Below are 57,671 nucleotides of genomic sequence, written 5' to 3' on the forward strand. Positions count from 1 at the left end.
AAGCTGGCGTTGAATGCTTGCCGTAAATTCTTCCGTATCAGTCTTCTTAGCGGCGGGAATGGACAACTTTTCGAGTCTATCCGTTAACGCGAGAGGCCGAACTTCGCTTTCAAAGCTTTCCGACAATTCTCGGAAGCGCTCGGAAAGAAATTCAAGAGTGTGAGCGTCACCTCGCGATAGTCCAAAATAGATATCGAGCTCAGAAACGAAGTTTGTGAAGCGATAGTCTTCGAGCAACCACTGCAAGAAGACGCTCGATTCCCGCATTCGATGCGCGATAAAAAGCGAAGGGAAGATGTTGTAACGGAAGTAGAGGAAGTTGCCTTCGTCGGCGAAGACTTTATTCTCCACAAAGTGTCGTATTAGTTTTGTAAGATCATGCTCGACCCCAATTCTCTCAAAGTGATCCTTTGTCCATGAATAAATCTGCTCGTATGGCACCAAGAATATATTCTGGCGACACATCTGCTCGGCGATGAAGCCGAGATAATCAATTTGATTTCTGTAATCAAAAGAACTGCGGAAGATGTACTGAGGTTTGTACTTTTGCAGGGACGCCTCAACAAACGTTTCGATTACAGTCGAGGAGTTTATTGGATTATAGCCCTCGATACTTTCCAATACAGACAAGTAGATAGCCACATAGGCCGCTGTTTGAGGCATGCCTAGCGCCTGAAATCGAGTGTGAATCTCGTCTACAACTGTATCGGTGGGATATGCGGTCGGAAGGCGCCACTTTTCGACCAGCGCCCTAACCTTACCGCGTGTAAGAGTCTCGACCTGTAAGAGATCGTATTTCTCAATTCCTATGGCGGGGCGAAGGCTGTCTGTATTTATGAGATCCAACTTGACTGCGACAATCAACCTAGCGCGCGGATAATACTGCCTGATTGCGGTCAAGAAGCCGATGTGCAAGTTGTTCGTCGGATCCACGTCGTCAATTACGACCAGGAGGCGGCCGTCATCGTGGATCGGCCCCAGCTTAAACTGGCGTTGATCGCTTTCCGGTAGTGCCGCTCTCAGCGTCGAAGCTATCGAAGCTTCGTATGAAGCTCGAATTCGACGTCCATCTATAAATGCTGGTACAATGGCCTTCGGCAAATTCAAGCACTCGGAATGAACCTTCATAACAAGATAACTGAGGAGAGAAGTAGCGCCATATTCGGAGGCGCAACAAATCACAGCGTGATCGCTTGACCGAATAATATCTTCTAAAGTGACCGTTCGTTCCGGCTGGCCGTCTCATCGGCATGGGGCCTCTTTGAGATCGAAGGTTCAACGAAAGTCTCGGAAAGCAACCTGCCGGTTATTGTAACGTTCAATTCTTTCGCTACTGCATCGGCAGTCTCCAGAAGCCACAGGCATACATCATCATTTGTTGGCGGCAAGGGAAGTCCATCCCAAAATGATTTTGTATTTGGTGGGTTATAGAACGCTCCGTCGGGCGCAACGTTGGTTCCGATGTCGAACTCTTGTCGGTCAACGTAGTACGTGCGGTACTTACCTACGATATGGGAACCATCATCAGAAATCGAAATGTAGGAGTATCCATTATACTGGCCGTCACGCTCGTAAAGGGCACCTCCTTGAACCATGAACGAGGAAGCGCTTGAAGATAGAACGACGGTTGGGTTTGGTTGGTGAACATGGCCGAAGCAATGCATCGTCGAATGCTTCGATAACATCGGAACCACCACTCTAGAGCATGACTCGGCTAAGTCCGCTATAGTGTGGTGCATGAGCGAAAAGACCTTGTGACCAGTGAATGCTTGTTGAAAAGCAGTGAGGGCTTGATTTCCTGAAAGGCTTAGTTTCCCGCGATCAAACGCAGACCCTTCGGTTCCACAGCCGTGACCGCTATTGGAGAAACAAAGCTAACTCTTTGCTTCGGGAAATTGTAGCAGTGCGCAAACGGATTGATCCATATATGTCCGCAGCGTCGCGAGAGATCAAAGAAGTCTTCACTCAATGCGCGCGCGTAGGCAACTGTTGGTGCGAGCGTAAGGTGCTGGTCAAGGCGGCTCTGAGAAGCGGCCATCGCGCCGGCCAGCTTTGTCCGCTCGTCCGCCCATTCCTTTAGAGCGCGGTGACTTACATCATGATTGCCAGGGCACAGGATCAGCTGACTTGGCGCTAGACGGAAAACGTCGAGAAGCGGTCGAATGACCGCTTCTTCGCACTCTTTGTAAATTCCTGCTTCATCTGGATTGTTGACCAGGTCTCCCGAAAATAAGACGAAATCTGGCGCAAACCCTGAATCATAAAGCGTTTTCGCATCGACCAACAACGATGCGGTGAGCGCCTTTTGGAACGCATTGCCTCGTGTGAAATGGAGATCCGTAATATGAATTAAGCGCAAGGTCAGCCCCTCTTTCTCAGACTGTAATTTATCCCTATTCGTTCGGGTCGGTTCCATTCAGTTGGCCCACAGCGGCGAGCATGCTCACACCCACGGGACGACTCTGGTGCACCGAGCCGCATTGCGTCTCGGGCATCCGGCTCTGACCCTTTTGTGAGCATGCTCGCGTGACGCAATCGCCTTCCAATCTTCATTGCATTCCGGTGGCGCTGCGCGGCCCCCCTTTGCCTTCTACCTCGATTACGAGGAAGCCCCCTTAATGCGCACAAGGGAGCGCCGCGGCGGTCAGTTTCAAGCCGACGCGCGCCGCGTGACGCATCGAGCATGCCGACATGAATCCATCAATCCTCGCACCCGGCCGCTGGCAGCTACCTCGGGCGCGTCAGCAAGGAACGGATTGAGCGAGGACGCCGCCTGCAGCATTGCGGACTTAAAGCGGCAGGCAATCGCCGCGCGCCGAACGATGCTCCTTGGCCAACCGCCGTCCTGGGGCGCAGATCGAAAAACGCCTCCTCGACTACGAATTGCGCCGGCTCGCCGTGATTGCCTTCGACAAAGCCCTTCGCCACCAAAAGCGCGTGGGTATCGCGCACCAGCGCAGGGCTACCGCAAACCATGACGCGGTCATGCTGCGGATCGAATTCCGGTAGCTCGATATCCGAAAACAGCTTGCCTGACGCGATCAGATCCGTGATCCGGCCGCTGCGAAAGGGATCGCGCGTCACGATCGGATGATAGATAAGCTGGTAGCGCACGAAATCGCCAAGCAGCTTGTCGCTTGGCAGCTTCTGCATGATCATTTCGCCATAGGCAAGCTCGGCACGGCGGCGGCAGCTGTGCAGCAGCACGACATACTTGAACCGTAGATAGGTTTCGGGATCCTTGATCACGCTGAGGAACGGAGCAAGCCCGGTGCCGGTACCGATCAGATAAAGATTGCGCCCGTCCTCGAGATTGTCGATGACTAGCGTCCCGGTCGCCTTGCGGCTGACGATGATATCGTCACCCTGCTTCAAATGCTGCAGACGCGAGGTTAAGGGATCTTCCGGCACCTTGATCGAGAGAAATTCCAGCCGCTCCTCGTAATGGGCGCCGGCGAGGCTGTAGGTGCGCAGCAGAGGCACTTCGTCGACTTTGAGCCCGATCATGGTGAATTCCCCGCTGCGGAAGCGGAACGATGGATTTCGCGTGGTGGTGAAGCTGAAGAGATTGGTGGTCCAGTGCTGGACGCTCAGCACGCGTTCGTGGTTGAAATCGCTCATCTCACCGCTCCCGCGAGCTCACTTGCCGAAATCATCACGAGACTCAGGCGAGACCTAAGGGCCTGAAATAAGCTTGCACGAGCTGCGTGCCTCTTGTTCGCGGCACTTACGTTCATCGCCTGCAACACGCCACGCATCTTGCGAATCACCCTTGTTCTTCAAATTGGATTAGCGTTTTTGTTATCCCAGCGCGGCGCAATCCCAACGCGGACGAAAGGTAATCATAGGCAACTGGAAACATGTGAGCGCAATGCAAGGTCAGCGTTTGAACGTACCGAAAAAGCTGCTCTCGGATGTCAGGGCGCTCGTGCATCACCCGGCGCAAATGCTCGACACGGATCCTCTGCGCGCTTCCAGTAAAGCGTACAACAGATAGATGGATCGAAAGATGCCCTCCCACTAAGAGCGACGCGCCGACCGCCCCCTAAGGTTCCTATCATCGCCGTTTCGAGAACGTTTCCCGTTGCGACAATCCTCAGCGAGACGAGACCAGACTCTATGAAATAGACGTTATCAAGAAGCCTCCTTGCTCCTGCAGAACCATACGCTCTGTTAGGATGATCGGCTCTAAGAGTTCCGCCATTGCCTCGTGATTTGGCAGAGCGAGACCTGCCAGAATTGCACTCTTGCCAAAGAACCGCGTATCGGGACGCAGCGTATCCGCCCGGTGAAGATCAGTGTGTGCCGAACACCCGCCTGAGAGCTGCATATCCGGAGCTGCCACGCGCATCGAGGACGGCGGCCAATGGTCGGTCATAGTGCGGCTCGTCTGCGGATTTCTGCTGGGTCAATCCCGCTGACTGTAGCGAAATCTCAATATTGATTAATGCAATGGGCCGCGCATTGATGCTTGCATCCCGCGTTCAGTGGCAATTTTTGACGGATTTCGACGCTGTACGCTGCCGACATGCGCGCCCGGAGTCGTCAGCGCCATCTCGTTGCCTTGCGGTGTATTCACAGACCGCTTCAAGAGTATGTTCTCTGCCCGACACATCAGCGCCAGCGCACCACATTCGTACGTAACGTACCAAGTATTTGACTTCCAGGAGCCGGCTTTTTTACACCGCGTTAGTTCGCTCCACCCATGGTTAAATCGAGACGGCTTGCATTCGGGGATGTGTTATGGGTGCTGCCAGGAAGCAGTCCGCAAAAATCAATATGTTCAAAGACGTGCCGGTGCCGCGGCGCAAATGGCAGGCTGCGCTCAAGCCCGGCGAGAGCCTTCCCCGCTACGAAGACGTGATGCTCGGCAGCCTCGGCCGGCTTGCCGATCACATCGTGCTGCTCAAGAGCGATGGTGATGTCTTTGCCGTCTCGCGCGCCGGGCGCTATGCGCAGAAATGGCTCGGCGCCGAGTGCTGGAACATTTCGATGGGCACGCTGCCGCCCGATTGCGCCACCGTCCTCGGCGAGACGGCATCGAGTGCGGTGAAGAACAGCCGTCCTCATCTTGCTTCTGGCCACTGCGTGCGCGACGGCATGGTGCGGACCTATGACGTGTTGGCGCTGCCGACGGTGTCGCCCTGGGGCGGCATCCTTGTCGGCATTTATGTCAACGAAAGCGGAGCGCAATACAATCTCCTGGATGCGATTTTCTCCACCACTGACGACGGCGTGATCTCGCTCTCGACCATTCGCGACGCGAGCGGCAAGCCGTGCGACTTCCAGATCGTGCATCACAATCAGAGCGCGGCAAAGTTGCTCAAAGCGTCTGCACCAAGCCTGCAGTGGCACCGTTTGAGCGAAGGCGGCCATCTGCTGTGCAACGAGGCCGTGCTTGTGCGGCTGCGCGAGGTGGTCGTGGGTGGTGGTCGCGACCAGTTCGAGATCGACTGCGATGATCGTAGCCTGCGGCTTGCCGCAACCGCCGTCAGCGACATCCTGTCGCTGACGATTTCCGACGTTACGCCGCTGAAGCGACGCGAGGCCTCATTCCGGCTGCTGTTTGATTCCAACCCGATGCCGATGTGGGTGTTTGATCCGGAGACCGGCGGCTTTCTCAAGGTCAATGAAGCGGCCGTGCAGCACTATGGCTACGCCCGCGAGAAATTCCTGAGCATGAAGATCCACGAGATCTGGCCGGAGGACGAGTGGGTCAGCCATGGCCAGGCGCTGCGGCATCTCGGCGACGCCTATCAATCCGAACGGGATTGGCGGCATGTGAAAGCCGACGGGCTCAGAGATTTCCGTGCTTACCTTCGGGCGGCGCCTCATCTTCGAGGGCCGCGATGCCTACCTGCTCGCGGTCGTCGACATTACCGAACGGCGCAACGCCGAAGCCCGCATAGCCTACCTGGCGCACCATGACGGTTTGACCAATCTGGCGAACCGCGTGCTTTACCAGGAGCGCCTGAAGGAGGCGCTGGGGGCAAGCCAGCTGACCAACAAGCGCGTCGGGGTGCTGTGCATCGACCTCGACCTGTTCAAGAACGTCAACGATTCTTTTGGTCATCCCATGGGCGATCGCCTGCTCAAGCAAGTGGCCGACAGACTGCGCTCGCAGCTGCGCGGCAACAGCCTGGCCGCGCGGCTCGGCGGTGACGAGTTCGCCGTCATCCTTGGCGCCGATGTGTCGCCGAACGAGATCAGCGACTTTGCTGCTCGGCTGATCAAGGGCCTCAGCGCGCCGTACGAGATCGACGGCATTGAGATGGTGATCGGCGCTTCTATCGGCATTGCGCTGTTGCCGGGCGACGGCGCAACGAGCGAGGAGTTGATGCGCAACACCGACATGGCGCTTTATCGGGCCAAAGAGGATGGCCGCGGCGTGCACCGCTTCTTCGAGCGTGAGATGGACCGCCAAGCGCAGAAGCGCCGCGAGTTGGAGCTCGACCTGCGCCGCGCCTTTGTCAATGCCGAGTTCGAGCTACATTATCAGCCACTGGTCGATGTCGCAGCCAACCGCATTTCCGGTTTCGAGTCGCTGTTGCGCTGGCGCCATCCGGAGAAGGGCATGATCTCGCCAGCGGAGTTCATCCCGGTCGCCGAAGATATCGGGCTGATCACACCTATCGGCGAGTGGGTACTACGCGAAGCCTGCAACGAGGCGGTGAAGTGGCCTCCCGAAGTCAAGGTCGCGGTCAATCTGTCACCGGTGCAATTCCGCAGCCGCAATCTGGTGCAGGTGGTGATTTCGGCGCTGGCCAATTCGGGACTATTGCCGAAGCGACTCGAGCTTGAGATCACCGAGTCGGTGTTTTCTGGCGGAGACGAAGGCCAATCTCGCAATCTTGCATCAGCTGCGCGAGCTTGGCGTTACCATCTCTATGGACGATTTCGGCACCGGTTATTCGAGCCTGAGCTATTTGCGCAGCTTCCCCTTCGACAAAATCAAGATCGATCGTTCCTTCGTGAAAGACCTCGCCAAGCGCTCCGACTGCGTCGCCATCGTGCGCGCGATCGCGGGGTTGGGGCGTAGCCTTAACGTCACCATCACGGCGGAGGGCGTGGAAACCGTCGAGCAGTTCGATTGGCTCCGTATCGAAGGTTGCAACGAGGTGCAAGGTTTTCTCTTCAGCGGCGCAAAGCCAGCGGCAGAGGTGGAGGAGCTGTTGTTGCGCTTCGGGGCACGCGACGTGAAGGCCGCGTAACTTTCTTCACATCGGCAATGAAGCAATCGAATGCCGCTCGCGTAGTGGACAGCCACGATTTGGTCGCAGCCGTAAAGCGGAGGAACGGCTTACAGATAGGAATTCACCCACATTTTGCGCTCGGAGCACTTGACCAAGCCATTGGGCTCGCTTCACCCGACGGAAACATCTATTTTGTACTGCCGGGCTGCGGCGCGGACGCGAACATCAGAAATCCGAAAGAAAGGCATAGTGGGTTACCATCTGTCTCGACGGCAAGCTCGAAGCGATTGAACTGATGGAGGTGCGCATCCGAGCCGGCGTGTCATCCTGGCCGCTGTCCCGCAGGCTACCCATATGGCCGGCCGCGTGCCGTTGACGCGAGAGGAGGGGAACATCGCGTTCGCCTCTTTCAAGCAAGCCGGGACCGCGACGCTGGCCAATCCTACCGCCATCAAGAACGTTTTGCATCGCCGCGATGAGGAAACGCGCGAACAGGGAATTTGAGTGATCCACTCCCCTTCGGGGCAGGGCCGGCCGAGGGGCTCATCCGCGAGCGCAGCACAGAAAGAATCCCCCTCGCCCATGCTTGGTGTCTACCTCACCCCGCTCCACGGGTGCGGTAGACAGAGCCGCCGCTAAGCCGCTTCCGCCGTGGCGGGCACGTGCGTCTGGCAGTCCATCGGGCAGACTCGGGCGCAGGCGCCGCAGCCGATGCAGGCGCCCTGGTCATTCATCACGATAATCTTCTTCTCGATCTCATCGTCGTCATCATCGAGATCGACAAGCGCGCCCTCCTCGTTGATCCCCTTCAACGTCATGACGTTCCGACCGCAGACCTTGAAGCAGCGGCCACAGCCGATGCAGTGGTTGACATCGATCGAGATCAGGTAATCGGGCGTCCAGTTCCGACCATCGCGCGTTGCAAATGACATGCTTGGGTCCCCTTACGTCTTTTCCAGTGCCTTCAGATCCTCGCGCTTTCGCTCGAGCACGGCAAAGGCATCGTGCGTCTTTTGCGCCACCGCCATGATCGAAGTCCAGTTGACGGGCAATTCCTCCGAAAGGTCGTGCAGATCCATCTTGGCCTGCGTGGCCTTGGTCGACAGCTTTTTTATTTCTGCTTTCAGCGTCTCAAGTTCGCTCATGCGCTGCCCCTCAATAGTTCGCCACGTCGGGAAATTTCCGGATCATCTTGATGCCGCTTCTGACATATTTGCCACCCTCGGCGGCCAGCTTTGAGTGATTGTCGAAGCCGAAGCGATGCATATCGCGCAGCTGCTTGCTTATTACGATCAGCCGGCCGCCGATCAGTACCATGCGGCCAAAGCCTTCATGGTGCATCTTCAGCATCGGCTGGATCATCACACCCGTCGCCTTCTCGATCGAGAGTGCAACCGCATTGAAGAACAGCTCCAACCGCCAGACCGTATCCGGATCGGGATCGCCGACGATCGGCAAGGCGCGCCGCTTCTCCCTATCGAGTATGTAGGGCTCGAGCAGATCGACATCGCTCTTGTCTTCCCAGGCGCCATGCATGTCCTGAGCGCGCCAGATCTTGACCAGCTCTTTGACGAACGGCGCATCGAGAGCGACGTTCTTGGCTTGCAGTATTTCTACTGTCTCAGTCATATCGTCCTCATTTTTCGAAATCGAACGTGCGCTCCTGGCCCTTTGCCAGCGCCTTGCGCAGCCACGGAGGCGGCGTACCCTTCAGCACGAGTTGGAGCTTTTCGAGCAACGCCAGGATGTTCTCGGGCTTGTCCACCTTGATGGGATGTATATTGTTCGCCACCACCCGCGCGGCGGCGGATCCGCCGATGGCAACGACATAGAGGATAGTGCAATCCTTGATCGCCTCGACCTTGGGCGCAAGCTTGTCTTCGTTACCGTCTTCCTTGAGATCGCCGTCGAACTGAACCGCTTTCAGAAACACGTGCCCGTCCGGCCAAACATCATAGATGGCAATGTTCTTGGCCCAGCCGAAATGCGCATCGACGCGCGTCAAGTCCTGGGTAGCGAATGCGACTTTCATGCAATCGACCTTTCTGGCGCGTCAATAAAGCTGTGGCGGCCGGACCTGCAGGCTGGCATCGGTGATCGCCAGGTATCGGGCGTCGGCTGGTGATTTTCCTCGCGGTCGGCGATCATTAGATTGGCGATATCGAAGATCAGATCACGCGTACCGCGATAACCGACGGATAGCTGGTGCCCAGCGCCGATCCGATCGAACATCGGAAATCCCGCGCGATAGAATGGAACGTTTAGCCGTGCGGCGGCCTGGCGGCCATGAGAATGGGTGATCAAAAGATCGCATGCGCGCGCCTTTGCGAGTTCCTCCAGATCTTCGAGGTCGCCGATCAGCACCTCATTCGTCTTGACGTGCTCCAGCACTGGCGATTGCGTCGTAGTCACGGCCGCAGCGATCTGCGCGCCCATCTCGTGCAGCATGCTGGAGACATCGAACAACAGGTCGGGCTCCGCGCCGATCGCGAGCCTCCGGCCGGCGATGTGAAAATGCGCATCAAGCATGGCATCGGCGAGCTGGCCTCGCTGCCGCCGGTATTTTAATGGTATCGGGCGTCCGCTGATCTCGTTCAGGAACGCGATGAATTGATCGTTGGGGATAAGTCCGCAAAGCCGCTCGAACAGGCGGAATGGCACCCCCGCCTTGGCCTGCATGGTTTCCGCTGCCCGCCGCATCTGCGCACCGATGGCAATGGTCCAGCCGGCCCGGCCCATGCTCACGACGTCGTCGACCCCGATGCCGCCGATGGTCGTCGGTGTGAAATCGTCGGGGATATGCCCGTCCAGCGATCCCGCCAGATCAGGCAGGAAGGATGGCTTAAGGCCGAAATCCTCCAGAATGGTCCTGAGTTCGTCCAGATCACCCGGCGTCAGGTGACATCCGGGGAGGACATTCACCCGCGCGGGATCGCGCTCAGTCTCGACTGCCGGCGGCTCCACCAGCACCTCGACCAGGCGCGCCACCGTCTTTTCCCAACCATCCTGGAACGCGTCCTTGAAGTCGGGCGTCGAGACATAGACCAGAGGAAACTTGGCGAGCTGCGGATGCCTGTCGCGGATCAGCTTGATGTAGGCGTCGACATCATCGCCATTGGTTTCGGTCACCCCGGTCGAGCAGATCCCGATGATCTCCGGCTTGGCCCGATTGTAGATGTTGAGTATAGATTGCTCGACATTTTCATAGCCACCGAGCACGGTCGCCACCTCGCTCATCGCAGTGGTCTGCAGCGGTACCGCCTCCTTGAAATGCCGCACGAATAACGTGAGCCCGAATGATGTGCAGCCTTGCGAGCCGTGCAGAAGCGGCATCGCCCCACGCAGCCCTAGGAAGGCGAATGCTCCGCCGATCGGCTGGCTCATCTTGAGCGGGTTAACCACACAGGCTTTCTTCGGCGCGGTCACGATGGTCATGATGCCGTCCTATTCCGCGGCCTGCAGCATCGCCGGCGGCGAGGAGACCGGCATGGCCACCAGGATGTCTTCGATCCGCCTCTTGCAGCAGCCACCGACCGCGTCGGTGTGCCGTCTGACTGCTTCGATGCTGGTCAGACCATGCGAGCGGATCGCATCCTCAATCGTGCCGAGATTGACTTCCTTGCAGAAACAGATCTTTTTCGCGCGGCGGGTCGTGTCGGCAAGTGCAGGATCGGCAGCGATTTCGGCGGCGAGCGCATCGGTCTGCGCAATGGCCTTCAGCTGCCGATTATTAGCTGTATCGTCCCACGGCGCCGAGCGGCGGAGTTGCTCCCACATGGGGTTGAACAGCGCCTTGTCGATCTCCTCGACCAGCTTCACCATCCCGACATAGCCCATGTAGGCGTGATAGCGCTCCTGGTTGATGTCAAGCCAGGGCATCGCCGCCTTGAGCGCGACGAATTGCGACTTCCCGCCCGAGAGCATGATGTCCGCTTTCGCGTCCTTCAGCATCTTGTACATTTCGCGCGGCTTCATGTCCTCGATCATGTGGGCGTCCTGGCCCATCCGCTCCTTGATCCGCTCCTTGTCTTCCTTGGTGGATTTCTTGACGCTGGTGCCGATCAGCTCGAGTCCTGCCTCCTGCAGCGCCGCCACCACGGACCAGGATTTGACGCCGCCTGTGATCAGCAACGCCCTCTTGCCCGAAAATCGAGGCTTATAGGGTTCGATCGCGGCCCAGACCCGCGCCTCCTCGCGCGCGATCACCGCCTCGGTGCGCTCGATCAGATCTTCCGGCGCGCCGCGCTCGACCAAAAGTCGCGCAATCTCGCGCAGTGAATCGCTGGAGTCCTGGATGCCATAGAACGAGCCTTCGAAGAATGGGATGCCGTACCGCTCCTCCATCTTGCGTGCGACATTGATCATCGCCTTTGAACACACCATCATGGCAGCGCGCGCCCGGTGCGACGAGGCGACTTCGCGATATTTGCCATCCCCCGAGATGCAGGAGAGGATGCGGATACCGAGTTCGTCGAACAGCGGCTTGACCTGCCAAAGCTCGCCCGACAGGTTGTATTCACCGATCAGGTTGATGTCGTAGGGCGTGGTGTGGTCCGGCTCTTCGGTGCCGATGACGTGCTCAAGCAAGGCTTCGCCGGCAAGCTTGCTGCCAAGGCTTTTTGGACCTACGAAGCCGGGCGAATTGATCGGAATCACCGGCTTGCCGAATTTCTGAGAAGCCGCCTTGCAGACTGCATTGATGTCGTCGCCGATCATGGCGGGAACGCAGGTCTGATAGACGAAGATCGCCGTCGGGTTGTATTTCTCCACGATCTCCCTGATTGCGTGGTAAAGTCGCTTCTCGCCGCCGAACACGATGTCGGTTTCGTTCATGTCGGTGGTGAAGCCCGTACGCCAGATGCTGGCACCAGAGGAGGCTGCACCGCGGTTGTCCCAGGAATTACCCTCACAGGCGATCGGGCCGTGCACCAGATGGGCTACGTCGGTAAAAGGCTGCAGCGCGATCTTTGCGCCATCGAAGGCGCAGCCGCCCGCGGCGCTGCCCGGCTGCAACTGCTTGGTGCAGCCCTTCTTGCGCTCGGCCTCCGACTTGTTGGCGTTCTTGGCGCAGCCCGGCTCGTTAAAGACATCCTGAATGGCGGCCGAAAGCGAACTCATCTCTCTCCCCTTAACCGAGGTTTTCGTACCCAGCTAACCCCTTCGTTCGTCGCGCCCCATCGCCGGGCGAGGCTTTCGTCCGCCGGCGATGGCGCATATCGTCGTCATCAACGAATGATGTCGAAGCTGTAGTCGGTCTTGCCGGCAACGTTGGTTTTCTTGTCGATGTCTTCGAAGATCGCATCGAGAATCTTCACCAGGATGTTCATGCTGCCTTGGTAGCCCCACACCGGATAGCGGTGATGGTGATGCCGATCGAAAATTGGGAAGCCGATTCGGATCAGCGGCGTACCAGTGTCGCGCTCCAGATACTTGCCATACGTGTTGCCGATCAGGAAATCGACCGGCTCTGTAAACAGCAACGAGCGCATGTGCCAGAGGTCTCGCCCCGGATAGGCGTGGCAGTTCTGCCCAAACGACGAGCCCGCAAACAGCGCCCGGAGTTTCGCTTCCCAGGCCTTGTTGCCGTTGGTGGAGAGCACATGGATCGGTTCGGCGCCAAGTTCGAGCAGGAAGGCAGCTAACCCATAGCAGAGATCTGGATCGCCATAGATCGCGAATTTCTTGCCATGGATATGCGCGTTGGAGTCAGCCATCGCGTCGATCAGGCGGCCGCGCTCTCGCGCCAGCTTGTCCGGGATATCTTTGCCGCTGATGCGCGACAAGGCCATCAGGAACTCATCCGTTGCGGACACGCCCACCGGATAGTTGAAAGCCACGACCTCGTGGCCATGATCGGAAATGAACGGCAACGTCTTTTCCGTGCACCACTGCTGCATCGAAATTGTCGCCTTGGCGTGAACCGCGTTCGCGGCGTCTTCCAGCGTAGTGCCGCCATCATACATCCGGAACTCGCCGTCGGTCGGCGTATCTAACACATCGGAATTGTCGGCGAGGATGGTATACTGGATGCCCATCAGTTCGAAGATGCGCTTGATCTCGCGGAGATTGCCGACGGTGTAGCCGTCAAAGCCGCCGATGAAGTTAATCTTCTCGTTGGGCGTACGCTCAAGTTTCGGCGTTGTTCCGGCCTTGCCGTCCCAGAAATGCTCCAGGATACCCTTGAGCGCATTGTCGTAACCGGTGACGTGGCTGCCCACAAAGGCTGGCGTATGCGCGAACGGCACATCGAACTCCGCCGGAACCGAGCCTTTTTCCTTGGACGTTTTGATGAAGGCGTTGAGGTCGTCACCGATGACCTCTGCCATGCAAGTGGTGGAGACCGCGATCATCCTGGGCTTGTACATGTTGTAGCTGTTGGCGAGCCCGTCGATCATGTTGTTCAAGCCGCCGAATACCGCAGCATCTTCCGTCATCGACGAGGAGACGCAGGAGCTCGGCTCCTTGAAGTGCCGCGACAAATGGCTGCGGTAATAGGCCACGCAGCCCTGCGAGCCGTGTACGAAAGGCAGCGTGCCCTCGAAGCCAACGGAGGCGAACACTGCGCCGAGCGGCTGGCAGGCCTTGGCCGGGTTCACCGTCAGCGCTTCCCGCGCGAAGTTCTTCTCGCGATATTCTGGCGTCTTCGCCCATTCGCGGATGCGTTCGACCTCCGCGGGATCGCGGGGGTTCTCGTACATCTTCTTCTTGTTGTCCAACATCTGCTGGTATTCCGGACCGCGGAACAGCTCGAAGTGATCGAGCACGTGTTCTGCATTCTGCGCCATGGTGTCCCTTTCGAAAAATCGTGATCAGTGTGGCTCCGGCCCTCACGCGGAGAGCCGGACAGGCAGGTTATTCCGCAGCCAGAAGCTTCGGATTGGCGACGTCCTTCCAGGGCGCCTTGGTCTTCTTCCAGATCGGTGAGTTGATGGCCATGTCCATGTCGCGCGCGAAGATCGCAAACCCGTCATAGCCGTGATAGGGACCCGAATAGTCCCAGGAGTGCATCTGCCGGAACGGCACACCCATCTTCTGGAACACATATTTTTCCTTGATGCCGGAGCCGACCAGGTCGGGCTGCATCTTCTCGACGAAACGCTCGAACTCGTATCCGGTGACGTCGTCATAGATCAGCGTGCCGTCTTTCACATAATGCTGGGCGGTGCGCTGATAGTCGTCATTGTGGCCGAACTCGTAGCCGGTGCCGGCGACCTCCATTCCGAGGTCCTCATAAGCGCCGATCACGTGACGCGGACGAAGACCACCGACGAACAGCATCACGGTTTTGCCTTCCAAGCGCGGGCGATATTTTGCGATCACCGCGTCCACCAGTGGCTGATATTTTGCAATCACCCGCTCGGCGCCCTCCTTGATTCTGTCATCGAAATAGCCGGCGATCTTGCGCAGCGACTCCGCGATCTTTGAGGGCCCGAAGAAGTTATATTCGCACCATGGAATACCGAACTTCTCCTCCATGTGGCGCGAGATGTAGTTCATCGACCGATAGCAGTGCAGCACGTTGAGCTTCGCCTTCGGCGTTGCCTCAAGCTCGGCCAGCGACCCGTCGCCGGACCACTGGGCGATCACGCGCAGGCCCATTTCTTCGAGTAGGATGCGGGACGACCAGGCGTCACCGCCGATATTATAGTCGCCGATGATCGCGACGTCGTAGGGCGTCGATTCAAACTTCGACTTGCTCTCGGGCGTGATCTTGTCGAACACCCAGTCCCGCACAGCGTCGTTCGCGATGTGATGCCCGAGCGACTGCGACACACCACGAAAACCCTCGCAACGGACCGGCACGAAGGTTTTGCCGCCATATTCCTTCGACTTCACCCTGGACACCGCCTCGATATCGTCGCCGATCAGGCCGATCGGGCATTCCGACTGGATGGTGATGCCGTTGTTGAGCGGGAACAGCTCCTGGATCTCGTCAATGACCTTGGCGAGCTTCTTGTCGCCGCCGAACACGATATCCTTTTCCTGGAAATCGGAAGTGAACTGCAACGTCACGAAAGTATCGATGCCCGTCGTGCCGATGTAATAGTTGCGCCGCGAGCCCCACGAGTACTGGCCACAGCCAACCGGACCGTGGCTGATGTGGATCATGTCCTTGATCGGCCCCCAGACCACGCCCTTCGAGCCCGCATAAGCGCAGCCGCGGATCGTCATCACGCCGGGGATGGATTTGAGGTTGGACTTGACGCCACAATCGGACTTGCCGTCCTCGTGCACGTTGAGGTGTTTGGCGCGCCTCTTCGCGGTCTTCTCGGGATAGACCTTCAGCACTTCCTCGATAAGCTGTTTATTGCGGGCCTTGATTTCTGCGACACTCCCCGTCGTGACGAGACTCATGCTGATATCCTTCAAAGGTTTCCTATTTCGAGACGGCTCGGCCAAGAGTTCTGCAACGAGCGTGCCAGCAGTGCCTGAACGCAAAAATCAGCGCATTTAGAAGTAGATAATGCGTTCGCACGGCGAGCTGGACTGTTGTTGCAAACCCGACATCGAAGGGACCTAGAGACGCTCTCGTTTGTTCCTGTTTGAAACAAAACAACGGTGACTAGGCGTGGCTTTGCACCGCGGATTTTCCGTCGCAAAGCCGCGGAAGGGTGCGGTACGTGGCGAGCCTGCTGCGAAGCAGCACGTACCGGCGCGAATTCAATGCAGGGCTGGCGTCAGCCAAGTCCCGCTCGCCACCACCAACCATCGCGAGAGGGCCGGTCGGTGCTCACCTTCATCCGCGACGGCGATGCGCACATTGTGCGGGCCTCGCCGCCATCATGATCCTAATGCTATCGGGCCAGCCAGCTACCGAGATCGTCGCCGCCGACCCGCAGGTGTTGGTCGAGGAGCTCAGCTTGCGCGAGGCCGGCTTTCTTCAATTCCTCATGGAAGGTGGTGACAACGGAGATCGGATCGAACCCGGAGCGTCGATGGCGATCATGCGCTGCTCCGACGGTTTTCCGCCTAGCGCCGGTGCGACCCCTTCCAGGATCGCCATCTCACGCAGGGGATGCCGAGCTTCTCGTAGGTCTTGAGATTTCCGGATCGATCTCATCGATCGAAGACAACGTCTTCTTGGGCTTCGGCGCCGCGTAGAATAGATTTCCAGCTAGTCGATCTTAGTAGTTTACCCCGCCTCTAGTCGGCTCGTTCATGGTCAGCGAGCGGCAGAAGAGCTCCAGACGCCACTTGAGCATCCACGCGGGCGCGTTCTTTTTCGCTTAGATGAAGCGGACGGTATCTTCCGAGGACCTCTTCGGAGCCTTGTCGGACTCGACAAACGTCTCGAACCCATAATCGACATCGATCCGCCAGACACGGTCGACCGTCTCTTGTACAGCCGGCATTCAATCTGATCTCGCAGGAAACAGAGCTGCGATTTCCGATGAGGGTACTTCGTGCCAGCTCCCTTATCCTAGCCGCCGCAAGGGGGCGGGCGACCACGCCAATCAGGCACCCGATCAGAAAGCCTGAAGTCTCGATGTTGTCGCGCGTCCAACTCACGGCCGCCCCTCTATGCTGGCACGCAGGTATCGGATATCGGACAGACGGCAGCGCATTGCGGCGTGTCGAAATGCTCATCGCATTCGGTGCACTTCTTCGGATCGATCATGTACGTGTCGTTCTTGGGCGTGATTGCGGCATTGGGACATTCGAACTCACACGCGCCACACACGGTGCACTGGGAGGCGATAATCTCGTAAGCCATCACTGCGATTCCTTGAGCAGGCGAACCGGACGGCTTCCTCCCTTTCAAGGCGCGTGCCAAAAACGCTGGATACTTGATTTATCTTCAAGTTTTTTCGTTTTGCGATGTCGTTGGCGCGGCGGCATGTCGTAACTCCGACAGTCGGCGTCTCAGCGTGAAGCGAAGCCGCTTTTCAGGACGAGTAGACCATCGGGATTTTTAAAGGAGCAGCGCTCGGCCTTTCGGTTGCCAGTCGGTGCCGGAAGCACAACAAGAACGTCGCTCTCCACAAAGCCAAGTTTGGCAGGATGGGTTAGCGGGCCGTACGGCCCCGGTGAGAGACCATGACAGTCGGCTTGCCGGCAGGCTGCTGGCTCGTCTGAAATCCGGGTCATCGATCATGCCCGGCACACAAAAAAGGGCCGCTTGAATGAACAAGCGGCCCAAGTCTAGGGAGGAAACGCCCAAGGAGGGCAGCGATAGCGCATGGCGCTACCGCAACGCAACAATATGCATTGGCAGTGCACAATGCAAGAGGGTGGCTTCCAAATCGACATCAGAGCACGCCTCTTCCCTAGCTTTGCTCACCACCATTCGGGCATTTTGCCGACCAAATCCGCGGAGGCTGCATTGAGCAATGCCCTTGGCATTGATTTTTGGAAAAACCAGTTCCTTCATCGCGAAACGGCGCGTGTGAGCGCTGGTTGAAAACCTACAAACCTATGCGTATTCCACGGTCACGCTACCAATGACACCTCACAAAAGGTGAATCGCGCCCTTGACCGAAAAAGCAAAATTCCAGCCGACGCAATGCGAGTGAACAGCGCATCCGTAAGCCGAGAGTTAGGACATATTTTATGGGGGATCATTAGAGGGGGCTTGAATCGTACGTACCGTCAGGCTGTACGATCTTCCTAGCAAAATCGGCACTCCCGATGGCGCCACAGTGCGTTTGGGAAGACGCAACCGCCCCGCAAACTGAGATATCCAGATGACGCTATTCCCGATTCTGCTTTCAATTTTCTCTGTTTGCTTCGTGGCGTATTGCGCCGCGCTCGCAGGGCGTTTTCATAGGCAGCGTGAGCGCGGTCGTCCGCACACGCCTTACGTTCAGATTACCTCCTGCCCCGAAGAACGCCCCATTCAATTACCCAAGCGGCGGGCATTCTAAGAACCTTGCGTTACCAGAGGGGCCCTGTAGGGGTCTGTCTATGCTTGAACTATCGAACCGGGGCCGTCTTTGATATCCGTAACCACAACGACGATACAGCTCCCCGCCGGCTCCGGGCGGCAGCTGTTCTGCCCTGGACCAAAGTGCCTCATGCGGTGCGACTGGAAAGGAGCAATCTCGCCACCAAAATCGACGGCATGCGAGAATTTCGCAATTGCGGCGAGCGGCTCGCTCGGCACTCATCAATAATGAAAGCGGTGCCTCTGGTCACCGAACCGTTGCGTCATGCTGTTTGCCTTCTTCCATGGCGCGCGAACCACGCGGGATGGCACCCAGGCTCTGTTGGATCCGAACCAGCTAACCTCCAATGGGAATTATCCCTCGAGTAAGTTCATTTTGCTCGGGCGAGTTTCAACAGAATTTCGTCTCCTTCATAAATCCGCACGGACAACTGCCAGTGCCCATACCGCCGCCAACGCAAATTCCCAAATCAGAAACGACTTGGGGCGAAACGTCAGAGGAGCCGTGGAGCTTGCCCCTGACTCTTGTCAATTCCCCTGAGTTTGCCCTGATCGTTTGATTGCGGCGTAAACCGATTCAAGTCCGTTGTCAGCGCGGTCTCGAGATCGGTCGGATCGATCTGCTTGTTGAGATTGGCCTTGAGCTTCTTGCGATCGAGCTCACCTTCCCACCAGGCGACGATCACGCAGGCAACGCCATTGCCGCAGAGATTGGTGAGCGCCCGGCACTCGCTCATAAACTTATCGATGCCGAGCACGATCGCCATGCCCGGCACCAGCCGCGGATCGACCACGGCGAGCGTTGCAGCAAGTGTGATGAAGCCGGCACCAGTTATGCCGGAGGCGCCTTTCGACGTCAGCATGGCTACGACCAGGATAGTCAGCTGCTGCCCGAAGGACAGGTCGACACCGAGCGCCTGCGCAATGAACAAGGTCGCAAGCGTCATATAGATGTTCGTGCCGTCGAGGTTGAACGAATATCCCGTCGGCACGACGAGCCCGACCACCGATTTGGAGCAGCCAAGACGCTCGAGCTTTTCCATCAACGATGGCAACGCGCTTTCCGACGAGGAGGTGCCGAGCACGATCAGCAATTCGTCCTTGATATAGGCCAGGAACTTGAAGATCGAGAAGCCGGCTATCCGCGCGATAATGCCGAGCACGACGAACACGAACAGCGCCGCCGTGACATAGAAGGTCGCGATCAGCCCGATCAGATTTAGGATCGCACCGGAACCGAACTTGCCGATGGTGTAGGCCATGGCGCCAAACGCGCCGACCGGCGCCGCCCGCATCACGATCGAGATGACGCCGAACACGCCATGCGCGGCGTCATCGATGAAGGTGCGGATGGTTTTACCGCGCTCGCCAAGTCCCATGAGTGCGAAGCCGAACAGGATCGAGAACAACAGCACCTGAAGGATCTCACCCTGCGCGAACGCGCCGACCACGGTGTCGGGAATGATGTGCAGGACGAAGTCGACGGTCTTCTGCGCCTCCGCCTGCTTTGCGTAGTTGGCCACAGCTTGTGCGTTCGCCGCGGCGCTGCCAAATCCTGCGCCGGGCCGCACCAGATTGCCGACGACGAGGCCGATCACCAGAGCGAAAGTGGAGACAATCTCGAAATAGACCAGCGCCTTGATGCCGATACGTCCGACCTTCTTGGCGTCCTGAATATGGGCGATGCCCGAAACCACCGTGCAGAAGATGATCGGCGCGATCACCATCTTGATCAGCTTGATGAAGCCATCGCCGAGCGCCTTGATCCAGTCATTGGTAGCCAGATTTGGCCAGAGCCAACCAACGAGAGCGCCGAGCAGGATCGCGATCAGCACTTGAACGTAGAGGATCCGGTACCACGGTTTTGATACGGCGGGCGCAGTCGGCGCCGTCATCATCACAATCGTTGCCATGACGTTTACTCCCTCTTGTTTTTCTTTCAAGCATTGCCGCTTAGGCCTTGCGGCACGTTCCATACTGCCTTTCATGCCGCAACCAAGCCGCCACGCGAGCCGATGGACCATCGACGCTTACGTCGTGCACGTTTGGTCATATTGCAGGCTACAACCTGACGCCACGTGAGGTTCAAGGGATTTCAGTAGTCCAGCTGAACGATCTTCTATTGAGCTCGCCCCCGGCTCTACTGCCGTCATATCAATCGCGCCACAATTCGAGCTTAGGTTGGCCGAGATGAAGATACGGCGACGTCAATTTCTTGACGCGAATTGGACGCGGCATTAATCGGCGACCTGAGTGATCTTGGCTGATGGATTATGGAGACGGCCGTCCTCAAGGATAGCCGGAGGATAGCGCCTAGATTAGCGCAAGCGACGCCAGCCAATAACTATGCCTGCTATTGAGAACAACAATCCGCAGACGCAGAGGGCGACGATCAGGGTGTTGCGGATCGGCGGGTAACTCATGAGGATCGGGAAATACAACGTGTGGAGCGCCCTGTAGAGCCAGCGATAGGCGCGCCGCGACGAATCTAGCCTCTGCAGGACGATGCCGCTCGCTTGTCGATATCAATCCACAGGTCGCCGCAAGCCGAACGATAGACGAGAGCGCCTGGCATGGTAGATGAAGCCACATAGTTGTGGTCCCCGGCAACGACCGAAGCTATCCTTCCTTCTTTCCACGGCACGATGGATTTCTTCGCTACGCTCGCAATGACAGGGTGAGCGCGACGCATTATAGGCGACAGCTCACTACGGCCGCATGAATATGAAATCCGTGTCGGGATCGCAATTGTCGGCGATGAAGCGCAGCTCCGATTGAACGTCAGCAACGGACCGGCTCTCGAGATATTTCGTGACCAGAAGACTGAGCAGGGCTCGGCAAACGCTGTCAGTCGCGTGGCCCGCGCCTTCCGCTTCCGCAATGGCGGCAGAGAAATGACGTGCTGCGATTTCGGTTGCTGACATCCCGTGGCTCCAAATGACCGAACAGCCCATTGTACTCAGAAATTCCTGCAGCGCCATTGATCTTGGTCAACATGGATGGCGCCGTCCATCCATCGTGCTACTGATGACAGGCGGCCGCTGCGCTCTACACGCGAAGGCGAAAACCAAAGCAGGTCCGGACTGTTGGTGCCCAGCCGCAACATGATCGATGGACGTCGGATGAGCGCGAGGACCCGACATCGGTCGCGAAACTTTCGCAGAAGACAAGGAAGTCACTCCAAGTTATCATCGGTTGGACACGGCCCGGAGACCGCACGATGTGCGAAGCGCACTGGCAGCTGGAGGGCTCGGCAACGGCGCTTTATCAGCGCTAGCTCGTGCCGGCGATCACCATCAAGCGATGCGAACAACGGGCGATGACGGTCGAATCCTTTCGAGACGCCCCACTGATCGTACCTTGCGAGCTCGACCAATGCGAGTACGAGATATCATAGGCCGTGTTCGCATCGAACTCTTCGCATTGACAATGGCGGAATGGGAGTGCCCTAACTCCGCTTTGGAGCAACACGACATGGCGGTCACATCTTTGGAGATACTGAATGGAAGGAGAGAGCTTCCTTTGCTGGCCCGGCATGCGGTTGTCGACTGCCCTGGAGGTACAATTCACCCTCCCGATGCTCCCGCTGAGCTTGGTGATCGGACGCATATGGAAGCCGTGCGAAGGTGATTGCTGCAGAGATCGCGAGATGCTCGAGCCGGCCGAGCGCGCCGTCCGGTTTGGTAAGTTCAGCCTGGCGGGCCAGCGCTGCATCGCGATGGATGGCCGAAACGTCGGGGCACTCCTGGTAGACCCACTCCGGCAGCATGTTGTCCTGCCGTTAAATGTTATCGTTAGCGAGCCAGCCCGTTCGCGGGAGCGCTACGATCGGCGCTTTAGAATGTAGCTGTCCATGATCCAGCCATGCCTTCCGCGCGCCCGCTGTCGCGCGGCGACGATGATTGGACCCACTTCGGCCAGCGCACCTGACATCGTGATCTCCTCACGCATGCCGAGATAGGCGCCCCACCAGATGTGCAGCCCTGCCGGATCGAGCGACTGAAACGCCGCGCCGCCATCGAGCATCACGACCACCGTGTTCGTGCCGTGCGGCCAGCCGCCTTCGCACAGCCGCCGTCCCGTTGTCACCAGGAAAGGCTCGCCTACGTCATTCAGCGGCAGCGAATGTGCCGCGCAAAGCGCCTGGATTGACGTGATGCCGGGGACGACTTCGATGGCTGGCGACGGATCGAGCCTTCGCGCGATCCGCAGGCTCGAGTCGTATAGCGAAGGATCTCCCCAGATCAGCAGGGCAACTCGCCCCTCACTCCCGAGATGCTGCGCAATTTCCTGCGACCAGGTCGCGGCTAGGGCATCATGCCATTCGTCCACGCCTTTGCGGTAATCCTCTTGGTAGGCCTCACGAACGGGTATGACGAACTCGGCGATGCGCGTCCGGTCGTTCCTAAGCACCTGTGCGCAAATCGTCCGCCGCAATTCAGCGAGATCAGATTTCACGTCCCCCTTGCGCGGGATGAGCACGAGATCGGCGGCGTTGATCGCGCGCACCGCAGCAAGCGTTAGGTGCTCGGGATCGCCGCAACCGATGCCTATTAGGGAGAGCGTCAGCATAATTTATGCGAAGGGCGGCCGCTACCTGCGACCGCCCTCGCTAAATCCTATGTGGCGTTGTGCAGGCGGTAGGTGACGAGGCCGTCCGCTGTCACGCCACGCAGCGATTTCGCCAGTGCAAGCACGGCCAGATCAGCCAGCGGTTCGATGAACACGACGACCGCGTAGGAAGCGGCGAAAGAGGCGATGGAATTGAGGTTCTCGGCCGAAAAGCCAGCACCATACAGCGCCCAGAAAGCGACCCACATCACGATGCCGGATTGATAGGCCGTCGAAAGCGCAAGCGCTTGGCGATACTGCAGGTCAACATAGGCGGTGTTGCGGGGAATGATCCGCCCGGCCAGCGCCCGGATCGCAATCAGCGGCACAAGCAGCGTGGTCACGTTCATGCCATATTGTGGCAGGTCGGTCGGTGCGAAGAACAGTCCCTGAAGCAGAAGACCAAGCGCCAGCCCGAACGCGGCTGGCGCTGCACCGAACAAGAGGAACAGCGTCGAGCCGAGAATGAAATGTACCTCAGAGACCCCGACTCGGAAATGCGGCAGGAGTTCGAAGTATGAGAAGACCAGGACCGTTGTTGCGACGGTGCGCACCGCGAATGAAACGATCCCCTGCTCGCGCACGGTCTCTGCCGCAAGCTTCAACGCGCAGCCACCGGCGACGGCACCAGTCGTGAAACCCAGCACGAGCTTGGCGCCCGTAACGATACCTGGTTCGATATGCATGATCTACGTCCCTTCTGCCGTCCCACCCGACGGTGTTGGTGTTAAAGGTGCAAGGCCGGTCTCCTGGCTCGCGGTTCAAACGGGTCTCCGGCCTTCCCGAACCTGACGGCTCAGTAGCGGATCGGAGCCCCTCACCGCTTACAGTCGCGGGGGCGGCCGGGGCTTCGGGCGCCGCAATTGGGTCCGTCCTTCCCCGTTCCCCGATTATGCTCCGGCGCTTTGCGCCGCTTCGAGCACCATGCCTGCACTGTGTGCTCCTTCCGACAAGGCCGCGTCAAGGGGCTCGCGAGATCGGGCGACGGCATCATCATGGGAGTCTCTCCTGCCAGCGCGCCGAAAAGAATGACCGCCGGCGTCGTTGCGCCGTCGGGTTCCGCGAGCTGCTCTGCGAGCTTCGCAATCGTCGTACGGACAAGCCGCTCTTCGGCGCCGCCGAGGGGACTCGGCAAACAGCGACGGCGTATCGGGGGCCACGCCGTGCTCGATCAGCCTTGCCACGGGCGCCGGAAATGTTCGCTTGCCCATATAGACCACGGTCGTTGATTCCTGATCGGCGAGCACCGCCCAATTGAGATTCGCGGGCAACTGCACGGTGACATCAGCGCCGGTCACGAACTGGACGCGGCGCGAGGTATCCCGGCGGGTCAGTGGAATGCCGCAGCGCGGTGCCGCAACACAGGCCGGGGTAACGCCGGGAATGATCTCGTAGCTGACGGCTGCCGCGCGCAGCGCCTCGATCTCCTCTTCAAGCCGGCCGAAGATGCCGGCGTCCCCCGATTTCAAGCGAACGACGGGGGCACTTTCGGCGGCGTAGTGGATGCGCAGCCGGTTGACATGCTCCTGTTTGACCGAGGGACGGCCCGCACGCTTGCCAACCGCCACCAGAGTGGCCCCGGGGCACGCGTAATCGAGGATCGCGCCCGAGGCAAGGTCGTCATAGAGCACGACATCAGCGGCGCCCAGACGCGCGGCCGCCTTGAGCGTCAGGAGCTCGGGGTCGCCTGGATCAGCCGAGACAATGGAAACAAAGCCGCTCACCTGTTCTCCGCAATGAGGTGGAACGTGCCAGTGGCGTACCCGCGCCGCGAGCCGGTCTCCGCAACGAGCGCGCCGGTCGCGTCGCGCACGATAGCCAAGGGTGTATCGGGCTGAGAGACAATCGTGGAGTTATGGAATTTGTGGCCGCGCAGACGCGCACCGGCCTGATGCCCAGGCATTGGCACGGCAAGCTCTGCAAGCCGGTAGCCCAGATGCATGCGACGTTGGGCAAAGCTCGTTTCCAGGCCGAGCAATCCTGTCATCTCGTGATGTGCGTCGTTGGCATAGGTCAAGGCCTGCGATCGCGATAGGCGCGTGCCAAAGCCGGCGTCAGCGTCGTCTTGCCGACACCCGTATGCAGGCGCGGAGATGACTAGGCTCGCCACCATCACGAGCCTTCCGGAAAGCGCGGCGTCGGCCCGAGCGGCCGATAGCGGCGGTCATAGTCAGCAGCATAAAGGCGGCTTTCTACAAAATCTTCCGAACCCAGTGTGCGACCGACCAGAATGACGGCCGTGCGCTCGAGCTCGGTGCTGACAGCAGAGTCCAGCGTACCGAGCGTGGCGCGAATGATCCGCTGGTCTGGCCAGCTCGCACGCCACACGATTGCGATCGGGCAGTCTGCTCCATAGTACGGGGTCAGCTCATCAATCACCTTGGGAAGCTGATGGATCGAAAGATGGATTGCGAGGACCGCACCGGTGGCCGCAAAGGCGGCGAGTTCTTCGCCGGCCGGCAGCGCGCTCGCCCTGCCCGGCATTCGCGTCAGCACGACGGATTGCGCGAGACCCGGCAGCGTGAGCTCGGCTGCGAGCGCCGCCGCGGCGGCGGAAAAGGCGGGCACGCCTGGCGTGATTGAATAGGGAATTTGCAGCGCACGCAGCCGGCGCAATTGCTCACCCATCGCCGACCAGATTGACAGATCTCCAGAATGCAGCCGTGCGACGTCCTTGCCCTCACACTGAGCGGTGATTAGCTCCGATATGATCTCGTCGAGCGAAAGTGGCGCAGTGTTGACGATGCGCGCATCCTTTGGGCAAAATGCGAGAATTCCCTCGGGCACGAGCGAGCCGGCATAGAGGCAGACCGGACAGGCGGCGATGAGATCGCGTCCGCGCAAGGTGAGCAGATCGGCTGCGCCCGGTCCGGCGCCGATGAAGTGCACTGTCATTCGCCGTCCCTTTCCGCGATCGCTGCGGTCGCCGTTCGATCTTGCGAAACGGCCCGCTTCGAAACAAGGCGCGAGCCACGGCCGGCTACGGCCAGCGCCGCAGCTTCAGCGACGGAGCCGGTGCCGAACTTCGCCTTGATGAATTCGGACTGTGTGGGCGTGACGGTGCCAGCCAGGACATCGGCCAGAACGGGCCTGACCGGCACATTTAGTTCACACGCCAGCGCTTTGAGCGCAGCGGTTTCGGCCTTGTCGCTGGCGGTGGCGACTGCAGCGAGACCGTCAGAACCTCCCGCCGCGTCGAGCGCATCCCGCAGCGAAGCAAGCGTGACCTCCCGCCTGAATCCAAAACCTGCGACCTTCACTTCATCGCACTCCATTGCACGACCGGCCGCGCCACTTCCCAGGAACGGTAGCGGCCGAGGTGACCGGCATGCGCGATCTCGACCCGCATCAGCTCGCCGCCGTGGCGTTGATGTAGGTCCGAAAGCAGAGCTTCTGTCTCAAGCGTAACTGCGTGCGCAACCATCCGCGTTCCTGCCTCGATGCGCGACCAGACGGCATCGAACATCGCGGCGTCGAACCCACCGCCGATGAAGACGGCTTGCGGGGTCTCAAGGCCTGAAAGGATCTGAGGTGCCGCTCCTTCGATCACGGTGATCTGATGCGTCAGGCCGAAGGTCGCGGCGTTGCTGCGGATGTTTACAGCACGATCGGCCCGCGCCTCAATTGCGATCGCCGTACCACCGCAGAGAGCCCATTCTATGGATACCGAACCGGAGCCCGCGCCGATGTCCCACAATCTTTCACCGGGCCTCGGCGCCAACGCCGAAAGCGCGAGCGCGCGCATCGGCCGCTTGGTGATCTGGCCGTCATGCACGAAGAGCGCGTCTGAAAGGCCGGAGCTGCGCGGAACTCCGTCCGGTCCATTGGCTTCGAGCGCAACTGCCACGGGACTCACACCGGAATCGGCGGCGTAGCTGTCGGCACGATACTGCGTCACGGCTTCGCGCGAGCCACCGAGCGAAGCGAGAATCCACAGCCGTGACGCGCCCCAGCCGCGCACCGTCAGCCAGTTGGCAAGATCGCCGGCTGCCTTGCAGTCGCGCACGAGACAGATGATGCGAGCTTCGTGTGCGAGATGCGGCACCAGGCGTTCGAACGGCGCCGCGTGAAGTCCGAGACAAACGACAGATTCGAGCCGCCAGCCGAGCCGCGCCGCGGCAAGAGAGAATGTCGAGGGAGCGGGATGCGCGATCCATTCGCTTTTGCTCAGCCGCTCCGCGAAGTTGCTGCCGACACCGTGCCAGAACGGATCGCCCGAGGCGAGCACCGCCGTCGGACGGCCCCGGCATACCAGCACGCAGTCCACATCGAAGGGCATTGGCCAGCGACGACCGCGGCCGGTGATGTCTGCCAGGGCTAGATGCCGTTCGCCGCCGAACACGGTCTCGGCCTCCCCAAGCGCCTTTCGGCTTGCTTCCGAGAGGCCGACAAGGCCATCTTCGCCAATGCCGATAATGGTCAACCAGGGATTATCCATGCGCGCCCTCATTCTGGGCGGAACGAGCGATGCTAATCTGTTTGCGGATGCTGCCGCGCGCGCCGGACTCGACGCGATCTATTCGTATGCCGGACGGACGCGAGCTCCGACCGGCCAATCGCTGCCAACCCGCGTCGGCGGGTTTGGCGGCGCGAGCGGCCTTGCCGAGTACATTCGTCGGGAAGGAATAACGCATCTTGTGGACGCGACCCATCCCTTCGCGGCCGAGATGAGCCGCAACGCGGTTGCAGCGTGCGAGGCGACCAGGACACCGCTGATCGCGCTCGAGCGCGAGCCCTGGGTAAAAGTGCCCGGCGACAATTGGATCGAGGTCGCGGATATCACCTCCGCTGTCGCGGCGTTGCCGAAGAATCCCGCCCGGGTGCTTCTTGCGATCGGCCGGCAGCATATCAAAGCCTTCAGCACCAAGCCGCAGCACGTCTACACTTTGAGGTTTGTTGATGCTGCCGAGGGACCGCTGCCGTTTCCCCATGCCGATGTCATCGTGTCGCGCGGACCATTCAACTTTGCTGGCGAATTGGAGATGATTTGCTCGCGCGGCATCGAATGGATCGTTGCCCGCAATTCCGGGGGAATGGGCGCACGTGCCAAGATCGATGCCGCGCGCGGGTTTGGCCTCCCCGTTGTCATGGTCTCGCGGCCAGAATTGCCCGCAAGACTGCGAGTGGAAAGCGTGGCCAAGGTGATGCAATGGCTCGGTCATCGGGCGTGCCTCGGCGCATAGACCCAGGAACCGACGCGACGTGTCGCCGAATTGCCGACAATGACAACGGTTCTCATGTCGGCCATTTCTGGCCGCGCCTCGTGCAGCATCACCGTTTCAATGCGCTCCTCAGGCGTAGTGACAGCGTGCGCGAAGATCACCAGGCGTTCGCCGCAGCTCGCCTCCTTCAGAACTGAGAGCGCGCGTCCAAAGCCCTCGGGCCGGCTCACTGAGCGCGGGTTGTACATTGCGATCGCGAAGTCGGCCTCGGCGGCAAGCCGGAGGCGTTTCTCGATCATAGACCACGGCTTCAGATTGTCTGAGAGATTGATCGCGCAAAAATCGTGGCCGAGCGGCGCGCCGGCGCGCGCAGCCGCAGCCATCATCGCGGTCACGCCGGGCAGCACGCGGATTGCAATCCCCTGCCATTGCGGTGCGGCTTCGAGCGCTTCGAACACGGCGGAGGCCATGGCGAATACTCCCGGATCGCCAGAGGAAACCATGATGACGCGACATCCTTCTGATGCCAGCCGCAAGGCGTCGTTTGCGCGCTGCACCTCCATGCGATTGTCTGATGGATGCAGCGTGAGTCCTTCACGCAGCTTCACGCGCGCGACATAGGGTGCATAGCCCACTACGTCGGTCGCATCGACGAGCGCGGCGGAAACTTCCGGCGTGACCAGCGCTTCGTCGCCCGGCCCAAGTCCCGCGATGGTCAACGTGCCGGTCATTCGGCGGCCTCCATTCGCCGCCCCTGCCCATGCACTAGCACGATCGCGAAATAGGGACAGTCGGTTTCGTCCACATCCTTCAACCGCACGACGCGCTCGCCCGGCATGGTGCCGCGTTCGATCAACCATGCGTCGCCAAGACGGCCAGCGGCTTGGAGGGCACGGCGCACCTTTTTCAGGTTGCGCCCGGTCTTCATAATGACGAGCGCATCGGAATTGCGCACGCGCCGTTCGAGCTTTTCCTCTGCCAGCGTGCCCATCACCACCGTCATCACATCGTCGCCAAGTGCGATCGGCCGGCCGACGGAATTCCAGCAGCCGGCCATGCCGGGAATGCCCGCGATCACCTCGATCTCGACTTGTCCCTTGAGACGCGCGTGGAGGTGCATGAAGGAACCATAGAAGTAGGGATCGCCCTCGCAGAGTACGACGATGTCGACAGCGCGGGCGAGCCGCGCAAGATGTTCCGCCCATTCGTCATAGAAGCCGGCAAGGAGGCGCACATATTCCGGACTATCGAACGCGATCTCGGTGGTGACGGGATATTCCATCGGATATTCGCAGATGTCCTTTGCCAGTAGCCCCTCGACGATGCGGCGGGCCAGGCCGGGTCGTCCTTTCTTTCGGAAATAGGCGATGTGCTTGGCCGCGCGAACCTCACGATCCGCCCGCACGCTCATCAGGTCCGGATTGCCCGGCCCGAGGCCGCAACAGATGATACGCCCCATGGCTATTCGCTCCGGCTTGCCAGCGCATTCAAGGCGGCAACCGTGATCGCCGAGCCGCCAAGGCGTCCCTCGACAGTCAGCGCCGGCGCGGGCGGATCGGCCATCAACGCGGCCTTGGCTTCAGCCGCGCCGACAAAGCCGACCGGACAACCGATAATCGCCACCGGCTTTGGACAGTTGCGATCCTCCAGCATGTTGAGGAGATGAAACAGCGCGGTCGGTGCATTGCCGATGACAACGATCGCGCCCTCAAGATGTGGCCGCCACAGTTCCAGCGCTGCGGCTGAGCGGGTATTGCGCATGGATTGCGCGAGCGAGGGAACCGCGGGATCGTCGAGTGTACAGATGATTGCGTTGCCGGCCGGTAGGCGCGCGCGCGTAATTCCCTCCGACACCATGCGCGTGTCACAAAGGATAGGCGCGCCGTTCTGCAGCGCGGCCTGCGCGATGCGCGCCATGCCGGACGTAAAGCGGATGCAGGATTCGAGACCCACCATACCCGCCGCATGGATCATGCGCACGACCACCGGCTCCTCGTCGGCCGAAAAGCGCTCAAGGTCCGCCTCGGCACGAATGGTGGCGAAGGACTGACGGTAGATCGCTGCGCCATTGGTCTCATAGACGTGCGGCATCAGCGCTCTCCCGTAAGAACGGAAGGATCTGCGATCATGCGGCTGGCGCTCAGTCCACGTAAGGCCGGCGCCTCACGTGTCGAGCCGCCGCGGACGAGATCGAATCCTTCTCCGGTCGCAACGAGAGTGATCGAAGCCGGGCCGGAATGGGCACAACCTTTGGCACAGCCGGAGACATGAAGTCGGGAATCGGCAGCAATGTGCGGCGCAAGCGCCGCCGCAAATGCGCGGGTATCGGCCTGCGCCTCGCGACAGGCGGGCGCACCACTGCAGGCGACAGCGCGCAGAGTCGGATCGTCAGCTCGCGTGATGAGGCCCTCGCAGGCGGGCATTTCACGCAAATCTTCCGCCAGGATCATGCGCCACGGCGTCATTCGTAATCCTGGCGAGCATCTAGCCACATCGGAGAGCGCCTCATATGTCATCTGCCCAAATGCGGCGCCGACCATCGCGCCTTGCGAATAGAGTCGCGGACGCGGCTCGGCGATCATTCGAGCCGGCTGAACGTGTCCGCGAAGCGCGTCTGGCAATTTTGCGCCATTCTGGATGTACGCTGCCATCCGCCCTCGCCCGCCTCTGGTGCCGCCGGAGGTGACGAACCATTCGGCAAGCGCGAGCGCAACCTTCACGGCGTCTCTCCGCGTGACGGGATGACCATGTTCGGCGCCGTCGGCACGCACGATCAGCTCTCCCGCTAGACTGCGCTCGATGCGGATATCGGCGGAGGCGCTGGCAAGCGCGCGCTCCATACCGCAATCGACAGCGAAGCCGAATTTGGTCGGCAGGCCGGGCGGTCCCATCGCAAGCCCTTGTTCAAGTTCTGCTGCTAGCAAACAGGTATCGTCACTTGCGCTCCAGAACGGTGTGACCAGGACATTGCGGCGCGCCTCCGACTCCGGATCCGGGTCGGTCAGACGCAGCCGCGAGAGCTCCTCGATCAGGAGTCGATGACCTTCATCGCCGACACCCCTGATTTGCAGGTTGCCCCGGCTGGTCAGATCGATCAGCCCATTGCCGTAGCGCTTGGCCAGCGCCGCAATTCCTGCCGCCTGGTTCGCATCAAGCCGGCCACGATATGGCCGGATCCGAACCACGAGCCCGTCGCCCGACAGCATCGGCCGCAAGGCGCCGGGACACCAGCCCTTGATCGCCCCCCCGCTCATGAGGCCTCCCGCAGCGCGGCCGCAATCGAATTGCGTCTCGTCCGCCAGAGCGCAGCTTCATGCAGACGGGTGAAGCAGGATTCGATCGCCAGGAGCGCCGCCGGGTTCTCGCGTGCCATGAAAGTGCGAACGTCGTCGTTGCCAACCGTCGCGTCATAATAGAGATCGAACAGATGCGGAGGCACGGCCTGCGCGAGATGGGCGAAAGCGGCCATGTGTTCAAGTGTCGCCACTATCTCGGCCGCCCCTCGAACGCCGTGGCGCATCATGCCGGCGATCCATTTCGGATTGGCGGCGCGCGAACGTGCGATTCGCGATATCGCCTCGGTCAACGAGCGTGCATGCGGCTGATCCGGGCGCGTGGCATCGAGGTGATAGAGCGATGGGGCGGCCATGCCCAGGCGCGCCGCCGCGGCCGCAGCGCCCGCCTCGTGTACGGCATAGTCTGCGGCTAATAGCAGGTCGGTTTCCGGCAGGTCTTGCGCATGGACGAAGGCATCGGCGGCGACGAGCCTTGCCTCAATACCTGCGCGATCAGGCCTGATCGTGCCGTCGGGTGCGAACGCCCACGATGAAGCGGAAAGCCAGGCTTCGCCGGCCGCATGTTGCGATGCTTGCGTGAGTACATCCGGCATCGATGCCATACCGACACCATACTGCCCCGGCCGCGGCCCGAACACGCGCGCCGCACGATGGCGATAGGGATTTTCATCGCCTTCCTCGTCGCGTTCAGAAAGCGCTTCGGCCGCCGCCGCGAACAGTTGCGCAAGAGTTGAAAAGACGTCGCGGAACAGCCCCGACACGCGCAGCGTCACATCGATGAGCGGCCGGCCAAGAGCGGCTGGCGCGATGATCTCATAACCGGAGACCCGACCTGACCCATGATCCCAGCGCGGTGCGATGCCTGCAAGGTGCAGGGCCATCGCATAATCCTCGCCTGCGGTGCGCATGGTCGATGATCCCCAGAGATTAACCAGCAGTCCCTTCGGCCAGTCGCCGTGATCCTGTAGATGACGGCGCAGCAATTCCTCGGCGAGCTTGATCCCTTGCGCATGCGCCAAGCGCGTAGGAACCGCGCGGGGGTCGACGGTGAACAGATTGCGTTCAGTGGGCAGCACATCGCACCGCCTGCGATGCGGCGAGCCTGCCGGGCCCGGAGCAATGCGCCCACCCGAGAGCGCGTCAAGCAGCGCGCTCTTCTCCGCCTCACCGCAATCCCCACGGCCGAACACATGCAGGCCATCGCCGAACTGGCTCTCCTTAAGATCGCAGACGAAGCGATCGATCCGAGGAATGGCCTCCGCCGGCGCAGCCGAGGCGCCGAGGCCGAGATTGTCTTCCAGGCCCGCGGCACGCGCTTCATCGCGGATCGCCACAATCAGACGCTGGCGGCGCGCGAGATCGAGACCATCAGCCGTCGAATACTCATCAAGCAGTTGCTCGAGCGGACGCAAGCCTTCGGGCAATGCGGCCTGCGCCAGCGGCGGCGGCCAATGGCCGATCGTGACCGCGCTGATGCGCCGCTTGGCTTGCACTGCCTCACCGGGATCGTTAAGGATGAAGGGATAGACCACCGGCATGGCGCCAATCAGCGCTTCCGGCCAGCAGGAGGCCGACAGGGCGACGGATTTGCCGGGCAGCCACTCCAGTGTTCCATGCGTACCCATGTGGACGACCGCATCGACCTCTTGCTGCCTGAGCCAGAGATAGAACGCGACATAGACGTGGCGAGGCGTGCGCGAGAGATCGTGATACTCGACGTCATGATTGGTGACATCACCGCGCTCGGGCGGAACGGCGATGATCGCCTTGCCACGCTGGATTGCTGCGAAATGAAATTCGCCGTCACTGCAGGCGGGATCGTTCTCCGGCGCCCCCCAGGCGCGCGCGAGGTCGCGGAAGATCTCCGGCCGGCTGCGCCACGGCACAATGCCATCTAGCGCCGCCGCGTAGGCCGCAGCCCCGGCAACCACATCCGACGCATTGGCGTCGGACAAGCGACCGTAAACGTAGGACCAGCGCCGAAGCCCAGAGAGCGCAATCGAGCAGCCTTGGCTGCAGGCCGACAGGCATTCGATAGGAACGACGCTGACGCCCTCCGGCACGCCAGCCTCGAGGATAGCGCTGTGCAGACACGCGCCTGGTGTGGTTTCGCCTTCCCTTACGGCCTGGTCGGCACGGCAGGTGATGCAGACGTGAAGCGTGACGGTCATCGCCCCTTCTTAGAAAATTTTGGCGGAGGCGATGAGGTACGCGAACCAATGACACACAGGTTCGCTCCCCGTCGCGGAACACCCCGTCCGCCGGTGGTCAATCGGTGCGCTGGCAGGTCTCCCGGCTTGCGGAGCAGGTTCTTCCTTCGATCTCCACCTTCCCAACCCCTAAAGGGTCAGTGGCTCTTGGAGATCTCTCCGGTCACGGTCGCGGGGGCGGCTGCGCTTCAGACTCAAGCTTCGAGGCTAGAACCCTGTCGCATTCCCTCTTCGCCTGTCGTAGGACAGGAACCAACGCCACCCCACCATTTGCCCAAGCGTGCAACTTGTCAAGCCAAAGGGACGTGCAGATGACTTCCGGATCTGATGCCGCTGAGGACGAAACCGCGATCTCCGAATTCGCATTGGATGCCCGCCATTCGGCAAAAATGGCGAAGAAGAAGGCCGCGCGCGACCGGATGATGTCCAGCAAGAGTGGAGAGAAGGGACTCATCATTGTCCACACCGAGTCGGGCAAGGGAAAATCTTCCTCGGCCTCCGGCATGATCATGCGGTGCCTCGCGCATGGTTTTCACTGCGCCGTCGCGCAGTTCATCAAGGGTGTATGGGACACTGGCGAGCGCCGCCTGCTCACCGGACATTTTGACGAACTGTGCCAATTCCATGCGATGGGGGAAGGTTTTGCCTGGGAAACGCAGGACCACACCCGCGACATCGCCGCTGCCCGCACCGCATAGGAAAAGGCCAAGCAGCTGATCGCTGATGAAGCCTTGCGCATGGTGGTTCTCGACGAGATCAACATTGCGCTTCGCTACGACTATCTGGAGATCGGAGCGGTCGTCGAGTTCCTGAACAATTCAAAGCCGCCAATGACGCATGTCGTCCTCACCGGACGCAATGCCAAGCAGGAATTGATCGACGCTGCGGACCTTGTCACGGAGATGACGCTCGTGAAGCATCCCTTCCGATCCGGCATCAAGGCTCAGCCCGGCGTTGAGTTCTGACCAAAGCAATCGGGATTCGATTCGATGGCGGGCGCATTGATGATTCCAGGGAGCGGGTTCGGACGTGGGCAAGTCGCTCATCGTGGCCGGCCTTGCCCGCGCTGCGACCCGGCGCGGCAATCGGGTGCTGCCGTTCAAGCCGCAGAACATGTCGAACAACGCCGCCGTGACGGTCGACGGCGGCGAAATCGGACGCGCGCAGGCATTGCAGGCGTAGGCCGCAGGTGTCGAGCCACATACCGATATGAATCCGGTCTTGCTGAAGCCGGAAACCGATGTCGGCGCCCAGATCATCGTGCACGGACGCCCCGTGGCAACGCTGCGCGCGCGTGCATACGCTGCGATGAAGCCATCGCTGATGGCGCCGGTTCTCGAGAATTTCGCCCGTCTCCAGTACGATCAGCAGTCGGGCGTCTGGAACAACAAACTTGAGCTGCAGCGTGCGAAGATTCTCCGAATTCCGCTCACTAAGCCGTCCGCAACATTGGCGTGAGCGGCGGCGAAGAACCGTGTTGTATTTCACCAATGATCTTGAAGCCGTGACGTTGGTAAAAGGGGATGTTTTCTGGATTCGAACTTTCGAGGTAGGCGGCGATGCCCTCCTCATCACATCGTTGAAGAGCGTATTTCATCAGCAATGTGCCAAGCCCTTGTCCGACCCAGTTCGGATCTGCGGCAATGAGAGGCAGATACCAATGTGGCTCAGGGGGACGATGTTCGGCCATTCCCTGCCGTAGGTCTGCCATGTCTTCGGTGATCTCCGGGCGCAGGGACTGCGCCATAATTGCATCCAGAGCTTCCTCATCTTGCTGCACGCTGGGAGGCAGCCACAGGGCCGCGGCGCGAATCCCTTCCGTCACGTATGCTGTGCCATGCTCGAATGCTCGTCCGCCACAGGCGTTAATGAACTGAGGCATGCTCCTAAGATATTGCCTTGGATCAGGCCAACTCCAACGCATCAGTGGATCGGCGGCAAAGCCGAGCACCATTGTCCAGACGGTGCTTTCCCGAATCTTTGCGTGCGCAGATTCGATGTCCGCCTCCGCTGTCATGATGTCGTTTCCGAGTCTCTATTTGGGCGTAAAAGTTACAAGGGTAGAGCACAGGACAGTGCCTCTGAACGAGAGCAGAGTGGATTGCACCGACAGAGGTTTCGTCAGATGCATTTGGTTTTCGTTCCGGGCTGTCCTCCTGCCTCAGAAGGCTGCCGTCGACGAAGGCTCCTCAGTGGGTGATCCTTGACCTGGATCTTCCTGGTGAGCTTCTGTGCTTCCTGGGTCTGGAGCGTCATCTGGAGCCTGCCCTTCCTAAGGGAAGCTTCGACTTTCTTGCCGTCGACACCGTTCGGCAGCCTGCAACAGCCTCGAAAGAAACAACGCAAGGACGTTTCGAGTTTGCAAGTGCGAAGAAGCCATAGCACGCGCTCGATACGAACATCGTGCGATGGCGGCGCTTGAACCGGGTTCTCGGCACGACCGAGCACGTTAGGAAGCGTCGCACGTAGAGGTCGCAGGTAGGCAACGATCTTATGAGGTATCACCTCATCTCCCATTGAGCGGTTCTGGATTAGATCTCTTGTTCAAAACACGTGCCAACTGCGGAACCGCATAGACTATTGCCCTCAGTCGGACGGGTGCCATCGTTCGGAGCCGACGGCGCACCTCATCTTTTCGCGCCAAGCACCGCAAGAAACTCTCCACGAGTCGGCACGTCGTCCATAGATCGAGGGTGCAGCCGTTTTCGAGCTCGGGGCGAGCGTGGAGCCAGTGACAGCTCAAAACGATACCTCGACGCTACCCCGCTGTGTCCACTCATAAAAGGTGGCCCACCGGTGCCGCCATGAAGAGGCGAGATTGGAGCGATATGGTCGAGTGGGCATAGCGGGAGGGTGGCTCGCGCCATCTGGCTCGACCATATTCACTTTTTGGGCACAGACGGCGAGCTGTTCACACCAGCAAGATTGCTCGGCAGTTACCTGACATGCCCGCGTTCGGTTGAAGACGACCTATGTTCGGGGCCAGACACTAACACGCGAGTCGAACCCGCCCGGCCTGCAAAGCTTACGAATCTGTCTCTTTGCCAAAAGTTGGCACGTCTGTTGCTCACTTCACTGGGGCAGAGCAATTGCATCGGGCGCGACGGGCTCTCAACAATTTTCTGATCTAAGGACCGCACAAGGCGATGAATGGGGGGCTTATGCCTACGGAAAATCGACCCAGCGAAAATCAGTTTGTGGAACGTCAACCGATCGACGTGATCGCGGCGATTGATCGCCTTGCCAGATCGGATCCAGAGAGGGTTGCGCTAAGGTACGGCGCTGATGAACTTACCTACGGGGCGCTGCGATTAAGATCGGATGCACTCGCAGGGACGTTACGAGACCATGGCGCTCAGGGCGCGGTCGTCGGCTATTGGGGTGAACGGAACCTCGACTGGGCGACGACTGTCGTCGCAATTTTGAAGGCCGGATCAACCTACCTGCCGCTCGATCCATCGCTACCGTCTTCGCGCACAGCATTCATGATCGAGCAGAGTCGCTGCGCTCTGATTATCGGCTCCGACAAGCTGGATCCGCTCAGCCAGTTCCAGGCGAGCAGCAAAGGCACTGTGCAATTCATGGCGATAGAGGCGGCGCTGCGCGAGGGCCAGGCTTCGCCTATCTTGCCAATATCGAGCGAGAACGGAATCGCCTACATTCTGTTTACGTCTGGTTCGACGGGCCAGCCTAAGGGCGCAATGATCGCGCACGCAGCCCTAAACAATCATTTGGCGGCAAAGATTGATGCCCTCACTCTCACTCGGACCGATTGCATTGCGCAGACAGCATCGCACTGCTTTGACATCTCGCTGTGGCAGCTTCTAGCGGGGCTTTGCGTCGGAGGCTGTATCGCGATCATTGACGATGTAACACTGAAATCCCCAGTATCCCTTCTCAACGCGATTCAAGGATACGGCGTGAGGATTGTTCAGTTCGTTCCATCGATGCTTGCAATATTTGTTGAATATCTGAAATCGCTTGCGGCCGCTGAGCGAGCTCTGGACAGTTTGCGGTTTATTTCTACGGTCGGCGAACCTCTAACACCCGGACTGGCGCGCGCGTGGCTTGCCTTATATCCCCGGGTCCCCATTCTCAACCACTACGGGCCAACCGAGTGCGCGGACGGTGTTACGCATTATCTGGTTTCCGTACCGCCTGCGCTGGCTGACGCTTATGTGCCGATCGGCAAGCCGATTCCTAACCTTGAGGTTTATGTCGCCGACGGACCGCGGCTTTGCAACACGGGAGAGGTCGGCGAAATCTGTGTTAGCGGCGTTGGTGTCGCTGCTGGTTACGTCAATGACGATGTCCGCACCAGGGATGCTTTTCGGCCAAACCCGTTCTCAACCGATCCGTCGTTCCGGCGCCTATACAGGACAGGTGATCTCGGACGCGTTCGTTCCGATGGACTCTTGGAATGTCTAGGTCGACGGGACCGTCAGGTCAAAATCCGCGGGCACAGAATTGAGCTGGGAGAAATCGAGGCCCGCCTCTCCGCTCATCATTTGGTACGTGGCGCCGTCGCGGTCGCCTCCGTGTGCGCAGGCGTAAAGCTTACGGCGAGAGACATAACCAGGGCCGAGGGGGGAACTGGATCGAGACGCCTCATTGCGTATGTGTCAGCTCCGGCTGAAGTTGCGGAAGGTGAGCTTCAGAACTTTCTTGCCGAAGCGCTTCCCGCCTACATGCTCCCAGAGAGGATTATCCACGTCGGCGGTATTCCACTGACCAGAAACGGAAAGGTCGACTTTGGAGCATTGCCGGACCCGGCCAGTGTTCGCCCTCAATTGTCGACGCCATTCGAGGAGCCGCAAACAGAGCTCGAAGCCCAGTTGTGCCAGATTTGGTCCCGCGTTCTGCGTGTTGAAAACATTGGCGTGAATGACCAGTTCATAAGCCTGGGCGGAGACTCGCTCCGGGCAATGCTCATATTGGGCCAGGTGCAGACCCAGCTCGGAGTGAGAACGGATTTCAGGCTGGTCCTGAATGGAACGATCCGATCTCTTGCGGCTTCGATCTCGGCGGCCCGAGTCGAATCCAAACTCTGTACAGCCCCGACGTACGGAACGCTTACGCGATCGCCTCTGACGCGAGTTCAGGAGCACCTATGGTTTCTCTCGCAGCTCGATCCGTCTGCCAGGAACTACATCATTCAAGGCGGCCTGCAAATAAGGGGCATCATCGATCTGGCCGAGTTCAATCGCGCCTGGACCGATGTCGTTCATTCCCATCAGGCACTTTCGGCGCGCTTTATCGACGAGGACGGTCCGGTTCAGCTTTTTGATGCTCCGCAATGCGCAAGTCTTGAATTGGCTGATGCATCTCATCTCAGGACGCAGGAAAGTGAGGAACTGATTGCACAGTTACGGCGAACAGAGCTGAACGGCAGCTTTGATCTCAGCCAAGGCCACCTGTTTCGCGCGCGCATGATCCGTCTTGGCCCTGATAATCATCTCATACTGATCACCGCTCACGAGATTATTATCGATGCCTGGTCGATCTCTGTTCTGCTCAGGGACCTTCGACAAAGATACGCCGATGCCGCGGCGTTTTTGCCAGAGAGCCGCGCGTCACTCTCGACCTACGCGGTCTGGGAAAACGAACACGTTACTCCAGAGGCGCTGGCCAACCAACGTAGCTATTGGCGTCGTCAGATTGGTGATGATCCGCCGGTGCTTTCGCTTGGAACGGAACGAGCGCGGCCGCAGACAGATTCCTACCGCGGCGCCTCGCATGCGGTGCTGCTTGGCAGCGAGCTCTCGGATCAGGTACGGGGGGTTGCGCGCCGACATAGGTGCACCACGTCGACAACACTCCTCGCATGCTTCAAGCTGCTGCTGCGGATGTATAGCGGTCAGGACGATATTATCGTTGGCATACCGCACGTCGTACGGGATCAACCTGGCAGCGCCGACATCGTTGGCTTTTTCCTGAACATGCTGCCAATCCGCACTGCGATCAATGTAGGCCAGTCCTTTGCGGTTCATGCCTTGCACGTCCAGGACCTGGTCAGCGACGCCATCGCAAATTCGGCATATCCGTTCGGCTGGATGGTGAGGGATACCCGGCTCCATCGCGAAACGGGGCGATCACCGATCTTCCAAGTCATGTTCAACATGTACTCTGAGGCCGCGGACCCAGTTCGCCAGCATGAGTTGGACCTGACATTTCGGGAATACGACACCGGCCATGTCAAATTCGATCTGACATTGTACGCACAAGATCAGGGCGATAACATTGCCCTCCAGCTAGCATATTCGGAAAACATATTTTCCAGCGATCTGATTGTCCGCATGGCTGACAATCTGCGCTGTCTGATTGCGGCCTGCGTTGAGAACCCACTTGCGCCCATTGAAGATCTGAGCTGTCTAAGCGCCTCAGACGTCGCCATACTGGAGTCGCTAGATGGCTCGGCGCCACCATATGAGACTGAATGTCCGCTTGTCGAAGCGTTCGAGCAAATTAGCGTCTCTAAGCGGAACCAGCTGGCATACTTTGGTGATTTCGGTGAGGTAACATTCGGCCAGCTGCGTGAGCGCGTAACAGCTGTTAGGTCGTTGCTGCGGGCTTCTGACGTGGGCGCTGGCGATACGGTCGCCATGTTGGTCGACCGGTCGCCTGACGTGACCGCTGTTATTCTTGCGGCGCGAGCCTTGCAGTCCATCGTTGTCCCTATATCGCCGGATTATCCGCGTGATCGGATCGAACATATCCTGCGAGATAGTCAGGCAAAGCTTTTGGTTCACGAAAATACCACTGACCTTGGCTTTGACATGCCGTCGATTTGTCTATTGACCCTAGAAGGGTACGGCGCGCCTTCGCACGATCTCGAGTGTAGCAACAAACCATCAGATCCGGGAATTGCGAGCCTTATATACACGTCGTCCTCAACCGGGAAGGCGAAGGGGGTTCTTATACCGGAATCGGCAGTTCTCAATCGGCTGAACTGGATGTGGCGAAGCTTTCCCTTCGACAGTACCGACGTGATGGTTGTCCAAAAATCCGCATCACTCGTTGCGTCCGCTTGGGAGTACTTTGGAGGGCTTCTGAGAGGTGTGCCCGCGCTGATCCTGACCCAAGAGCAGTTGCTGGATCCAGATCTGTTGTTGTGCACGTTGGCGAGACATCGCGCGACACACTTATTTGCCTCGCCGCCACTCCTGTCGGGCATCATTGCTTCCCAAGAACGGCACCCGCGACCGACCGCCTTGCGGTTGGTCACAAGTAGCGCCGAACCGATGCCTTCCTGGCTCCCCGTTCGCTGGCGTGCGTATTTCCCGGACGTGCCGTTGTGGAACTTCTATGGTGCTACGGAATGTGCATCCAATGCAGCAGTCTACGAAACATCGGATGCCTGCGACGGCTCGTCGCTCGTCCCCATTGGGCGCCCAATCGATAACGTCAAACTCTACGTGCTCGATGCCCAGTTGAAGAGAGTCCCTGTCGGAGCCGCCGGCGAACTCTGCATCGCGGGACGCTGCGTGAGTGCTGGGTACTGGCGAGATCAAGATCGGACCGACCGCTGCTTTGTGCCAAATCCGTATGATGACGGACAATACAACGTTCTTTATCGAAGTGGCGATATCGCACGCATCTCAACCAGCGGCCTTCTCGAGATTTGCAGCCGATCGGACAACCAGATCAAAGTACGGGGGTTTCGCATCGAGCTGGAGGAGGTCGAAGCAGCCCTTGAATCTCATCCAGCGATCAAGAAGGCCGCGGTCGTAGCAGAAGGCATGGATGACCATCGTCGCTTGATCGCTAGCGTGGTTTCGACTCGCGACAGTCTAAGCTCTGAAGACATTGTCATCCACCTGCGCCACACATTGCCGTCCTACATGATTCCCGCCGCCTTCCGTTGGGTTGACAGTATCCCCCTTACGGCGAGCGGAAAGATAGATCGTGCTCGCCTGTCGTCCGTTCCTTACCGCGAGGTCGGGCTTGTTCCATCTGCTGAGCCCCGCACGAGGAAGGAGCGCATTCTTGCTGGGATCTGGCAGGATCTATTAGGCGCCAAGTGGGTCGGAATCGATCAGAGCTTCTTCGATATCGGCGGAGACTCTCTTCTGAGCGTGCGCTGCGTCACGTTGGCACGCAAAGCCGGGCTGAATTTCACTGTTCACCAAATCTATCAGACACCGACTATCAGGGACTTGGCGGCAGACGAAGCGGCGGTTACGTCCTTCCCTTCCTTGGATGGCTCATTGCCACTTACCCCCGCAATCTCTTCTTGGAACCGCCTTGCCGGCTTCGATGAGCATTTCAACATCGGCGATCTGTTCTTCTTGCCGGCGGGCGCCCTGAAAATCACAATATTGGAGCGCGCCCTTGCCCATGTCATGGATAGGCACGATGGCCTCAGACTCCGTATTGCCCGAACCGACGATGGTCTACTTTCGTCAATCGGACCTTCCGTGGCCGAACGCCTCGTGGAGGAGATCGACCTTGTCGGGATGAGCGGCCTACAGCAGCGCAAGGCAATCGAGAGCATCTCAACAACACGTCAACATATGTTTCGGTTTGACGGCCAGATGCCTCTTGTTAAAGTCACGGCGTTCTGCACATCGGAAAACGGCGATTACTATCTACTGGTCTTGTTACATCATTTTGTAGCGGACGGAATAGGCTATCGACTGTTCCTGGAAGCATTGGATGCGGCGTACTACTCCCTTGCCTCAGGCCACGCCGTGGGTGATGGCGAGAATGTACAAATGCTCTCTCCATGGTTGAACCGCCTTGAGCACTACGCGAACAGCGAAGCACCAGCCGAACTCAAATTTTGGGAGAGGATTAACTACCATGAGTTCAAATTTAACATCAGTGACACGTCACCGAGCGCCGCGAGCTTTTCAGAGGTGACCGCGAGAGAGCTTCATTATGCACGCCTTGAAGGTCGCATGGATGAAGCCAATTGCCGTTCCCTCTGGGAAGATCAGGCCAAACACTACCTGGAGATTGACAAAGAAGCGACGGCTGATCTCCTCAATATTGCAGCTCGATGGGCGCATTGTCAGGACTTTGACGTTTTTGTTGCCGCGCTATCCGGCGCCTTTGGACGTGTTTTCGGCAACTATTCACTCTGGATTGATAGCCTTACCTCGACCCGAGGTCGGCTGTTTGACGATTTCGATCCATCTCAGATCATCGGCGTTATCAGCGAGATCGTTCCGCTTCCTTTGAGACTCACAGAAACGGAGGCCCGTCCGGATCGTGCTCGTTCAATATTCCGCCAGCGCAATGCCCTGCCACGCAGGGGAATTGGCTTTCGGGCCATGAAATTCCTGAACCGAGATCCAGCCGTGCGGAGCCGGATCGATCGCCTGCCCTTACCCAGAATTGGATTGAATTATCGAGTGGGTTTGCAGCGCAATTTTGCACGCCATTTCCTAGCCAAGGAACCTTCTCTGCTCTGGATCGGCAAAGACATGGATGAAGCGGGCGTGAATTACCTGTTCTGGTTCAGTGTCGGATATCAAGCCGGCCACCTACAGATAGAAACGAGGTATAATTCAACTAAGGTCGGCTATGAGGTAACCCGCAATCTTTGCACGGTGTTGCAACAGGAGCTGTTGCAGACGATCAGCGAATTCGGAAGAGCTAGCGACACTTTCATTCATAAATGAGCCGGATGCCGAATTCGCCTGAGAGAGATCGCGATGTCATGCCCACGAAAAAGCCGTACATCGATCTATCGGACCCCAATCTCTTGGGCCTTATCCTACGGCTCGCCCTTCCGTCTGTTGTTGGCGTATCGACTAACGCGTTACAGCAGGTCGTCAATGCGATCTTTGTTGGCGCACTTGGCGCGCAGGCGATCGCAGCTGTCGGCATGACTTTGCCGATCGTGGTCCTGCTCACGGCAGTCGGACAGGGGATCGGCGCTGGAACAGCCTCGTTCATATCTCGTCAACTTGGCGCTGGTGAGTACCTGGAGGCTAGTCGAGGCGCGAGTACAGCACTCGCGGTGGCCGCTCCGACCGGTATCATACTTACGGTCGCTCTGCTTCTTAACCTGCAAGGGATCTTCGTAACGCTCGGGGCAACATCAACCATCATGCCAGTAGCGATCGACTACGCCGCGACGCTTTTGTTGGGGTACACCCTGATGCTTCTAAACATTGTGAACGGCTTCATCGTCAGAGCCGAGGGCAACACACGATTCAGCATGTGGACGATGATTACCGCCTTCATACTGAACGCTGTGCTCGATCCCGCCTTCATATTCTTATTGGACCTCGGTGTGCGAGGCGCAGCCCTCGCAACGCTGGCATCTCAGATCGCTGCTATTAGCCTCTATATCGCGTATTTTGCAAACCTTCGCGGTATTGTCCTCGTCAGGATATCTCACATCTCATTGCGAGCAGATCGCATCAGGCAGCTCGCGCTGATAGGGGCGCCGGCGACCATGACCAGCATTTTATCAGCCATTGCCTTCATGCTCTTGTACGGAGCTGCTGCGCCGTTCGGGGACGATTCCATCGCAGCCGTGGGAATAGCTGTGCGATTGCTGACGATCGGCGCACTGCCTATCACCGGCTTCTGTATAGGCTCGCAAGCTATCCTGGGTTTCGGTTGGGGCTCACGCGACTTTGCTCGCGTCTTGAAGACCGCGAAGTTCATCCTCTCCATGACTGTCGCTCTTTCCGTCGCGTATTCTGCAGCCGTTGTGATTTTTGCCCGGCCTTTGGTCAGGCTGTTCAGCGATAGCGAGAAGGTCACGGAAATTGCCGTCTCGACCTGCATCGTGTTCCATCTCTTTTTCGGACTTTTTGGTATTCAGAGTTTCGTGACGGCGATGCTTCAGTCTTTCGGAAGAGCACGCCTCAGTGCGGTTGTGTCCTTGGCGAGGCAAGGCTATCTCTTCATACCGGCCGTAATGTTATTCCCCGTCATATCGGGTTTCAACGGACTGTTGGCCAGTCAAGCAATCGCTGAATTGGGCGCCGGAATAATCGCGTTGTTCGTCATGTTCCACCAGTTCGCTGAGCTCAGACGATCGCTCCGGCACCCTACTTCAAGAGCGATCGAGCTCGCGGGTTGATCTGACAATGGACATCATCGTTGCCCAGAGCATTGAGCCACGAGATGCTCGGTCTCGAAGATGATTATGGTGAAGACCTCGTCAAAACGCCTCTTGTCGAGCTCGCGGACACGGGCCATTACGGCGTAGTCTAAAACGTTGCTGTGAACCGCCCAGAACACATAGTTCGTCGAAATGTTCTAGGATCGCATTCGAGACGGATCCAAGCATGCATGGCTAGACAATTCACTCGGCGAAGCTCGAAGCCGACCCTCATTGCTGCAGATGGAGGCTTGACCAGCCATGCCGTGTTGGGCGCGACGATCGGCAATATGCTCGAATTCTACGATTTCGGGACGTATAGCTTTTTCGCCATCCAGATTGGTCACGCGTTCTTCCCGGCGAAGGATCAGTTCGCCAGCCTTATGCTGTCGCTCGCGACCTTCGGAGCGGGTTTCGTGACCAGACCCATCGGGGCCATTGTGATCGGCTCGTACTCGGATCGAGTCGGACGCCGGCCCGCAATGACCGCCAGTCTTGTCATGATGAGTGCCGCGATACTCGTGTTGGCTGTGACGCCCTCGTACGACACGATAGGGATCGCCGCTCCGTTATTGGTTATTTTCGCGCGTTTGGTGCAGGGCTTCGCCCTGGGAGGCGAAGTCGGTCCGACGACCGCCTATTTGATGGAAGCGGCCCCGGCCGGACGCCGGGGCCTTGCCGTCTCGTTTCAGCCTGCCAGCCAACAAATAGCTGCAACGGCCGGAGCGCTGGTCGGAGAAATACTCTCCCTCACCATGACAAGCGAGTCGCTGGATGCGTACGGATGGCGGATCGCGTTTCTGCTCGGTGCCTGTACGCTGCCGTTCGGACTTTGGTTGCGCAGGGCCCTGCCCGAAACGCTGCACCGACCTGAAGCGCCGTCTCTCGCCGTCGAGCCCGCAAGGAAATTGCGTGCCGGCCGCATGATGAGCTTGGGATTGGTCATTTTGGCCAGCTGCACGATTATCACCTATGTCACGGAATATATGACGACTTATGCGCTGAACATCCTGCAAGTCGCCGCGCCTCTCGCCTTTGCGACCACTGTCGTCAGCAATGCAGTAGGCATTGCTGCGGCAGTCCTGGGCGGCTGGCTCGCAGATCTGGCCGGACGCCGGCCCATCATGATATGGCCGCAGATCGGCGCGCTGCTGATGACCTATCCGGTGTTCTTGTGGATCGTAGAGAGCCGCAGTCCCATGGCCCTTCTCGGAGGTCTCGGCGCGCTCACCCTCGTCGGAACGATTCCGTATAGCGCCTTCTATGTCGGTATGGCCGAAGGCTTGCCCAAGAGCATCCGCGGCGGCGCCTTCGCGACGATCTACGCTGTTGCGATAGCGATCTTCGGGGGCACAGCTCAACTCGTCGTCGCTTGGCTGACCCACGTTACTGGGAACGCGCTGGCGCCAGCTTGGTACATGCTAGTCGCTACCGCGGCCGGGCTCTGCGCCATGCTGATGATGCCCGAGACGGCACCGCCGAAAATTCGGGCCGCCGCGAACACGCGGAGCCCGTAGCAGCTTTGGACAATGCGATAACGGGTTACAGGTTCCCAATCTCACGATGCGTGCATCAGACGAGGGCCAACGCGACGGACTGGCATGACCCGCGCGGCAATGATTCAATACTCCAAAGAACAGCGCAGCAAGGATTTCCCATGATGGCGAACCGCGTAAAGAATGACGGAGTAACGCGATGGAAATTGCCCTCGGGATTAGCGCCCCGGTCGTTTTCGCCGCAATGTTTTGCGTGCGTCTGGGCCGTTCGGTGACGCCAGTCATCAAGAATTTGCTCGCGCGTAAGCAGAAGCTCATCGAGCAACTGAGCGTCACCGAAGATGCTGACGAGCGAGACAAGATCGGACGTCAACTTCGCCAGATCAACACCGCACTGGTATTTTTGCGGAAGACGGAGCCCAAGAGCGAGGAATGACCATTGGGCGATCCCACACGACGCAGCGATACCTAGAAGCTGAATGGCGGGAATCCGTCGGAAGCGAATGCACTTCATCGTGCTCGACCGGCGACCGTCTCCTCAAAGCCTCGCAAGCCAATACCTCAACTAACGGGGCTCACACAATACAATCCAAAACGAACCGGCAAAGCCCCTGCGACGAAATCGTTTGGATCGCCTAAATCAAGCCTGTTCAACGCATAGACGAGCCTCTTGTTGCCCGGAAACAACCTCTCCGCGTGACCGACCAGCGAATCGTGATCGAGCACAGCAATTGAGGAAGGCTGGAGCGCTGCAGATAGCTTGCGAAGTCTTCTAGCATAATCTTCGCCGGTTTGCCGGCCGATCGTCCGACAAAAGTTTCCTTCAGCCGCCCTTCTGATGAGGTCCTCGTCCTCTTTGGAGGCACGATATTTTGATGTAATGGGGTGAGCGGGGGCGCCAGGCTCACGATACCGACGAAGCATTGACAACGCGGGGACGATCCCCTTGTCTTTCGGAAACAGCCGTTTAGCGTGATCGAGCAAGAGCTCGTCATCGAGCATAGCAATAGTTTGGCCAGAAGGCTTGAGTGCATCAGCCAATTTGCGAAGACTACGATCATAATGGCCGACGGCGACGGTGCTCGGCTGCCCCCGATCACGGGCAGCATCAGCCGCTGCTTGGATGAGGCGATCTTCTTCCTCAGAGATATCAAAAAGCTCTCTATGGAGATCTACGGCATCGACCTGTTGCACCTCGCCCAAGTGCTGCTCAAATTCCGCTTGCTGCTGTTGCGGCTGTTGTACCGTGGCGTTGTACGTAGCGAAATGTCGGTCGAATGGGTTGATATTGCTAAATGGGGCCATGTTCCCGTCCGGTTGGGGCCGATTCGCATATCTGAGCAGCAACGTTCGCTCGCTAGCTCCCACACTACTACCGTTAGCTTTCGCGAAGCTGACGCGGTTTAGAGAAAATTAGAATGAGCCAATGGCCAAAGCGTGCTTTCTGCGGACGCAGCAGCATCGGTGTCCGCCGAAAAAAGGCTGCGATGATCAAAAGAGAGTTTTGAGCCGGGAAGTCAAAGCATTGCAACCACCGTTTGCCGCTCCACTAAAGCAGCCCAGTACGGGTCAGCAGATCGCCTTATGGCCGTGCAGGCCATCATCCTAACTCGAAATCAAATCATGCAGCCTTACTCGGCCGCTGCTCGCGCTGAGCTCGGGTGAGGTAATCGAGATAGATCTTGCGAGCCTGTGCGTCGCTCACGCCGCGCCGCGCCACAACGGTGCCCACGAAGGCGAGCGCGACTGGAGAGGAGAAAACGCTCTCGCCGGCACGGCTCTCGAGTCCTGTGGTAGCGCTGTTGCGGGCCATCGGCCCCTCCGCTTTGTTGGCGGAGGGTGGATTCCGCCGCCGTGCCGGCGAGCTTCTTTTTGTTCGGGTGGCTTCGGAACGCACTTGCGAGGGGGCCGGTCGACGACGCGGTCCACCAAACATCAGATTCAGCTGCCGCCTTGACAGATTCCGGAATTGGATCACCCTCGACTATAATTGGATCACCCTCAATTATGACGAAAGGCAATCTGAGAGCACGCGCTATCCGGGAAAGCGAACGGTGCCCGGCTCCATCCTTCATCCAGGGGACGATGCCGCATCGCTAGCCGGAGCGCATATTGAGGCGCTGAAGAACGAGATAAGGCTGGCTGAGCAGCGGTCAGCACAGTGGCCAGGAAAAAGCGGATCTTCCGCCGCCAGTGTCGATAGCCAGCCGCGATGGCAGGATTCCAGCGCGTCGTATTGGCGGTGCAATCGAAGGCGTAGTCGGCGGCCAAATGCTTGCCGGTGCGGGATCAGTGCGGCGTACATGAGTTTCAGGACGGCGCGTTCGCCGAAGGTGTGCGGCGCGTGGTTATGGGCATGGCGGAAAAGCTCGGGTATGAGCGGGCGCGGACTCACATGCCGACCACCGCATTAGCGGGGATGAAGCGCGAACCGAAGGCATGAGACGCTTCCTGCAGTTCCTCAAGTAGCCACATCTCGAACGTCGAGGCGACAATCAGGTCGAAGCACGGCGTCGCGTCGACCTGCCGCAGGACACAGGAGACACGGGCAACAAGCGTCACCGCGCAACGCCCGGCGTCGAAGACTCGGGGATGCAGGTCGAGACGGCAGCATCGGGCGAAAACTTCGAGCGTGCTGAGGCCCGATACCTGCAGGACGCATTTGCCATGGCTTTGGTCCACCACAGCCGCGATGCCGGCGAGCGCCGACTTCAACTGCACAGAGAAGGCGTTGCCGATGTCCGCTGGCGCTTGAAGCAACCAGCCCCCCGGCTGGATCCAGATCAGCGTATAGGCCCCGTCGCTCGTGGAATGCCCCGGCTGCGGCAGGTTTAGCTGGAGCCTTTGCCAAATTGCAGCGGCAAGCGCCGGCTGCTGCCCTCGGCGCGCCGTCAGCTGCACCAGCGTTGCCGGCCGTTGCATGATCGAGATAACATCCGGATTGGCCTGTCCATCATGAGGTGGCCTCGTCAGTCCGCCAAAACGGGAAGGGCAGTCAGTTGCGGACACGGACATTCTCTGGGTCGACATGATGGGGACTAGAGACGACTACCTCGATCGCCTCGTCGTGCAGGGGAGAAACTGCGTGGACTGTCTTGCCGCTCATAGCCTCGCCGTTCTCAAGCATAGCCAGGCCAATCCACTGCCCTAGCTCAATCGACCGGGTCACGCTCGTAATCCAGCCCAAACTTCTGCCCGAACCGGGCTTCGACACGAGATGAGCTCCGCCGCGCAGCCGCTTGCCCGAGTCGATCGGGCGGATGCCGACCAGCCGCGGCCTACCAGGATCAGCGAGGGCCGGACGGGCGCTCAGCACGCGGCCGACGAAATCGCCAGTCTTCTTCATCATCCGGCCTACACCGAGATCGGCGGCCGTCGCCTGCCCGTTCAGCTCCGAGGCCGCGAGGTGGCCCTTCTCGATCCGCATCAGGTCCATCGTCTCCAACCCGTAGGGCACGATGCCGAACTCTTGCCCGGCAGCCAAAATCGCCCGCCAGACGATCTCGGCATGCCTCGACGGCACCGCAACCTCATAGGCGAGTTCGCCGGAGAAGCTGATCCGAAAAACCCGAAGGGGTATACCGGCCATGTGGCCTTCGCCCACAGACAGGAAGCGAAAAGCCCAGAGGTCGAGTCCCTCGACCACCTTGGCCAGTGTCACGCGGCTGCGGGGACCGGCTACCGCGATTTGTGCCCATTGGTCGGTCACCGAACAGAGCTGCACATCGAGCTCCGGCCAGACGGTCTGAGCATAGAACTCCATATGTTCCAGTACGGGCGCGGCGTTGGCAGTGGTTGTGGTGATCAGGAAGTGATCTTCGCGGAGCCGTGATGCCGTGCCGTCATCAAACGCGATACCGTCCTCGCGCAGCATCAGGCCATAGCGGCATTGGCCGACGGCGAGCGTCGAGAAGGAATTGATGTACAGTCTGTCGAGGAGGGTCGCGGCGTCCGGACCCTGCAGATCAATCTTGCCGAGCGTGGACATGTCGCAAATACCTACACTTTGCCGTACCCCGCGCGCCTCGCGCGAGACCGAATCCCAGGCGGTCTCCTCAGCTTTGGGGTAATAGGACGGCCGCAGCCACGCTCCCATCGGCCGCATCACCGCGCCATGACGAAGGTGCCAACCATGCAGCGCCGTGCGCCGGATCGGCTGGAACCGTTCGCCTGTTGTGCCTCCGGCCAGGGCACCAATGGCGACCGGCTTGGTGTAAGGCCGGAAAGTCGGCAGGCCGACCTTCTCTAGGGTCTCGCCGCGGGCCTCCGCGAGGATCGCAGCGCCCACAAGACCACCAAGCTTGCCCTGATCCGTGGCCATATTGTGCGTCGTGTAGCGCTTGGCGTGCTCAATGTGGCTGAAGCCTTCGCGATGGGCGAGGCGGATATCGTTCACCGTAACATCATGTTGCAGGTCGACGAAGGCCTTCCCCGAACTCTTGACTTCCCAGAGCGGCTCGAGCGGTGCGCATGGCCCCTCCGGTGCAGGCAGCGGGAAATCAATGTCGCCGCCGCCGAGGCCCAAGGCGTTCGCGGCCGCCAGCCCGGCGGCCAGCCCGTCGCGCGCGGCCTCGCCGATTCCTACGATGCCCCTCGCCGCGCCAGCCGAACGTTCGGCCTGCACCGGCGCGCCCGGCACGAAGCTCGAAAGCGTCGCATCCCAGCTCAGCCTGGCGCCGGACTGGCTGGCGAGATGTACGTTCGGGTTCCAACCACCGGAGATGCAGAGCAGGTCTGCCGCGACGTTATCGCCGCCGCCGCTCGGCGTCCGGAGTGTGACCCTATCCTTGCCAAAGTCGCTCACCTCGATCCCGAATCGAACATCGACGCCATGCGCTCGCAGTTCCGCGGCCAGCCTGTTTTCCCGCCGGAAATCGGCCAGCACGACTCCATCGAGGCCCGCCTCGGCAAGCGCAAGCGCCGTCGCGTAGGCGCTATCGTTGTTCGTGAAGACGACGGCACGCTTTCCAGGAGCGACGCCGAAGCGGCGGACATAGGTCAACGCCGCACCTGCCATCATCACGCCGGGTCGATCGTTGCCGCGAAAAGCGATGAGCCGCTCACTCGCGCCGGTCGCCAGCACCACTTGTCCAGCACGGAAGGTGCGGTACCGTTGCCGGACCTCATGCGGATGCGGCTCGGCGACATGATCGCCGACCTGCTCGACGCCGCCCAGTAGGTTATGGTCATAATAGCCAAAAATGTTGGTACGCGGCAGAATCTGCACGTCGCGGATCCCCTGGAGCGTCGCGATCATCTCCTTCCGCCAACTTTCCTGAGCCGGATCGAGCAGCAGCCCGCCGCCGATCAGAAAATCGCGCTCACACAGGATCACACGAGCGCCGACCTCGCCCGCGACCCGGGCGGCTGCAAGTCCGGCCGGCCCGGAGCCGACAACGAGTACGTCGCAATGCGCATGTACCGCTTCGTAGTGATCGGGATCCGGCAGGCAGGTGGCGCGGCCGAGACCGGCCGCGTGGCGAATCAGCGGCTCGTAGAGTTTTTCCCAGAACGAAGCCGGCCACATGAAGGTCTTGTAGTAGAATCCGGCGGAGATGATATTCCCGGCAAGGCCGTTGACAGCCATCAGGTCGAATTTTAGCGAGGGCCAGCGGTTCTGACTCCAGGCCTGTAGCCCCTCATAAAGCTCGACGTCGGTCATCTTAGTGTTCGGCTCAGTGCGGCTGCGCTCGCGCAGTTCCACCAGAGCTGATGGCTCGTCTGGTCCCGCGGTCATGATGCCGCGCGGCCGGTGATACTTGAAGCTGCGGCCGACCAGGCGGACGCCGCTGGCGAGCAAGGCCGAAGCCAGCGTATCGCCAGGATGGCCGAAGAAGCGCCGGCCGTCGAAGTGAAAAGTCAGGCGCTGACTGCGGTTGATATGGCCGCCTTGCGATAGACGATGGACGCTCATGCGGATAGCTGCGGTGTGTCCTCGGCTGGCCCGACGGCCGTCCGAATTTCATGCGTGAGTGTGTTCCGTTCCACCTTCACCCATTGCCGACAGCCGGCGTAGTGGTGCCACCACTCCAAATGCCAACCGCGCGGATTCGTCCGGGTGTAGACGAAATCGTAGAGGGCCTGTAGTCCGGCATCGGGCGCAGGGCGCTTCACGGTCGCGTCGCCGCGATAATGGAACTCGTCCTGGGGACGCGCGCCGCAATATGGACAAGGGATCAGGAGCATCGCCGTCTTACTGCGCCCAGGGGTTCGGACCGGCGCCGCGCTCGTCGATCATTCGACCTTCGAGGAATCGATCAATAGTCAGGTCGGCGTTGAAGGGGTGCGGCTCGTCCTTCGCGATCGTGTAAGCGAAGCACCACCCGGAGGCTGGTGTGGCCTTGAAGCCGCCGTAGCACCAGCCACCATTGAGATAGAGCCCTTCGATCAATGTTCGGCAGATGAAAGGGGAGCCGTCCATGGTCATGTCCGCGATGCCCGCCCATTGCCGCAACACGCGTAGGCGGGACAGGGCCGGAATCATCGAAACGCCGACGCCCATCAGACGCTCAACGAGTGGCAGGTTGCCGCGCTGTGAATAGGAGTTGTAGCCGTCGAGATCGCCGCCGAAGATCAGGCCGCCCCTGTCGGTTTGGCTGATGTAGAAGTGGCCCGCGCCGAAACTTATGACGCAATTGATTAGGGGCTTGATCGCCTCGGAGACGAAGGCCTGGAGCAGATGGCTCTCGACCGGCAGGCGCAGCCCGGCCATGGCGGCGACGCGCGAGGTGTTGCCGGCCACCGCGATGCCGACTTTTCTGGCGCCGATGAAACCGCGCGTGGTTTCGACGCCAACGACGCGGCCGCCGTCGCGGCGGATGCCCGTCACCTCGCAATGCTCAAGGATGTCGACGCCGCGCCGGTCGGCCGCACGGGCAAAACCCCAGATGACGGCGTCATGCCGTGCCGTGCCGCCGCGCGGCTGGAGCAGGCCACCCAAGATCGGGAACATCGGGTTATCCATAGCGAGGAAAGGCAACATGGCGCGCACCGCCTCCCCGTCCACCAGGACGGCGTCGACACCTTGAATCCGCATTGAGTTACCGCGGCGGACCGCCGCATCGCGTTCCGAGTCCGAATGGAACAGGCTCAGTTGGCCGCGCTGGCTCACCATGACGTTATAGTTCAAGTCCTGTTCCAGCCCCTCCCACAGCTTCAGGGAATACTCGTAGAAGCGGGTATTGCTCGGCAGCAGGTAGTTCGAGCGCACGATTGTGGTGTTGCGCCCGCCGTTGCCGAGCCCGATCGGCCCCTTCTGCACCACGGCGACGTTGGTGATACCGTGCACGTTGGCGAGGTAATGCGCCGTGGCCAAGCCATGGCCGCCGCCCCCGATAATGACCACGTCGTAACGCGCTTTGGGCTCGGGCTTGCGCCAAGCCTGTTTCCAACCCCTGTTGCCGCTAATGCCCTCCTTGAGAAGGCGCCAAGCGGAATACCTGTCAGCGATCGGTTCAATCCGGGCTGGCATGGTCATCCTCCATCTCTGGGAGAACCCAGCCCAGCTCCTCCCGTCAGCCAGGCGCGAGATTGCCAAAGCGCGACGGCCGGAAACTTGAAAGGTCGGCGAAGCTGCACTTTCCGTGCACCAGAATCTCGCACATTGCATGGCCGATGGCTGGCGAGAGGCCAAAGCCACCGCCGGATATCGCGGCCACGAATGCATTCGTGGCCGTGGGCAGGTCGTCGATCGCCGGCCGGCCATCCGGCGTATTCTCTGTGATGCCCGCCCAGCTCCGCATGATCCGGACATGACGCATTCTTTGGGAATATCTCCGCCAGCCCTTTGGCGATGTAGCTGCACCAGGCGGGGCATCGCCGCTACAGATGGCTTTCCACTTTTATCGGAGCAGCCGGGGACTCGATGCGCAGCGTCATGTTGCTCTCCAAAGGTATTGCCACAAGGTAGGCGACCGCTCGAGCTTGCCTCGCTCAGAAATGGGGCACACGGGTCTAGGGGAAGGAGACCATCGCTCGTTTTGCGCATCCGCGTGTACTCAGCCTTCACCCAGCGTTGCTGCATCTCACTAGCAACGGTCGTGCCAGCACTGTAAGCGCGCACTAGCGCCTGATTAGGCTTTGAAAACTCTCCGCGGCGCCCCAACGGAGCCGGTGTTTTGAACCTGACAGGCTTGTGTCCCTGTCAGAAATTGGACATGAGTGGCGCGCTTCGCGCCGCCAGAAGCACGCGTTTGGGGTTGTGCCGAACGGAACTTGCTCCCTCTCCCTGTCAGGCTTGGTTAGAGGAGCGCGGATCGGAGTTGAAAGAGCCAAGGGGCGTGGACCAGCGTAAGCGCCAAGCTGATGCCGTTCAGGCTTTGAAGTTCCAGGGCATGAGCGCGTCGATCGCAGTGATCGGCCAGCCCTGCGCGATCGGGTCGACGGTTTGTGTGAGCCAGGCGTGCGGGTCGACGTCGTTCATCTTCGCGGGTTGCAGGAGCGTGGCGATGGTCGCCCAGGTCCGGCCGCCGCCATGCGACCCGGCGAAGAGCGCATTTTTCCTCGTAATTGTTGGCGGCCTTATTGCCCGCTCGACGAGGTTCGAGTCGATCTCGATGCGACCGTCGGTCAGGAAGCGTTCGAGAGCCGCACGCCTCGATAGAGCATAGTGGATCGCCTCAGCGAGCTTGGATTTGTCGGGCAGGCGCGGCAATTCTCTTTCCCACAAGTCGAAGAGGCTCGAGACGATAGGCGTCGACCTTTCCAGGCGCGCTGCCCGCGTTGCGGGATCCTGGCCGCGGATGTCGGCCTCGTTGCCCATAGCCCAGCCATTGTCGTGACGGTCTGCGTCGCCAGGTGCGAGCTTTCGTTGACGTGCAGCTCGTAGAATCGCTTCCTGACGTGGGCAAAGCAGGCCGCAAGCCGCACGCCCTCATTGGCGCCCGCCGACTTACACAGTCAAATTACTTCCTGAGCACGAAATGCGTTCTCAGCCAACTGATGAGTCTGAGCCACAGCGGGTAGCTTGACAACATGTGGAACGATCAAAGACAGAAGCTGTAAGACCCAGCTGCTCTGTTCCAAGCCAGGGTGTCAGACATACTGCACCAATTTCAGGTAATCGTCTGTGAGGACAGGTGAGCGGATGGAAGAAGCTGCGTCTTGAAGGAAGGTATTCAGAATCCGACTAGCGCGAATGCGGCCTTCGAAAGATAGCCGAGCTGGCGCGCGACTACGGAGAGTTGCTAACTCGGAACTGACTAGGTCAGCCGCGGCGGCGGCACAATCTGAGGCGGAGAAGCGACCAGTAGACATGACAGCTTGTGCCAGTCCTAGTGTGGTGAGCCAACCCGCATAGATTAGTACGGCACCGTCTGTCTCATTGAGCCCAGAGAGTTCCTCAATTGCAGCAGCATGGACTGGCGCCGCACCAAGAGACAGAAAAAGATCGGCTATTTCGTCACGTGTGGCTCTAGAAAGAAGGCAGCGGCCGAGATGTGATAGGAGCGTCTCAGTCGGACCTTCGAAGATACGGAGAATGCGAGCGTCTCGATAGATTTTAGCTACAGGCGTTCCCTCATCATAACCACGGCCACCTAACAGTTGGACGCATTGATCAGCGACGAGGCCGCACCACTCCGACGACAAAACCTTCGTTGCGGACGCAAGGTGGACGTTGGGCGTGCCCTGCGCTGATACAAGTCGGCAGGATGCACCCAGCATTGCCTTCACTACTTCCCGCCGGAGTACCATCTGCTCAAATAACTGCTCGATGTAGCTGTTCTCAATCATGCGCAGCTTACCTAGTCGACGATGGCTTGCATATGAGGCTGCGACCTGAATAGCGCGCTCAAGGGCTCCAAGACCCATAGCAGCCACACCGATACGCCCGCGGTTCATACTAGATGCTGCTGCTCCCCAGCCGTCTTGATCGCGAGAGAGCACGTAAGCACTCGGCACCTCGACATCCTGGAAGTCCAGAGTATTTTGAATAATGCCACGTAGACCGAGTGTGCGATGCTCGTGCGTGACGTTTAGGCCCGGCGCCTGCCTATCAACTAGTACACCAACGAACCGACCTTTCGCATCGGGACCAGAGGCTCGCGCAAAGCAAACGATCCAACGAGCCCAGTCAGCGAGGCCGATCCAAATTTTGCGGCCAGAGATGCGAACTCTATCTTCGTGCAGGAAAGCCGAAGCCTCTATATGCCGCGGGGCAGAGCCAGCTCCAGGCTCCGTCAAAGCGAAAGCGCAAAGGTCGCCGCGTGTTGCACCCCACATGACATGCCTTTGTTCAGGGATGTGCGGTGCCGCTTCGATGCAGGGCAAGGCCAGGAAGTTATGGATGACTAGGGTAGAGGCAGCCGAGACATCGAAGGATGCAGTGGCGGCGATGAGGTCGATGGCCTCTTGCAAGGGAAGAGCTAATCCGCCGTGTTTTGCTGGTGTAGTGAGCCCGAACAGTCCATGCCTTGCTAATATGCTGTCGCCGCCCCGAACAGGGAGTAAACTTGAGTGTGCATAGCCCCTCGAATTATCTGGACAATATAGGGCCATAATGATTGCGCCCGCGCTTCGTGCCAATCATCCCCGTGGCTAGCTCGATTACACATTGGTATAGTGGATGCGAGCCTAGTATGAGCAGGTTGCTTCTGATCGGAATTATCGCGAGCTCTGCGCGGGCATCACATCAAGATGCTTCTCTTCGATAGGACCTCTCTGAGGAAAACTCTCCCTATAGTCAGTGACTCCATTCTTCTCAAGAGTCACTCAGAGTCGTTGAGTGGTGATTCGTCCCAAAGAGAGCCTAGGGAGAGGTCCGTCATGCGCCCCATGGCCAGCAGCGTGAGGCGATGCTCGCTTGAGGGGCGTTCACCGAACGAAAGCACCTTCGTTTTTGGAGGCGCTTCGCGGCCTAGCTAGACATTTTCGGGTCAAGCCGCTTGATCATCAGTCGGCAGACAGCATCCGCTGCCGGCCAGACATGCAATCGCGAGGGTTTCGATCGCATCAAACGTCATACCGCGACCCCGAGTGAGAGCGCGCCCAATGCAGCAAATTTCATGATCAGTGCTCGCTTGGCAGCAGCATGGCGGTTGCCGTGGTCGGAGGGCTTCTTACCTCGACCGCTCTCAGTCTTCTCGTAGTCCCCGTCGTATTCACATACGTCGATGGCTTCAAGCGTCGGCTGCGGCAATGGTTCGCCTTTCGGGCGGCACAGCCAAATTCAGCACGCCGGCGTCAAGTGCCGAACCACTCACGGAATGATCGATATTCGCCAGTTGAGGGTGAGGGCACTATCCGCAAGCCGTGCTTGCGCAGAGTCTCCCTCACCCCACGTCGTGAACGAGGCCTGAATCGCTCGGGCGGAAAGAATACTGAAGATGGCGCGCCTTGCATCATCTGGCAGTGTATCCGCTCGCGAAGGACAGGGCCGCTGTGCCTGCAAGCGGCCGATGTACTAGAACTCTATCTCATTCGCAGTCCGGGGCAGGTAAGCAAAAAACCATTATGCAGATTTCACGGAGATCCGGGTGATCCGCCAGCGGATCGCATACAGGATCATGGTCCTGCGCATTTGCGAAATTGGGCACCGCCGCTGCAAGCGCGACGACGCTCGCAGTCACAAACAACAATTTTTTCATTCGAGCGTCACTTTCCGTAGGTTTGCCTTAGCCGTCCTCCACTTAACAGAGCCAACGCAAAACACAAATCTCACGCTACGTCAGATTTTATCTTGGAGATTGTTACTCACGTAGGTTTCCGACGGCGTGTTGGGCTCGCTTCCGATCGCGTTCGCGGATCTGGATCTC

General features: G+C 59.5%; 42 protein-coding genes, 11 pseudogenes and 2 riboswitches. Of the genes and pseudogenes, 10 read left to right on the forward strand and 43 right to left on the reverse strand.

From position 1 onward, the window contains the following. From CQ12_RS25905 to CQ12_RS25915, 4 genes and pseudogenes are all read right to left on the reverse strand, one after another. Window positions 1-1,101, reverse strand: a 1,101-nt coding sequence (locus CQ12_RS25905; protein ID WP_157088507.1) for an STAND family AAA ATPase, incomplete at its 3' end; no start/stop codon positions are given. Between the two features lie 110 nt (window positions 1,102-1,211). Next, window positions 1,212-1,685: a hypothetical protein gene (locus CQ12_RS44215; RefSeq protein ID WP_157088508.1), complete on the reverse strand. Its 474-nt coding sequence runs from the start codon at window positions 1,683-1,685 to the stop codon at window positions 1,212-1,214. A 122-nt stretch (window positions 1,686-1,807) separates the two neighbouring features. Next, window positions 1,808-2,416 carry a metallophosphoesterase family protein gene (locus CQ12_RS25910; RefSeq protein WP_057838129.1) on the reverse strand — a complete coding sequence of 203 codons (609 nt, stop codon included), beginning with the start codon at window positions 2,414-2,416 and terminating at the stop codon, window positions 1,808-1,810. Between the two features lie 446 nt (window positions 2,417-2,862). Then, a pseudogene (locus CQ12_RS25915) lies at window positions 2,863-3,621 on the reverse strand (ferredoxin--NADP reductase); the annotation flags it as partial. A gap of 1,122 nt (window positions 3,622-4,743) precedes the next feature. On the opposite strand from CQ12_RS25915, the pseudogene CQ12_RS25925 reads away from it, so the two are divergent. Both CQ12_RS25925 and CQ12_RS46700 read left to right on the forward strand, forming a co-directional pair. Continuing rightward, a pseudogene (locus CQ12_RS25925) lies at window positions 4,744-7,211 on the forward strand (putative bifunctional diguanylate cyclase/phosphodiesterase). A gap of 336 nt (window positions 7,212-7,547) precedes the next feature. Beyond that, window positions 7,548-7,697: a hypothetical protein gene (locus CQ12_RS46700; protein WP_245310152.1), complete on the forward strand. Its 150-nt coding sequence runs from the start codon at window positions 7,548-7,550 to the stop codon at window positions 7,695-7,697. A 131-nt stretch (window positions 7,698-7,828) separates the two neighbouring features. Here the strand turns inward: CQ12_RS46700 and fdxB are convergent, their stop codons facing one another. The 10 genes and pseudogenes from fdxB to CQ12_RS25980 all read right to left on the reverse strand — a co-directional run bounded on the left by fdxB (window position 7,829) and on the right by CQ12_RS25980 (window position 16,908). Next, entirely contained in the window at window positions 7,829-8,125 is a 297-nt protein-coding gene (gene fdxB / locus CQ12_RS25935; protein WP_057838131.1) for a ferredoxin III, nif-specific, read from the reverse strand. Between the two features lie 12 nt (window positions 8,126-8,137). Further along, on the reverse strand, window positions 8,138-8,338 hold the full coding sequence (locus CQ12_RS25940) for a CCE_0567 family metalloprotein (protein ID WP_057838132.1): 201 nt from the start codon (window positions 8,336-8,338) through the stop codon (window positions 8,138-8,140). A 10-nt stretch (window positions 8,339-8,348) separates the two neighbouring features. Next, window positions 8,349-8,822: a NifX-associated nitrogen fixation protein gene (locus CQ12_RS25945; protein WP_057838133.1), complete on the reverse strand. Its 474-nt coding sequence runs from the start codon at window positions 8,820-8,822 to the stop codon at window positions 8,349-8,351. A 7-nt stretch (window positions 8,823-8,829) separates the two neighbouring features. Continuing rightward, a complete protein-coding gene (gene nifX, locus CQ12_RS25950; RefSeq protein WP_057838134.1) occupies window positions 8,830-9,225 on the reverse strand; it encodes a nitrogen fixation protein NifX in 396 nt (131 codons plus the stop codon). Further along, window positions 9,222-10,628: a nitrogenase iron-molybdenum cofactor biosynthesis protein NifN gene (nifN, locus tag CQ12_RS25955; protein ID WP_057838135.1), complete on the reverse strand. Its 1,407-nt coding sequence runs from the start codon at window positions 10,626-10,628 to the stop codon at window positions 9,222-9,224. Before nifN ends, nifX begins: the two co-directional genes overlap by 4 nt. 9 nt (window positions 10,629-10,637) lie before the next feature. Continuing rightward, the gene (nifE, locus tag CQ12_RS25960) at window positions 10,638-12,311 is read right to left on the reverse strand and encodes a nitrogenase iron-molybdenum cofactor biosynthesis protein NifE (protein WP_057838136.1); all 1,674 of its coding nucleotides are present in this window, start codon (window positions 12,309-12,311) and stop codon (window positions 10,638-10,640) included. 107 nt (window positions 12,312-12,418) lie between these two features. Beyond that, window positions 12,419-13,978 carry a nitrogenase molybdenum-iron protein subunit beta gene (nifK, locus tag CQ12_RS25965; RefSeq protein ID WP_057838137.1) on the reverse strand — a complete coding sequence of 520 codons (1,560 nt, stop codon included), beginning with the start codon at window positions 13,976-13,978 and terminating at the stop codon, window positions 12,419-12,421. A gap of 67 nt (window positions 13,979-14,045) precedes the next feature. Then, a complete protein-coding gene (nifD, locus tag CQ12_RS25970; RefSeq protein WP_057838200.1) occupies window positions 14,046-15,548 on the reverse strand; it encodes a nitrogenase molybdenum-iron protein alpha chain in 1,503 nt (500 codons plus the stop codon). A 512-nt stretch (window positions 15,549-16,060) separates the two neighbouring features. Next, window positions 16,061-16,546, reverse strand: a pseudogene (locus tag CQ12_RS44220) (Fe-S cluster assembly protein SufB); the annotation flags it as partial. A 167-nt stretch (window positions 16,547-16,713) separates the two neighbouring features. Beyond that, entirely contained in the window at window positions 16,714-16,908 is a 195-nt protein-coding gene (locus tag CQ12_RS25980; protein WP_057838139.1) for a 4Fe-4S dicluster domain-containing protein, read from the reverse strand. Window positions 16,909-17,373: 465 nt separating this feature from the next. Between CQ12_RS25980 and CQ12_RS44225 the strand changes: the two genes are divergently transcribed. Continuing rightward, on the forward strand, window positions 17,374-17,595 hold the full coding sequence (locus CQ12_RS44225; RefSeq protein WP_157088509.1) for a hypothetical protein: 222 nt from the start codon (window positions 17,374-17,376) through the stop codon (window positions 17,593-17,595). A 1,064-nt stretch (window positions 17,596-18,659) separates the two neighbouring features. Here CQ12_RS44225 and CQ12_RS25985 read toward each other — a convergent pair. The 11 genes and pseudogenes from CQ12_RS25985 to CQ12_RS26030 all read right to left on the reverse strand — a co-directional run. Next, window positions 18,660-19,991 (reverse strand): annotated as a pseudogene (locus CQ12_RS25985) (dicarboxylate/amino acid:cation symporter); the annotation flags it as partial. A 405-nt stretch (window positions 19,992-20,396) separates the two neighbouring features. Beyond that, window positions 20,397-20,695 (reverse strand): annotated as a pseudogene (locus tag CQ12_RS47765) (PepSY domain-containing protein); the annotation flags it as partial. A 91-nt stretch (window positions 20,696-20,786) separates the two neighbouring features. Further along, entirely contained in the window at window positions 20,787-21,059 is a 273-nt protein-coding gene (locus CQ12_RS25990; protein WP_245310154.1) for a hypothetical protein, read from the reverse strand. Window positions 21,060-21,709: 650 nt separating this feature from the next. Further along, window positions 21,710-21,847, reverse strand: a pseudogene (locus CQ12_RS46710) (nicotinate-nucleotide--dimethylbenzimidazole phosphoribosyltransferase); the annotation flags it as partial. A gap of 53 nt (window positions 21,848-21,900) precedes the next feature. Then, a complete protein-coding gene (gene cobF / locus CQ12_RS26000) occupies window positions 21,901-22,650 on the reverse strand; it encodes a precorrin-6A synthase (deacetylating) (protein WP_057838142.1) in 750 nt (249 codons plus the stop codon). A gap of 47 nt (window positions 22,651-22,697) precedes the next feature. Continuing rightward, entirely contained in the window at window positions 22,698-23,375 is a 678-nt protein-coding gene (locus tag CQ12_RS26005) for an energy-coupling factor ABC transporter permease (protein WP_057838143.1), read from the reverse strand. A gap of 36 nt (window positions 23,376-23,411) precedes the next feature. After that, window positions 23,412-23,631, reverse strand: a riboswitch (cobalamin riboswitch). A gap of 55 nt (window positions 23,632-23,686) precedes the next feature. After that, window positions 23,687-24,413 (reverse strand): annotated as a pseudogene (cobA, locus tag CQ12_RS26010) (uroporphyrinogen-III C-methyltransferase); the annotation flags it as partial. Beyond that, window positions 24,410-24,709: pseudogene (locus tag CQ12_RS26015) on the reverse strand (cobyrinate a,c-diamide synthase); the annotation flags it as partial. The pseudogenes CQ12_RS26015 and cobA, both read right to left, overlap by 4 nt. A 92-nt stretch (window positions 24,710-24,801) precedes the next feature. Then, entirely contained in the window at window positions 24,802-25,584 is a 783-nt protein-coding gene (cobM, locus tag CQ12_RS26020) for a precorrin-4 C(11)-methyltransferase (RefSeq protein ID WP_057838145.1), read from the reverse strand. Then, window positions 25,581-25,949 (reverse strand): cobalamin biosynthesis protein, encoded by a 369-nt coding sequence (locus tag CQ12_RS26025; RefSeq protein WP_057838146.1) that lies wholly within the window; start codon window positions 25,947-25,949, stop codon window positions 25,581-25,583. Before CQ12_RS26025 ends, cobM begins: the two co-directional genes overlap by 4 nt. Then, window positions 25,946-27,127: a bifunctional cobalt-precorrin-7 (C(5))-methyltransferase/cobalt-precorrin-6B (C(15))-methyltransferase gene (locus CQ12_RS26030; RefSeq protein WP_057838147.1), complete on the reverse strand. Its 1,182-nt coding sequence runs from the start codon at window positions 27,125-27,127 to the stop codon at window positions 25,946-25,948. The genes CQ12_RS26025 and CQ12_RS26030 overlap by 4 nt, the downstream gene beginning before the upstream one ends. Between CQ12_RS26030 and CQ12_RS26035 the strand changes: the two genes are divergently transcribed. After that, window positions 27,126-27,872 (forward strand): cobalt-precorrin-6A reductase, encoded by a 747-nt coding sequence (locus tag CQ12_RS26035; RefSeq protein ID WP_057838148.1) that lies wholly within the window; start codon window positions 27,126-27,128, stop codon window positions 27,870-27,872. The two genes, CQ12_RS26030 and CQ12_RS26035, sit on opposite strands and share 2 nt — an antisense overlap. Here CQ12_RS26035 and cobJ read toward each other — a convergent pair. Genes cobJ through CQ12_RS26060 form a run of 5 tightly spaced genes read right to left on the reverse strand, consistent with a single transcriptional unit; the run spans window position 27,848 to window position 33,318 of the window. After that, window positions 27,848-28,582, reverse strand: a complete 735-nt coding sequence (cobJ, locus tag CQ12_RS26040) for a precorrin-3B C(17)-methyltransferase (protein ID WP_057838149.1) — start codon at window positions 28,580-28,582, stop codon at window positions 27,848-27,850. The genes CQ12_RS26035 and cobJ overlap by 25 nt on opposite strands. Further along, complete coding sequence (locus CQ12_RS26045; protein WP_057838150.1) at window positions 28,579-29,310, reverse strand: precorrin-2 C(20)-methyltransferase; 732 nt, start codon at window positions 29,308-29,310, stop codon at window positions 28,579-28,581. The genes cobJ and CQ12_RS26045 overlap by 4 nt, the downstream gene beginning before the upstream one ends. A 2-nt stretch (window positions 29,311-29,312) precedes the next feature. Next, entirely contained in the window at window positions 29,313-29,942 is a 630-nt protein-coding gene (locus CQ12_RS26050; protein ID WP_057838151.1) for a precorrin-8X methylmutase, read from the reverse strand. Next, window positions 29,942-31,105 (reverse strand): precorrin-3B synthase, encoded by a 1,164-nt coding sequence (cobG, locus tag CQ12_RS26055; protein ID WP_057838152.1) that lies wholly within the window; start codon window positions 31,103-31,105, stop codon window positions 29,942-29,944. Before cobG ends, CQ12_RS26050 begins: the two co-directional genes overlap by 1 nt. Continuing rightward, complete coding sequence (locus CQ12_RS26060) at window positions 31,102-33,318, reverse strand: cobaltochelatase subunit CobN (protein ID WP_157088511.1); 2,217 nt, start codon at window positions 33,316-33,318, stop codon at window positions 31,102-31,104. The genes cobG and CQ12_RS26060 overlap by 4 nt, the downstream gene beginning before the upstream one ends. 94 nt (window positions 33,319-33,412) lie before the next feature. Next, window positions 33,413-33,629, reverse strand: a riboswitch (cobalamin riboswitch). A gap of 39 nt (window positions 33,630-33,668) precedes the next feature. Here CQ12_RS26060 and cobO point away from each other — a divergent pair. Together cobO and CQ12_RS42745 are read left to right on the forward strand one after the other, a co-directional pair. After that, window positions 33,669-34,322: pseudogene (gene cobO, locus CQ12_RS26065) on the forward strand (cob(I)yrinic acid a,c-diamide adenosyltransferase). 24 nt (window positions 34,323-34,346) lie between these two features. Beyond that, window positions 34,347-34,716 (forward strand): annotated as a pseudogene (locus CQ12_RS42745) (nucleotide-binding protein); the annotation flags it as partial. A 73-nt stretch (window positions 34,717-34,789) separates the two neighbouring features. On the opposite strand, the gene CQ12_RS26075 reads toward CQ12_RS42745, so the two are convergent. Both CQ12_RS26075 and CQ12_RS47770 read right to left on the reverse strand, forming a co-directional pair. Continuing rightward, on the reverse strand, window positions 34,790-35,374 hold the full coding sequence (locus CQ12_RS26075) for a GNAT family N-acetyltransferase (RefSeq protein ID WP_057838154.1): 585 nt from the start codon (window positions 35,372-35,374) through the stop codon (window positions 34,790-34,792). Between the two features lie 104 nt (window positions 35,375-35,478). After that, window positions 35,479-35,874: an Hsp20 family protein gene (locus CQ12_RS47770; protein ID WP_083519489.1), complete on the reverse strand. Its 396-nt coding sequence runs from the start codon at window positions 35,872-35,874 to the stop codon at window positions 35,479-35,481. A gap of 644 nt (window positions 35,875-36,518) precedes the next feature. On the opposite strand from CQ12_RS47770, the gene CQ12_RS26080 reads away from it, so the two are divergent. The 4 genes from CQ12_RS26080 (at window position 36,519) to CQ12_RS26095 (ending at window position 46,354) form a co-directional block, all read left to right on the forward strand. Continuing rightward, window positions 36,519-42,983 (forward strand): non-ribosomal peptide synthetase, encoded by a 6,465-nt coding sequence (locus CQ12_RS26080; protein WP_057838201.1) that lies wholly within the window; start codon window positions 36,519-36,521, stop codon window positions 42,981-42,983. Between the two features lie 38 nt (window positions 42,984-43,021). Next, entirely contained in the window at window positions 43,022-44,401 is a 1,380-nt protein-coding gene (locus CQ12_RS26085) for an MATE family efflux transporter (protein WP_057838202.1), read from the forward strand. A 212-nt stretch (window positions 44,402-44,613) separates the two neighbouring features. Next, entirely contained in the window at window positions 44,614-45,939 is a 1,326-nt protein-coding gene (locus tag CQ12_RS26090; RefSeq protein ID WP_057838155.1) for an MFS transporter, read from the forward strand. 178 nt (window positions 45,940-46,117) lie between these two features. Further along, entirely contained in the window at window positions 46,118-46,354 is a 237-nt protein-coding gene (locus tag CQ12_RS26095; protein ID WP_057838156.1) for a hypothetical protein, read from the forward strand. Between the two features lie 125 nt (window positions 46,355-46,479). Here the strand turns inward: CQ12_RS26095 and CQ12_RS44230 are convergent, their stop codons facing one another. The 11 genes and pseudogenes from CQ12_RS44230 to CQ12_RS44235 form a co-directional block, all read right to left on the reverse strand. Next, window positions 46,480-47,223, reverse strand: coding sequence for a hypothetical protein (locus CQ12_RS44230; protein ID WP_157088512.1), 744 nt, complete (start codon window positions 47,221-47,223; stop codon window positions 46,480-46,482). A 316-nt stretch (window positions 47,224-47,539) separates the two neighbouring features. Beyond that, a complete protein-coding gene (locus tag CQ12_RS26105; RefSeq protein WP_057838158.1) occupies window positions 47,540-47,731 on the reverse strand; it encodes a hypothetical protein in 192 nt (63 codons plus the stop codon). A gap of 578 nt (window positions 47,732-48,309) precedes the next feature. Beyond that, window positions 48,310-48,927, reverse strand: a complete 618-nt coding sequence (locus CQ12_RS26110; RefSeq protein WP_198164266.1) for a sarcosine oxidase subunit gamma — start codon at window positions 48,925-48,927, stop codon at window positions 48,310-48,312. Further along, the gene (locus tag CQ12_RS26115; protein WP_057838160.1) at window positions 48,914-51,832 is read right to left on the reverse strand and encodes a sarcosine oxidase subunit alpha family protein; all 2,919 of its coding nucleotides are present in this window, start codon (window positions 51,830-51,832) and stop codon (window positions 48,914-48,916) included. Before CQ12_RS26115 ends, CQ12_RS26110 begins: the two co-directional genes overlap by 14 nt. Beyond that, window positions 51,829-52,104, reverse strand: coding sequence for a sarcosine oxidase subunit delta (locus tag CQ12_RS42755; RefSeq protein ID WP_083519491.1), 276 nt, complete (start codon window positions 52,102-52,104; stop codon window positions 51,829-51,831). The genes CQ12_RS26115 and CQ12_RS42755 overlap by 4 nt, the downstream gene beginning before the upstream one ends. A gap of 7 nt (window positions 52,105-52,111) precedes the next feature. Beyond that, window positions 52,112-53,395, reverse strand: coding sequence for a sarcosine oxidase subunit beta family protein (locus CQ12_RS26120; protein ID WP_245310158.1), 1,284 nt, complete (start codon window positions 53,393-53,395; stop codon window positions 52,112-52,114). A gap of 37 nt (window positions 53,396-53,432) precedes the next feature. Continuing rightward, window positions 53,433-53,678, reverse strand: a complete 246-nt coding sequence (locus CQ12_RS26125; protein WP_157088513.1) for an FAD-dependent oxidoreductase — start codon at window positions 53,676-53,678, stop codon at window positions 53,433-53,435. A gap of 551 nt (window positions 53,679-54,229) precedes the next feature. Beyond that, on the reverse strand, window positions 54,230-54,340 hold the full coding sequence (locus CQ12_RS47775; protein ID WP_430642277.1) for a transposase domain-containing protein: 111 nt from the start codon (window positions 54,338-54,340) through the stop codon (window positions 54,230-54,232). Between the two features lie 99 nt (window positions 54,341-54,439). Then, window positions 54,440-54,786, reverse strand: a pseudogene (locus CQ12_RS47780) (IS66 family transposase); the annotation flags it as partial. 165 nt (window positions 54,787-54,951) lie between these two features. Then, complete coding sequence (locus CQ12_RS26135) at window positions 54,952-56,274, reverse strand: acyl-CoA dehydrogenase family protein (protein ID WP_057838163.1); 1,323 nt, start codon at window positions 56,272-56,274, stop codon at window positions 54,952-54,954. Between the two features lie 1,058 nt (window positions 56,275-57,332). Next, window positions 57,333-57,503 carry a hypothetical protein gene (locus CQ12_RS44235; RefSeq protein ID WP_157088514.1) on the reverse strand — a complete coding sequence of 57 codons (171 nt, stop codon included), beginning with the start codon at window positions 57,501-57,503 and terminating at the stop codon, window positions 57,333-57,335. Between the last annotated feature and the right edge of the window lie 168 nt (window positions 57,504-57,671).

The organism is Bradyrhizobium jicamae (assembly GCF_001440395.1).
Taxonomy (GTDB): Bacteria; Pseudomonadota; Alphaproteobacteria; order Rhizobiales; family Xanthobacteraceae; genus Bradyrhizobium; species Bradyrhizobium jicamae.

Coding starts and splice junctions, on each gene's coding strand:
- CQ12_RS44215 (WP_157088508.1), bottom strand. CDS start 1,685: ATGTTATCGAAGCATTCGACGATGCATTGCTTCGGCCATGTTCACCAA.
- CQ12_RS25910 (WP_057838129.1), bottom strand. CDS start 2,416: ATGGAACCGACCCGAACGAATAGGGATAAATTACAGTCTGAGAAAGAG.
- CQ12_RS46700 (WP_245310152.1), top strand. CDS start 7,548: ATGGCCGGCCGCGTGCCGTTGACGCGAGAGGAGGGGAACATCGCGTTC.
- fdxB (WP_057838131.1), bottom strand. CDS start 8,125: ATGTCATTTGCAACGCGCGATGGTCGGAACTGGACGCCCGATTACCTG.
- CQ12_RS25940 (WP_057838132.1), bottom strand. CDS start 8,338: ATGAGCGAACTTGAGACGCTGAAAGCAGAAATAAAAAAGCTGTCGACC.
- CQ12_RS25945 (WP_057838133.1), bottom strand. CDS start 8,822: ATGACTGAGACAGTAGAAATACTGCAAGCCAAGAACGTCGCTCTCGAT.
- nifX (WP_057838134.1), bottom strand. CDS start 9,225: ATGAAAGTCGCATTCGCTACCCAGGACTTGACGCGCGTCGATGCGCAT.
- nifN (WP_057838135.1), bottom strand. CDS start 10,628: ATGACCATCGTGACCGCGCCGAAGAAAGCCTGTGTGGTTAACCCGCTC.
- nifE (WP_057838136.1), bottom strand. CDS start 12,311: ATGAGTTCGCTTTCGGCCGCCATTCAGGATGTCTTTAACGAGCCGGGC.
- nifK (WP_057838137.1), bottom strand. CDS start 13,978: ATGGCGCAGAATGCAGAACACGTGCTCGATCACTTCGAGCTGTTCCGC.
- nifD (WP_057838200.1), bottom strand. CDS start 15,548: ATGAGTCTCGTCACGACGGGGAGTGTCGCAGAAATCAAGGCCCGCAAT.
- CQ12_RS25980 (WP_057838139.1), bottom strand. CDS start 16,908: ATGGCTTACGAGATTATCGCCTCCCAGTGCACCGTGTGTGGCGCGTGT.
- CQ12_RS44225 (WP_157088509.1), top strand. CDS start 17,374: ATGGCGCTACCGCAACGCAACAATATGCATTGGCAGTGCACAATGCAA.
- CQ12_RS25990 (WP_245310154.1), bottom strand. CDS start 21,059: ATGGCGCTGCAGGAATTTCTGAGTACAATGGGCTGTTCGGTCATTTGG.
- cobF (WP_057838142.1), bottom strand. CDS start 22,650: ATGCTGACGCTCTCCCTAATAGGCATCGGTTGCGGCGATCCCGAGCAC.
- CQ12_RS26005 (WP_057838143.1), bottom strand. CDS start 23,375: ATGCATATCGAACCAGGTATCGTTACGGGCGCCAAGCTCGTGCTGGGT.
- cobM (WP_057838145.1), bottom strand. CDS start 25,584: ATGACAGTGCACTTCATCGGCGCCGGACCGGGCGCAGCCGATCTGCTC.
- CQ12_RS26035 (WP_057838148.1), top strand. CDS start 27,126: ATGCGCGCCCTCATTCTGGGCGGAACGAGCGATGCTAATCTGTTTGCG.
- CQ12_RS26030 (WP_057838147.1), bottom strand. CDS start 27,127: ATGGATAATCCCTGGTTGACCATTATCGGCATTGGCGAAGATGGCCTT.
- cobJ (WP_057838149.1), bottom strand. CDS start 28,582: ATGACCGGCACGTTGACCATCGCGGGACTTGGGCCGGGCGACGAAGCG.
- CQ12_RS26045 (WP_057838150.1), bottom strand. CDS start 29,310: ATGGGGCGTATCATCTGTTGCGGCCTCGGGCCGGGCAATCCGGACCTG.
- CQ12_RS26050 (WP_057838151.1), bottom strand. CDS start 29,942: ATGCCGCACGTCTATGAGACCAATGGCGCAGCGATCTACCGTCAGTCC.
- cobG (WP_057838152.1), bottom strand. CDS start 31,105: ATGAGCGGGGGGGCGATCAAGGGCTGGTGTCCCGGCGCCTTGCGGCCG.
- CQ12_RS26060 (WP_157088511.1), bottom strand. CDS start 33,318: ATGACCGTCACGCTTCACGTCTGCATCACCTGCCGTGCCGACCAGGCC.
- CQ12_RS26075 (WP_057838154.1), bottom strand. CDS start 35,374: ATGACAGCGGAGGCGGACATCGAATCTGCGCACGCAAAGATTCGGGAA.
- CQ12_RS47770 (WP_083519489.1), bottom strand. CDS start 35,874: ATGGGAGATGAGGTGATACCTCATAAGATCGTTGCCTACCTGCGACCT.
- CQ12_RS26080 (WP_057838201.1), top strand. CDS start 36,519: ATGCCTACGGAAAATCGACCCAGCGAAAATCAGTTTGTGGAACGTCAA.
- CQ12_RS26085 (WP_057838202.1), top strand. CDS start 43,022: ATGCCCACGAAAAAGCCGTACATCGATCTATCGGACCCCAATCTCTTG.
- CQ12_RS26090 (WP_057838155.1), top strand. CDS start 44,614: ATGGCTAGACAATTCACTCGGCGAAGCTCGAAGCCGACCCTCATTGCT.
- CQ12_RS26095 (WP_057838156.1), top strand. CDS start 46,118: ATGGAAATTGCCCTCGGGATTAGCGCCCCGGTCGTTTTCGCCGCAATG.
- CQ12_RS44230 (WP_157088512.1), bottom strand. CDS start 47,223: ATGGCCCCATTTAGCAATATCAACCCATTCGACCGACATTTCGCTACG.
- CQ12_RS26105 (WP_057838158.1), bottom strand. CDS start 47,731: ATGGCCCGCAACAGCGCTACCACAGGACTCGAGAGCCGTGCCGGCGAG.
- CQ12_RS26115 (WP_057838160.1), bottom strand. CDS start 51,832: ATGAGCGTCCATCGTCTATCGCAAGGCGGCCATATCAACCGCAGTCAG.
- CQ12_RS42755 (WP_083519491.1), bottom strand. CDS start 52,104: ATGCTCCTGATCCCTTGTCCATATTGCGGCGCGCGTCCCCAGGACGAG.
- CQ12_RS26120 (WP_245310158.1), bottom strand. CDS start 53,395: ATGACCATGCCAGCCCGGATTGAACCGATCGCTGACAGGTATTCCGCT.
- CQ12_RS26125 (WP_157088513.1), bottom strand. CDS start 53,678: ATGCGTCATGTCCGGATCATGCGGAGCTGGGCGGGCATCACAGAGAAT.
- CQ12_RS47775 (WP_430642277.1), bottom strand. CDS start 54,340: ATGAACGACGTCGACCCGCACGCCTGGCTCACACAAACCGTCGACCCG.
- CQ12_RS44235 (WP_157088514.1), bottom strand. CDS start 57,503: ATGAAAAAATTGTTGTTTGTGACTGCGAGCGTCGTCGCGCTTGCAGCG.